This is a genomic window from Stenotrophomonas sp. STEN225, assembly GCF_056756445.1.
Genome location: NZ_JBRRBV010000007.1, coordinates 168,297 through 221,779, shown reverse-complemented (window position 1 = coordinate 221,779; position 53,483 = coordinate 168,297). Strand labels below are relative to the sequence as shown.

The window sequence follows — 53,483 nt, the reverse complement described above, 5'->3', positions numbered from 1 at the left end:
GGCTCAGGTTGCGGGGGCGTGAGCGCCATGGATGGCGCGACCGAGGCTACATGGACGTACTTGCGCCGTCCCCCGCAACCTGAGCCACCCCGCCTCCCCTGAGGAAGCCAGCGTTTGACGTTGACGTTGCTCCGGCTTCGGCACTGGCTTCGGCGGGTGCAGGGCGGCAGCCCTGCAAAACAAACCCCAACCTCAGTAGCGAGGGCGGCCTTCTTCCAGCACCTGGCGCAGGAACGGCACGGTGATCCGACGCTTGGCCGCCAGCGATTCGCGGTCCAGCCAGTCCAGCAACGTGATAAGCCCGCCCAGCTCGCGCCCGGTGTGCGACAGCAGCCACTCGATCGCGGCCTCGTCGATGGCCAGCCCCCGTCGCAGCGCGCGCTCGCGCAGCACCGCCGCGCGTCCTTCCTCGTCCAGCGGCTGCAACAGCACCCGCACGCACTGGCCCAGCCGCGAGCGCAGGTCCGGCAGCACCAGTCCGAGTTCGGCCGGCGCCTTCTGCGCCGTGTAGAGCACGGTCACGCCGGCAGCGCGCGCACGGTTATGGAAATCGAACAGGGCAATCTCGTCCTCACGGTTGCCGGCAATCTCGTCCAATCCGTCCAGCGCGACCAGCTCGCGCGCCTCCAGCCCCTCCAGCGCTGCGCGCACACGGCCGGCCGCACTGGCCAGCGGCACATAGGTCGGCAGCCGCCCGGCCTGCTCGGCGCTGGAACACATCGCCAGCGCCTGATGCGTCTTGCCCGTGCCTGCCGCGCCTTCCAGGTAGACCCAGTCGTGGCTGGCACCGACCGCGATCGCGCGCAGCTGCGCCAGCGCACCATCCGGTGCGCCGATGAAGGTCTCCAGGCGCTGGTCCCGCGGGTAGTGCAGGGCCAGCGGCAATTGCGGCACACCCATCACTTCAGGTCGGGGCCCTTGTCGTTCGTGTCGAGGATGATGTGGGGCGGCTCGACCACACCGTCAAGCACGATCGCCGATTTCTCACCCGCGTAAAGATCGCTCTGCCGATAGCGCTGGTGCGCATAGCGCAGCAGCACGTTGGACACGGCAGCCACCGGCAGCGCCAGCAGCATGCCGAGGAAGCCGAACAGCTGGCCGCCTGCCATCACCGCGAAGATCACCGCCACCGGATGCAGGCCGATCTTGTCGCCGACGATGCGCGGCGTCAGTACATAACTCTCCAGCAACTGGCCGACCGTGAACACCACGCCGACCAGTATCAGCAGTTTCAGGTCGAAACCCTGCGCCTGCACCAGCGCGGCGATGATCGCCATCAGGATGCCGGTGGTCGCGCCCAGGTACGGAATGAAGCTGATCAGGCCCGCGATCATGCCGATCAGCAGCCCCAGCTTCAGCCCCACCAGCGACAGGCCGCCGGCATAGATCACGCCCAGTGCCAGCATCACCAGGAACTGGCCGCGGATGAAGGCCCCCAGCACCTCGTTGGATTCGCGCGCCAGCGCCGTGATGGTGCCGATGTGGTTGCGCGGAATGACCGAGGCGACCCGCTCCACCAGCTTGTCCCAGTCGCGCAGGAAGTAGAACGCCAGGATCGGCAGCAGCAGGATGTTGACCACCCAGGTCACCATCGTGAAGCCCGAGCGCGAGACATATCCCATGAAGGTCTTGGCGAAGCCGCCCGCCTGCTGCCAATGGCTGCGCACCCATTCGATCAGGCGATCCGGGTCCAGCCACTGCATCACCTCCAGGCCGGTCTTCTGCTCGAACCACGGAATGCCGGTCTGCATCAGCCAGGCCTGCGCCTGCGGCACGGCCGCCACCAGGGTGGTGATCTGCTTTTCGATCATCGGCACCAGCACCAGCAGCGCGGCGACGATCACCAGCACCATGGCCACGAACACCAGCACCACGCCGGTCATGCGCGAGCGCCCGGTGGCCTCGATGCGGTCCACCAGCGGATCACCCAGCCAGGCCAGCGCCAGCGCCAGCACGAACGGCGTCAGGATCGGCGCCAGCAGCCACACGATCCAGCCGATCAGGCCGGCAAGCAGGATGTATTTGACCCGGCGCAGGAACTGCGCGATTTCAGCTTCCGGCGTCAGGGTCATCGCAGTCGGTACTCGTTGCTGACCGGCGCCTGCACCGGCACGCCGGTGGTGTCATCGATCGGTGTCGGAAGGGCAGGCAGCGGGGCGTTCGAAACCAGTACGCCGCTGTCACCCAGCATGCGGTTGAAGCCGGCCAGGCCGGTGGTCATTTCCACGGTCAGCTCCAGCCGGCCCGCGCTGGCGTGCAGCGGAGTGACATTGCGCACCACCGGCACGTCGCGCAGGCCTGCGGCCAGTCGCAGGTAGTCATCGGCACTGTTGATGCCGGTGACCACCACCCGGTAGCTGCCCGCCTGGCCGGTGGCCACACCCGCCTTGGCATAACGCTTGACCAGCGCGTCGGCCGCGCCGTCGGCACCCGCGGCCATCGCGCGCATGGCGTTGGCGTCCTTGCTGGTCCATCTGTTCAGTTCACGGCCATCGTCGACGAACACCCAGTCCGCCTGCCAGCCGCCATTGGCACGGTAGAGCTTGCCGATCAGCTGCATCGGCGGCGAGTAGCGCGAAGAGGCGCGGGCCACGGCGGCGCTGTCCTGGCGCCAGATGGCACCGGCCAGCGCCTGTTCGGCAGCGCCCCCACTGGGCAGGCCCAGCTTGTAGCCGCGCTCGATGGCGCGGTTCAGCAGCGGGCGCGCGGCATTGGCCTGCTGCACGCTGACCAGGCGCGGGCCGCTGCCGTCATCGACGGCCAGCCACAGCACCGGCTTCGGTCGGGGCTGCGGCCACAGCGGCAGGCCCAGCGCGGCGACCAGCGAATCGACGTCGTCCTCGCGGAAACGGGCCACCAGCAGGGTGCGGAAACTGGGCGCACCGCTGGCGCTGAGGCTCTGGTCCTGCTTGTAGTCGTAGCTGGCCACGTAATCCTTGGCATTGCGCAGGGCCTGCACCACGCCGGGCCGGGACATCACGCTGCGGTCGCCCGACAGCTTGCCCAGCACTACGCTCAGGGCGCGTGCCAGCCCGCCATTGCGGTCGGCCTCGGCCTGGCTGTTGACCGGCACTTCGGCCTCGTAGGCCCCACTGGCGGTGGCGACATCCCCCTCGGTGCGCAGGCCGCTCTGGGCCATCGTGGCCACCGGCAGGCTCAACGCAAGAAGCAGGGTGAGAATCAGGCTGCGGCGCATCAGGACATCCATTGGCTCGACGTATCCGGGGGGAATTGTTGCCCGAATACGGCCTGTGCGCCAATGCGGCCTGTTAAAATCGCCCGTTCAACCCCTGCCAGCGCCGACGCCCGTGACCAACACCCCGTCTTCCGCCCCCTCCCCCCTCACCTACCGTGACGCGGGCGTCGACATCGACGCCGGCAACGAGCTGGTCGAGCGGATCAAGCCCCTGGTCAAGCGCAGCTTCCGTCCGGAAGTGATGGGCGGCCTGGGCGGTTTCGGCGCCCTGTTCGACCTGTCCAACAAGTACCGCGAACCGGTGCTGGTGTCGGGTACCGACGGTGTCGGCACCAAGCTGAAGCTGGCCCACCAGCTGAACCGCCACGATACGATCGGCATCGATCTGGTCGCGATGTGCGTGAACGACGTGCTGGTGCAGGGCGCCGAGCCGCTGTTCTTCCTGGACTACTTCGCCACCGGCAAGCTGGACGTGGATACCGCCGCGGCGGTCGTGGGCGGCATCGCCAACGGCTGCACCGAGGCCGGCTGCGCACTGATCGGCGGCGAGACCGCTGAAATGCCCGACATGTATGCCCCGGGCGAGTACGATCTGGCCGGCTTCACCGTGGCCGCGGTGGAAAAGAGCGAACTGAAGGATGGCGCCAGCGTGGCGGCCGGCGATGTGCTGATCGGCATCGCCTCGTCCGGCCCGCACTCCAACGGCTACTCGCTGGTCCGCCGCATCTACGACCGCGCCGGGCGTCCGGCCGATCTTGAGCTGGAAGGCGGCGTGAAGCTGGTCGACGCGCTGATGGCACCGACCCGGTTGTACGTCAAGCCGATCCTGTCGCTGCTGAAGTCGCACGGCGATGCCATCCATGGCATGGCCCACATCACCGGTGGCGGACTGACCGAGAACATCATCCGGGTGGTCCCGGACGGCCTCGGCCTGGACATCCAGGCGGCCTCGTGGACGCTGCCGCCGGTGTTCCAGTGGCTTCAGAAGGAAGGCGCGGTCGCCGACAGCGAAATGTGGCGCACCTTCAACTGCGGCATCGGCTTCGTGCTGATCGTCGCGCCGGACCAGGTCGAGGCGGTGTCCGCCGCGGTCACGGCCCAGGGCCTGGATCACTGGACCATCGGCCAGGTCGTCACCACCGAAGGCGCCGAGCGCGTCCGCATCGCCTGACCCCTGCAGAGGAGCCCGCATGGACGCAATGCCCCCATCCCCCTCGAACCCGGTGCCGCCGCCGCTGCTGACGGCACCCGTATTCGGCCCGCAGGACGCCAGCCATCTGCGGGCGCTGTCCATCGGCCACTACGTGGTTGGTGCGCTCATCGCACTGTTCTCGCTGATCTTCATCATCCACATCGTGCTGGGCGTGAGCGCCCTGACCGGGGCATTGCCGCTGAGCTCGGAGGGGCAGCCCTCATCGCCCGCCGAGCAGCGGATGTTCGGCTGGATGTTCACCATCATCGGCAGCGTGATCGTGGTGGGCGGCGTCACCCTGGGCGCCTTCGTCGCCTACGCCGGGCGCTGCCTGGCGCAGCGCCGCCGTTACGTGCTGTGCCTGGTGGTCGCGGGCCTGTCCTGCCTGTTCACCCCGGTGGGCACGGTGCTGGGGGTGTTCACCCTGATCGCCCTGCTCCGCCCCCAGGTGAAAGCCGTGTTCGACACTCCGTCGGCAAGCGTTTGAGCCGCCTGGGTTGCCGGTAATGAACGCACCCCGCCGCATCGCCGTGCTCGCCTCCGGGCGCGGCAGCAACCTGCAGGCCATCCTGGATGCCATCGCGTCGGGCCGCCTGCCGGCCGACGTAGTGGGCGTGTTCTCCGACCGCCCCGATGCCGCGGCCCTGCAGCGGGTCGATCCTTCCCGGCGCTGGGCGCATGCACCGAAGGAATTCAGCGATCGTGCCGCCTACGAGCTGGCGCTGGGCGACGCGATTGCCGCCTCCGCTCCGGACTGGATCGTCTGCGCCGGCTACATGCGCATTCTCGGCGCTGGCTTCGTGCAGCGCTTCAACGGTCGCCTGGTCAACATCCACCCGTCGCTGCTGCCGCTGTACAAGGGCCTGCATACGCACGCCCGGGCGCTGGAAGCCGGCGATGCCGAGCATGGCGCAAGCGTGCATCTGGTGGTGCCGGAGCTGGACGCGGGTACGGTGCTGGCGCAGGCGCGCGTGCCGGTGCTGGCAGGCGACGATGCACAGACCCTTGCCGAGCGCGTGCTGGCGGTGGAACACCCGCTGCTGATCGCCAGCCTGCAGCTGCTGTGCGATGGCCGGCTGGCTGAACGGGAAGGACAGGCGATCTTCGACGGTCACCCCCTGTTTAGGCCGCTGGCCCTAGATTCCGCCGGAAACCTGAACCGATAACGTTCTGCACACGCCCCGCTGACTGCGGGGCTGGCATCCTGCCCCACTCCTGCGGCCCCTGTCCCCCATGAAGACCACGACGCTGCTGTGCACGCCCCTGCTGTTGTCGCTTGCCGTGTTGCCTGGCGTGGGCTGGGGCCAGGCACAGCCCTCTGCCGACCCGGCAGCTCCGTCGCAGGCCCCGGCCGCACCGGCCGTGCCCATGCTGCCCGCGCTGGCCTGGGAACCGCCGCCGCTGCAACCGTTCACCGCTACCTACCAGGCCTTCTACAAGGGCAAGGAAGCCGGCGATGCCACCATGCAGGTCACCCATACCGGCGGCAACCAGTGGCGGGTGGACATGCAGGTGGTGGGCCGCCGCGGCTTTGCCAGCGTGCTCGGCCTGAACATCGAGCAGAGCACGGTGTTCGAGGAGCGCGGCGGCGTCTATGCGCCGCTGAGCCAGAGCACGGTGCGCAAGGGCCTGTTCCTGGGCAAGAAGGCCGTCGGCACCTATAACTGGCAGGCCGGCACCGCGCAGTGGACCGGCGATGTGAAAAAGGATCGCGCGCAGCCCATTCCGCTGCAGGCCGGCGATCAGAGCGCCCTGCTGATCAACCTGGCGATCATGCGTGATGCCCGCCCGGGCGTGGCCATGCACTACCGCTACGTCGACATGGGCAAGGTGCGCCAGCACGACTACCAGGCCGCGCCGCAGACCGAGAACGTCGAGGTCGGCGACCTGTCCTACAACGCGCTGCGGGTATACCGCAGCAACGGCGGCAACAACGAAACCATTCTCTGGATCGCCAACGGTGTCCCCACCCCGGTGCGCATCCTGCAACGCGAAGATGGCGAAGACCGCGTCGATCTCCGCCTGATCGAATACCAAGGAGTCTGAGCATGAACACCCTCTCCCGCCCCCTGACGTGGATCGCCGCTGCCACCCTGTCGATGGCCAGCCTGCCGGCGATGGCCCTGGAGCCGTTCAAGGCCGACTATCTGGCCAGCTACATGGGCATGCAGGCCAACGGCACCATGACGCTGGCCAGTGAAGGCAGCAACAAGTGGCGCTACAGCCTGCAGGTGAAAAACCAGCTGGCCGACCTGAGCCAGAGCACCGTGTTCGAGGAAGTGCGCGGCCAGCTGCGTCCGCTCAGCAGCCAGGACCGCTCGGCGCTGCTGGTGAAGAAGCGCAACGTGCAGGCCAACTACAACTGGGCCAGCAACCAGGCCACCTGGACCGGCGACATCAAGCCGGACCGCGCCGGACCGATCGCCCTGAAGGCTGGCGACATGGATGCGCTGCTGATCAATCTGGCCATCGCCCGCGACCTGGCAGCCGGCAAGCCGTTGACCTACCGCATGGTCGACGAGGGCCGGATCAAGAACATGACCTACCGTGTGATCGGCAAGGAATCGATCACCGTGGGCGGCAAGAGCTACGAGGCGACCAAGGTGTCGCGTGCCGATGGCAACAAGGAGCTGATCGCCTGGATCGTGCCGGAGTTTCCGGTGCCGGCGCGCATGCTGCAGCGGGAAAGCGGCCGCGACGCGCTGGACCTGACCATCCGATCGATGAACTGAGTGCCGGGGGTCGGATCCCATCCCCTCGGGGATGGGATCTGACCCCGGGCCCCGCACAAGGAAAACGCCCGCTTGCGCGGGCGTTTTTCATTTCTTCTCTTCGGCCGGTTTGAACTCGGTGCGGCAGTCCACCCGGATCTGCTCACCGCTTCCGCGCCAGACGAAGGTGCGGCAATGGCGGTTGCCTTCCTGGCTGTCGTTCACCGACACGGCATAGAACGACTGGATGATCTCGTCACGCGATACCGTGCCGTCACCGTTCCAGTCCATGTCCTTCTGCTCGATGCCGCGGGTGATGGCGATATCGGCGTACCAGGCATACCCCAGCCACGCCAGCACGATCAGCACCAGCGCCAGCAGCGCCTTGCGACGCGGGCTGAATTTTCCGCGAAGGATCATGGCACGCGCCGGATGGTGGCACCGAGCGAAGACAGCTTCTCTTCGATGTTCTCGTAGCCGCGATCGAGGTGGTAGATGCGATCGATGGTGGTATCGCCGCTGGCCATCAGGCCGGCCAGGATCAGCGATGCCGATGCACGCAGGTCGGTGGCCATGACCGGCGCGCCGCTCAGGTGCTCGCTGCCACGCACGATCGCGGTATGGCCTTCGACCTGGATGTCCGCGCCCAGGCGCAGCAGCTCGTTGACGTGCATGAAACGGTTCTCGAAGATCGTTTCGTTGATCACGCCGACGCCGTCGGCCACGCAGTTGAGCGCCATGAACTGCGCCTGCATGTCGGTCGGGAATGCCGGATACGGCGCGGTGGTCAGGTTCACCGCCTTCGGCCGCTTGCCCTGCATGTCCAGGGTGATGCTGTCCTCGGTGGTCTCGATCCGGGCGCCCGCCTCGACCAGCTTGGACAGCACCGCGTCCATGGTGTTCGGACGTGCGCGGTTGACCGTGACCTTGCCGCCGGTCATCGCGGCGGCCACCAGGAAGGTGCCGGTCTCGATGCGGTCGGGCAGCACTTCATGACGGCCACCGGAGAGGCGCTCCACGCCTTCGATCACCAGGCGGGCGGTGCCGAGGCCTTCGATCTTCGCACCCAGAGCGATCAGGCAATGGGCCAGATCGGTCACCTCCGGCTCCATCGCGCAGTTGTCGAGGATGGTGGTGCCTTCGGCCAGCACCGCGCCCATCAGCACGTTCTCGGTCCCGGTCACGCTCACCATGTCGAAGGTGAAGTGGCCACCCTTCAAGCGCTTGGCCGAAGCCTTGATGAATCCGTTCTCGACCACGATGTCGGCACCAAGCGCCTGCAGGCCCTTGATGTGCTGGTCGACCGGACGCGAGCCGATGGCACAGCCACCGGGCAGCGACACTTCGGCCGCACCGAAACGGGCCAGCAGCGGACCCAGCACCAGGATCGACGCACGCATGGTCTTGACCAGTTCGTACGGCGCCACGTGTTGGTTCACCGCACGCGGGTCGACCACGATCGCGCTGCCGCGCGACAGCGTGCCCTGGTCGATGGTGACCTTGGCGCCCAGTTCGCCCAGCAGCTTCACCGTGGTGACCACGTCGTGCAGGTGGGGCACGTTGGTGATCTCCACCGGCTCATCGGCCAGCAGGGTCGCGCAGAGGATGGGGAGGACGGCGTTCTTGGCGCCGGAGATGCTCACTTCACCGTGCAGCGCAGCGCCGCCGGTCACAACGATCTTGGCCATGGGGTTCGGGATCTTCTGCGGTTCAGCCGGCTTCGGCCGGGGTCACGGTTTTCAGCGCCAGCGCGTGGATGGCGCCGCCCATCAGGTCGCCCAGCGTGGCATAGACCATGCGGTGGCGGGCCAGCGGCATCTTGCCGGCAAAGGCGTCGCAGACCACGGTCGCTTCGAAATGCACGCCATCGTCGCCCCGCACATCGGCGCGGGCGCCAGGCAGGCCGGTTTCGATCAGGTTGCGGATGGTGTCGGCGTCCAACGGGCTTTCCTAATAAAATGAACCCTCATTCTACTTCCGCTGCGTGGCGTCCGCATGGCCGAGTCCCTCCCGCCCCCCCGTTCCGTCGAGCCGGCCGCCCTGGTGGCCAGCGGCCGCCGCGTGTTCGAGATCGAGCAGCAGGCACTGCAGGCGGTCGCCGAGCGCCTGGGCGAGCCGTTCCAGAAGGCCTGCCAGGTGATCCTGGGCAGCCGCGGGCGGGTGGTCGCCACCGGCATGGGCAAGTCAGGCCATGTGGCGCGCAAGATCGCCGCAACCCTGGCGTCCACCGGTACCCCGGCGTTCTACGTGCACCCGGGCGAGGCCGGCCATGGCGACCTGGGCATGATCACCGAAGCCGACGTGGTGCTGGCCCTGTCCTATTCGGGCGAATCGGACGAAGTGCTGATGCTGCTGCCGGTGCTCAAGCGCCAGGGCAACGTGCTGATCTCCATGACCGGCCGCCCGCAGTCCAGCCTGGCGACCGCCGCCGACGTCCATCTGGACGTCAGCGTGCCGGCCGAGGCCTGCCCGCTGGCACTGGCTCCGACCTCGAGCACCACCGCCTCGCTGGCGATGGGCGACGCGCTGGCGGTGGCCCTGCTGGACGCGCGCGGCTTCACCGCTGACGATTTCGCCCGCTCGCATCCGGCCGGCAGCCTTGGCCGTCGCCTGCTGCTGCATATCACCGACGTCATGCATACCGGTGCCGATCTGCCCAAGGTCGATGCCGGCGCCAGCCTCAGCGAGGCCCTGGTGGAGATGAGCCGCAAGCGCCTGGGCATGACCGCCGTGGTCGATGCCGAGGGCGTGCTGATCGGCCTGTTCACCGACGGTGACCTGCGCCGGGCACTGGACAGTGCGCTGGACGTGCGCACGGCAAAGATCGCCGATGTGATGACGCGCAACCCCCGCACCATCGGAGCCGACCAGCTGGCGGTGGAGGCCGCCCGCCAGATGGAAACCCAGCAGATCAACGGCCTGATCGTGGTCGATGACCAAGGCCGCGCCGTCGGCGCCCTGAACATTCATGACCTGTTGCGGGCCCGGGTGGTTTAACCGACAGTCCGTAGACCCCATTCAGTCTGTAACCCCACACCTGCCCTGATCGAGTTCAACGTCCTGATGCCCTGGTCCCCCCTGCCCGCCTTCCCTGCCCACCTGCATGCCGCTGCGGCGCGGATCCGCATGGCCTGCTTCGACGTGGACGGCACCCTCACCGACGGTCGGCTGTACTACGACCAGGACGGCAACGAGAGCAAGGCGTATTTCGTGCAGGATGGCCTGGGCCTGAAACTGCTGCAGCAGCACGGCATCCACCCCGTGCTGATCACCGCGCGCAACAGCCAGTCCGCGCTCAGGCGCGGTGCCGATCTCGGCATTGATACCCACATCGCCGTGGGCGACAAGCTGGCCAGCGTGCAGGCCCTGTGTGCCCAGCGGGGCATCGGTCTGGAACAGGTCGCCTTCCTCGGCGATGACCTGCCGGATCTGGCGCCCCTGGGTGCGGTCGGTCTGGCCGTGGCGCCGGCCAATGCCCATCCGTGGATCGCCGAACGCGTGCACTGGCAGACCCGTTCCGAAGGCGGGCGCGGCGCGGCGCGTGAGCTGTGCGACGTTCTGCTGGCCGCGCAGGGTCATGTCGCGTCGGTCCTGGCGAGGTACGGCGCATGAACGCACCGACCGTGAACTGGCGCACCGTGCTCGGCATCGGCCTGCTGCTGGCGGCCCTGCTCAGCAGCTGGGCCGCGCTGCGCAACCGCGACAAGGGCCCGGCCCAGAGCGGCCAGGAAGTCGGCGTGGATTACATCCTGCACGACTTCCAGATCGTCGCCCTGGACGAGCAGGGCAAGGAATCGACCACCCTGCGCGCGCCGCGGCTGGAGCGGCAGCGCGGCGACCAGACCATCAACATCGCCACGCCACTGTTCGAGATGCCCGACAAGGACGGCAGGCACTGGACACTGCGCGCGGAGACCGGCTGGCTGAGCGCCAAGGGTGACGAACTGAAGCTGCGCGGCAAGGTGGCGGGTGACAGTCCGGCTGCCCCCGGCGTCGTGCCGACCACCTTCCGCACCGACCACCTGGACGTGTTCCCCAAGGAGAGCCGGGCCCGGACCGACGCCCTGGTGACCATGACCCGCCCCGGCATGGAGCAGTCCGGCGTCGGGTTCGAGGTGGATTCGAAGAACAACACGTATCATTTCCTCAGCCAGTCCAAGGGTCGCTACACGCCCAGACGCTGATTCCGCCGCCCGGCCCGCGACGTCCCTGGACAGGCGCGGCGCCGGCAGCCCCCACCCGCCGCTGCCCTCCTGACCGGGCAGCCACCACCGGCAGAACGGACCCCGATGAAGATCCCCTTTGCAGCCATGCTCGCACTCAGTCTTCTTGTCCCCGCCCTCGCGCAGGCGAAGTCGACCGACCGCAACGAGCCCATGAACATCGATGCCGGTGCACAGAACGGCATGCTCACCGGCGACGGCAAGACCGTATTTTCGCAGGGCGTGGTCATCACCCAGGGCACGCTAGACCTGCGCTCGTCCGAGGCGGAGATCTATCTCAAGGACGGCGACCCGGTGCGCGTGGTGTTCACCGGCAAGCAGGCGAAGTTGAAGCAGCAGCTCGATGACGGCACCTGGATGGATGCGCTCGCCGACCGCATCGACTACGACATCAAGACCGAGATCATCACCCTCACCGGCAACTACAAGGTCACCAGCGCGCGCGGCACCAACGCCGGCCAGCGCATGGTCTACAACACCCGTACCGGCGAGATGAACTCCGGCGGCGACGGCAGCCGCGTGCGCACCGTTATCCCGCCCAAGAACAAGACGCCTGCCGCCACCACCACGCCGGCGCAGCCGGCCGGGAGCCGGAAGTAATGCTCGTCGCCAAGGGCCTGCGCAAGCGCTACAAGCAACGTGAGGTCGTCAAGGACTTCGGGCTCACCCTCGAAGCGGGCGAAGTGGTCGGCCTGCTCGGCCCCAACGGTGCCGGCAAGACCACCTGCTTCTACATGATCGTCGGCCTGGTTGCCGCCGATGCCGGCAGCATCGTGCTCGATGGCAAGGACATCACCGGCGATCCGATGTACACCCGTGCCAAGCAGGGCGTGGGCTACCTGCCGCAGGAGCCTTCGGTGTTCCGCAAGCTGACCGTGGCCGACAACATCCGCCTGGTGCTGGAACTGCGCGAGGATCTGGACTCGGCGGGCCGCGAGCGCGAGTTGAGCAGCCTGCTGGACGAACTGCAGCTGGGCCATGTGTCCGAACAGCTTGGCGCCAGCCTGTCCGGCGGCGAGCGCCGCCGCTGCGAAATCGCCCGCGCGCTGGCGGCGCAACCCCGGCTGATCCTGCTCGACGAACCGTTTGCCGGTGTCGATCCGATCTCGGTCGGCGAGATCCAGCGCATCGTCACCCACCTCAAGCAGCGCGGCATCGGTGTGCTGATCACCGACCACAACGTGCGCGAGACCTTGGGAATCTGCGACCGCGCGTATATCCTCGCCGAGGGCACCGTACTGGCCCAGGGTTCGCCGGAATCGATCCTGGACAATGCCGACGTACGTCGCGTCTACCTTGGGGACTCGTTCAAGCTGTGACCGCAGCTGCCGGGTTCCATTCCCCCTCTTCGGCACAGGCATGAAGACTCGGCTGCAGACATCGTTGGGACAGCAGCTGGTGCTCACGCCCCAGCTGCAGCAGGCGATCAAGCTGCTGCAGATGTCCAGCACCGAGCTGGAACTGGAGATCGCCCAGGCGGTGGAGAGCAATCCGCTGCTGGACTGGGCCGAAGGCAACGAGAGCGATGCCGCTGCCGGCGACGATGGCAACGGCGATGACGCCCCGCCCGAACGCACCGACGCCGGCCAGGAGGACGACTGGGCATCGGCCGAACCGGACTGGAGCACCGCCGGCAGCGGCGGCAGCTTCGACGACGATGACGACAGCGGCAGCGCGGCCGAACGCGTGGCCGAAACCGAGACCCTGGCCGACCACCTGCTGTGGCAGCTGCACCTGTCGCATCTGTCCGCACGCGACCGCAGCATCGGGGCTGCCCTGATCGACGCCCTGGACGACGATGGCTACCTGCGCGAACCGCTGTCCACCATCGCCGAGACCCTGCTGCCGGCGATCCACGCCGGCGAGGACGAGATCCTCACCGTACTGCACCAGATCCAGCGCTTCGATCCGGTCGGAGTAGCGGCACGCAGCTTGGGCGAATGCCTGCAGCTGCAACTGGACGTACTGGCGTCCGACACACCTGGCCTTGCCCTGGCACGCCAGGTCGCTGCCGGGCCGCTGGAGCGGCTGCCGCGCAGCGGCGTGGCCGGGCTGGCGCACGAACTCCGGCAGCCCCTGGCCGACGTCGAGACCGCCGTGGCCCTGCTGCGGTCGCTGGACCCGCGCCCGGGCACCCAGATCGCGCCGCTGTCGCAGGACACCTACGTGGTGCCGGACGTAGTCGTCTGGCGGCAGAACGGCGTGTGGCGCGCCGCGCTGGCCGGCCATGCCGGGCCGAAGGTGGTCATCCACCGCGGTTACGAACAGATGATCCGCCGCTGCGGTGAGGCCGACGCCGGCTACCTGCGCGCCCAGCTGCAGGAGGCGCGCTGGCTGCTGAAAGGTCTGCAGCAGCGTGGCGAGACCCTGCTGCGGGTGGTGCGCTGCCTGATCCTGCAGCAGTCCGGTTTCCTGGAGTTCGGCGAACAGGCACTGCGCCCGCTCACCCTGCGTGAGATCGCCGCCGAACTGGGCCTGCACGAATCCACCATTTCGCGGGCGATCGCCCGCAAGCATGTCCGGACCCCACGCGGCACCCTGCCGCTGCGCGCCTTCTTCGCGTCGGGCATCGATACCGAAGGCGGCGGTGAGGCATCCAGCACCGCCATCCAGGCAATGATCCGGCGCCTGATCGATGACGAAAACCCGCGCAAGCCCCTTTCTGACGCCAAGCTGGCTGACCTGCTCAAATCGTCGGGAATTCCAGTGGCGCGACGCACCGTGGCGAAGTATCGTGAAGCCATGAACATTTCCGCCTCGCACGAAAGGGTCAGAATCGCTTGACGCACCGCCGCGCCCGGCGGAGAGGTTCATTGGCACATCCGAACACAGGAGAAACCCGATGCGCATCGAAACGTTTGGCAAAGACGTCGAAGTCACCCCGGCCCTGCAGTCCTATGTAGAGGAGAAGCTGGCCCGGATCGGAAAGCACTTCGACCAGCACTGCGAAGCGCGGGTGACCCTCAAGCTGCAGAAGACCGAACACCATGTCGACGCCAGCCTCAACATTCCCGGCCAGACCCTGCACGCCGAGGCCGGCGGCCAGACCATGTATGCCGCGATCGACCTGCTGGCGGACAAGCTTGACCGCCTGGTGATCAAGCACAAGGAGAAAAAACAGCAGCACGCACCGCTGCCGGTGGGTGACAATGGCGGCTGATCGCCACCGTTCCCCGCAGACATGCCCCTGACTGACCTCCTGGCGGCCGTGCAGACCCAGCTCTGCACGGCCACCGACCGCGACAGCGTCCTCAAGGCCGCGGCCGGGTTGCTGGCCTGCCGCCAGGCCAATGCCGAACAGATCTATCTGAACCTGTGCCAGCGTGAGGCGCTGGGCAGCACCGCGATCGGTTGCGGCATCGCCATCCCGCATGGCCGCGCGCCGACCCTGGACCGCCCACGCGGCGCCCTGCTGCGACTGGAGACCCCCGTCGACTTCGGGGGCGACGAGCCGGTCGACCTGGTGTTCGCGATGGCCGTTCCGGCCCACTACACCCATCAGCACCTGATGCTGCTGTCCGAACTGGCCGAACTGTTCTCCGCCCCCGCCATCCGCGAAGCGCTGCGCGCCGCCGGCGACGCGCGGGCACTGCGTCAGGCCCTGGATCTCACGCCCCCGGCGAGTGCCGCATGAATACCAGCATCACCGCACGCGAACTGTTCGAACAGCAGCGCGAACGCCTGGGCCTGCGCTGGGTGGCGGGAAAATCCGGCGAGAAGCGCGAGCTCGAGGCCGGCAACACCGTCTCCCGCCGGCCCTCGCTGGCGGGCTACCTCAATGCGATCTACCCCAACAAGGTGCAGATCCTGGGCACCGAGGAACTGTCCTGGCTGGACGCGCTGGAACCGCGCCAGCGCTGGGAGACGATCGAAAAGCTCATGCAGTCGCACCCGCTGGCGCTGGTGATCACCCGCAACCAGCCCTGTCCGGAAGACCTGCGCGCGGCCGCCGACGAGTCGGGCACGCCGCTGTGGGTATCTCCCAAGCGCGGCCACGAACTGCTCAATCATCTGTCCTACCACCTGGCACGCACGCTGGCGCCGCGCGTGATCCTGCACGGCGTGTTCATGGAGATCTACTCCATCGGCGTGCTGATCACCGGCGAAGCCGGGTCGGGCAAGAGCGAGCTGGCGCTGGAACTGCTCAGCCGTGGCCACCGCCTGGTGGCCGATGATGCACCTGAATTCACCCAGATCGCGCCGGACGTGCTCGACGGCACCTGCCCGGAACTGCTACAGGACCTGCTGGAAGTACGCGGCCTGGGCGTGCTGAACGTGCGCGAGATGTTCGGCGACACGGCTGTAAAGAAGAACAAGTACCTTCGGCTGATCGTCCACCTGACCAAGCCGATGACCGAGCCCACTCCGCATGGCTACGAACGCCTGACCGGCGATTCCGGTACCCGCCATGTGCTGGACCTGGACGTGCCGCTGATCACGCTGCCGGTGATGCCCGGCCGCAACCTGGCCGTGCTGACCGAGGCGGCCACCCGCCTGCATATCCTGCGGACCAAGGGCATCGACCCGGCCGCGATGTTCATCGCGCGCCACAGCAACCTGCTGGAACGGCGAACACCCTGATTTCCCTGGCCTTCGAAGAGTCTGTCCATGAGCACCGCTGCCCCCACCGCCCCGACCCTGATCATTGTCAGCGGCCTGTCCGGCTCGGGTAAATCCGTCGCCCTGAAGACGTTCGAGGACCAGGACTACTACTGCTCGGACAACCTGCCGATCCAGCTGCTGCCGGACTTCGTGCGCAGCCTGCTGGCCCACCATGACGGCGCCGCGCCGCGCCGGCTGGCGGTCGGCATCGACGTGCGCGGCCAGGCCGACCTGAGCCAGCTGGCGAACTGGCGGCAACTGGCCACCGATGCCGGCGTGGAAACCAAGGTGCTGTTCTTTGAAGCCAGCGACGAGGCGGTGCTCAAGCGCTATGCCGACACCCGTCGCCGCCATCCACTCAGCCAGCTCGGTCTGTCGCTGCCGGAAGCGATCGCCCGCGAGCGCGAACTGATCGCACCGCTGCGCCAGGAGGCCGACGCGATCATCGACACCAGCGCGCTCAACGTGCACCAGCTGCGCCGCCGGATCATCACCGAGTTCACGCTGGACCATGCAACCCGCCTGTCGCTGCTGTTCGAATCGTTCGCCTACAAGCGTGGCGTGCCGGCCGAAGCGGATTTCGTCTTCGATGCGCGGGTGCTGCCCAATCCGCACTGGGATCCCGAGCTGCGTGCGCTCAGTGGCCGCGAGCCGGGCGTGCGCGACTACCTGGAAGCCCAGCCGGACGTGCAGTGCTACCTCGCACAGCTGATGGGGTTTCTCGACACCTGGCTGCCGAAGCTGGGCGACGGCACCCGCAGCTACGTGACCGTGGCCTTCGGCTGCACCGGCGGCAAGCACCGCTCGGTCTATCTGGCCGAACGGATGGCCCGGCATGCCCGCGAAATGGGCTGGGAAGACGTGGCCACCTATCACCGCGAGCAGGATTGAGAGGCCCGGCCGGGGTGCGCCCGACCGCCCCGCGGAGAGGCGGGATGGGCCGGCAGGCGGGGGACACTGAATACGGGACACAGTGCCCCTCATCTGCGGCTATCGCCAATTCACCTTGACCTGTTAACGTGCAGTAATGACCTGTGGCATTCTCCTCGTAACACATCCCGGGGTCGGCGCCGCCCTGCTTGACGTGGCGACCCGGCTCCTGCGGCAGCTGCCGTTGAAGACCGAAGCTTTCGAAGTACCGTTCGACGCAGACCTGGATGCTCTGCTCCCCCTCGCCTCGGCCGCGCTGCGGCGGGTAGATGGTGGAGAAGGCGTGCTGATCCTGACCGACCTGTACGGCGCCAGCCCCGCCAACCTTGCCGGGCAGCTGGCCCGGCTGGGGACCCCGGTTCGCCGGGTGTCGGCGCTGAGCCTGCCGATGTTGCTGCGGGTGATGAATTATCCGGAACAGGCACTGGATCAACTGCCCGCCACCGCTGCGGCGGGTACCCGTAATGGAGCGATAGTCGACGATGCTTGAACGAGAACTCACCGTCAGCAACCGCCTGGGCCTGCATGCCCGGGCCACCGCCAAGCTGGTGCAGACCCTGGCACCGTTCCGGTGCAACGTGACCATGGCTGCCAAGGGCCGCGAGATCAACGCCAAGAGCATCATGGGCGTGATGCTGCTCGCTGCCGGCCAGGGCACCCCGGTCACCGTGCGCATCAGTGGCGAAGACGAAGCCGCCGCGATGGACGCGGTGGTCGACCTGTTCGAACGCCGCTTCGACGAGGACAGCTGATCGTGCCGCGCGCCCGCGCCGGCCAGCTCCCTTCCGGCCAACGGCCGGTCCAGCTGCTGGCTGGTCATGGCGCTGCGCGGGGTTCGGCGATGGGGCGTGCACGCGTGCGCCTGCCGCATGCGCTGGACGTTGCCGAACAGCGCGTGGCACCGCAGCAGATCGAAACCGAGCTGACGCGCCTGCATCACGCCGTGGATGCCGCGCGCGCGGAGATGCATGAGCTTCGGCAGCGCCTGCACGGCGCACTGAACCAGGAAGTAGGCGAATTCCTCGATCTGCACGCGCTGCTGCTGGACGACCCGGAGCTGCTGTTCGGCCTGGATGAGCTGATCCGCAGCGGCCCGTACAGCGCCGGATACGCCCTGCGCCTGCAGCGCGACCGCCTGGCCAAGGTCTTCGATGGCATGGACGATGCCTACCTGAAGAGCCGCATGGACGATCTGGATCATGTGATCGGCCGCATTCACGCCTTCCTGCAGCCGGAGCGTGCGCCGGTGATGAAGGGGCTGGCCGGCGAGATCCTGGTCTGCGACAACATCGCGCCGTCCGAGCTGGCACAGCTGCAGGCACAGGGCGTCGTAGGCATCGTCACCGCCGCCGGCAGCGCGCTGTCGCACAGCGCCATCCTCGCCCGCAGTCTGCACCTGCCACTGATCGTCAACGTTCCGCAGCTGCTCAGCCGCGTTGCCGATGGCGACGTGCTGATCGTCGATGGCGCCGACGGCAGCATCACCGTCAACCCGCAGGCCGACAACCTGCGTGACTATCGCGCACGGCTGAAGGAACACGCCCGCGAGCAGCGGGAGCTCGGGCGCCTGCGCAGCAAACCCAGCCGTACCCGCGACCAGGTCGACATCGCCCTGCTGGCCAACGCCGAATCGCTGGAGGACGTAACCCAGGCCCACGCCCTCGGCGCGCAGGGACTGGGTCTGTACCGCACGGAATTCCTGTTCCTGCAGCGCAACGAACTGCCGGACGAGGAAGAACAGTTCCGGACCTACCGCGACGCCGCGCTGGGCATGAGCGGGCGGCCGGTGACCATCCGCACCCTCGATCTGGGTGCGGACAAAGCGGATCGTACCGGCCTGACCCTGAGCAACGAAGAGAACCCGGCGCTTGGCCTGCGGGGCGTGCGCCTGTCGCTGGCACGGCCGAAAGTGGCCGACACCCAGCTGCGGGCGATTCTGCGTGCTTCGGCCTATGGCAAGCTGCGGGTGCTGGTGCCCATGATCAGCACGCGCGAAGAGCTGCTGGCCGTGCGCCGGCGCATGCTCAAGCTGTCCGAACAACTGCGCGCGGAAGGGCACATGGTGGCCGACCACGTGCCGCTGGGGGCGATGATCGAAGTACCCGCCGCTGCTCTGGCGCTGGAGAGCTTCATCGACCTGGTCGACTTCCTGTCGATCGGCACCAATGACCTGGTGCAGTACCTGCTCGCGGCCGACCGCAACAACGAGGCGCTGGGCGAACTCTACTCGCCGCTGCACCCGGCGGTGCTGCGCCTGCTGCAGATGGTGATCGAGACCGGCGCACGCCATCGTGTGCCGGTGGCGGTGTGCGGCGAGATCGCGGGGGACGCACGCATGGCGCCGCTGCTGCTGGCACTGGGCCTGACCGAGTTCAGCCTGCATCCGGGCACGCTGCTGGAAGTCCGCCGCGCGATCCGCGAGGCCGACCTGGCATCCCTGCGCGCCCGCGCTCCGAAGCTGCTGGCCGCGCGGGACCGTCGCGGCATCGAGCGCTGGCTGGCACTGGTGGCCGATACGCCCTGACGGCCGCGCTGCGCGCTCGCCGGGCATGGCCCGGCGGAATTCATGGACCCCGCTGGCCGCAGACACCGGGGTATGCGTTGAAACATCCCCTTGCGATAATGACGCGCTGAACACCCTTGTTGCCGCATCCTTGCCAGGATCGCGGCTTTTCTTATCCCGCGGGAGCTGCGATGGCTGAAGCTGTACGCCACGACAAGACTGCGCGCCAACTGCGGATGCTGTCCGATGCACTGGACAGTGGCCGGCTGGGACCGGTGCGTCGCCTGGTCAATACTCTGGCCCCCGCCGAGATCGGCAACCTGCTCGAATCGCTGCCGCCGGGAAAGCGCGAAGTCGTGTGGGGCCTGGTCGATCCGGAAGATGACGGCGAGGTGCTGGTCCACGTCGGCGACGACGTGCGCGAGAGCCTGCTCGCGGACATGGACCCGGACGAGATCATCGCCGCGGTCGAAGACCTGGACATCGACGACCTGGCCGATCTGGTCGAGGACCTGCCGGACACGGTCATCGACGAAGTCCTCAAGTCGATGGACCGCGAGAACCGCGAGCGCCTCGAGCAGGTCCTGTCCTACCCCGAGGACAGCGCTGGCCGCCTGATGAACCCGGACGTGGTGACCGTGCGCGCCGACGTCAACGTCGACGTGGTGCTGCGCTACCTGCGCCTGCGCGGCGAACTTCCGGACCATACCGACCACCTGTTCGTGGTCAGCCGCCGCCATCAGTATCTTGGCCGTGTCTCGCTTGCAGCGCTGGTCACCCATGAAGACACCACGCCGATCAACCGGTTGATCGACGACGAACAGCCGGCGATCGATGTCGGCGAGAGCGACCAGGAGGTCGCCCGCCAGTTCTCCGACCATGACTGGATTTCCGCGCCGGTGGTGGACGACAACAACATTCTGGTCGGCCGCATCACCATCGATGACGTGGTCGACATCATCCGTGGCCAGGCCGAGCACCAGGCGCTGGGCGCCGCCGGCCTGGACGAGGACGAGGATCTGTTCAGCCCGGTGTGGCGCGCGATGCGCCGTCGCCTGATGTGGCTGTCGGTGAACCTGTGTACCGCCTTCCTCGCCTCCAGCGTGGTCGGTCACTTCGAAGGCACGATCGACAAGCTGGTGGCGCTGGCGGTGCTCATGCCCATCGTCGCCGGCCTCGGCGGCAACGCAGGCACGCAGGTGCTGGCGTTGATGGTGCGCGGCCTGGCGCTGGGCCAGGTGGGCGCATCCAATGCACGCACCCTGCTGTGGAAGGAAGTGCGGGTGGCACTGCTCAACGGCCTGTTGCTGGGTTCCGTGCTGGGCCTGATCGTGCTGGCCTGGTTCCATTCGCCGGGGTTGTCGGCGGTGATCGCCATCGCGCTGACCTTCAACCTGCTGTTCGCCGCGCTGGCCGGTGTGCTGGTGCCGCTGACCCTGAAACGTTTCGGCTTCGATCCGGCCTTGGCCAGCGGTATTTTCCTGACCGCCGTGACCGATTCGATGGGCTTCTTCACCTTCCTCGGCCTGGCCACCCTGGTGCTGCTGCACTGACCGACCTGCGCCCTGCCCCCGGTCGGGGCGCGGGGCCCATTCCCACTGGAACACCCCATGGCAACCACGATCGAAAACTACTTCCAGCCGGGTTGGCGCGACCAGTTGCATACCTGTGCCGCGTGCGAATGGAAGGGCAGTTCGCGGGCAATGGTGATGGAGCTGGACGAGGATGCCACCGAGTACGACTGCCCGGTGTGCGAGAACCCGCTGCTGGTGGTGCTGCACCCGGATCTGGCACAGGTACGGGCCGCCGCCGCCGAAGGCAACGCTGAAGCGCAGGAGCAGCTGGACATCGTCGCCAGCGCCCCCCGGCCCGAGTGACGCGCTGCACGATGCTGGCCAGGCGCGACTGGACTACCATGAAAACGATTCCAGATCAGGAAACGCGCTCATGGTTCGTCTGCTTGCACGCTGGTTGCCGCTGCTGCTGGTCCTGATGGTAGGAGGCTGCGCCAGCACCGCCGAACGGACGCACGGACGCTTCGAGGCGCGTGCGGTGAAGGTGGATGGCCGGACGGCCTATTACCAGGTGTTCATTCCCGCGGGCCTGCAGCCGCGTGGTCCGGCGCAGCAGGGTGCCGCGCCGGTCGATGTGCCCGTCATCCTGTTCCTGCACGGCTCTGGCGAGCGTGGCGGCGATGGCGTGAAGCAGACTCACGCCGGGCTCGGCCCCTACCTGCGCGACCACCGCGACTTCCCGGCGCTGGTGGTGTTCCCACAGGTTCCTCGGCACGAGGAATGGAGCGGCCGCAACAACCGGGTGGCCCTGGCCGCACTCGACGCCACCCTCGCCGAGTTCGGCGCCGACCCGGCCCGGCAGTACCTGACCGGCATGTCGATGGGCGGCTACGGCAGCTGGAACATCGCACTGGATGACCCGCGCCGTTTCGCGGCGATCGTGCCGATCTGCGGCGCGGTGCTGGCCCCCCGCGCGGTGCGGCCGACCCTGTTCGTGGAGCAGGTCGCCAACGAAGCCGATCCGTATGCCGCGATTGCACAGCGCCTGCGGCACACGCCGATCTGGATCTTCCATGGTGCGCTTGACGATGTGGTGCCACCAGACGACGACCGCCGCCTGCACGCCGCGTTCCAGGCCACCGGCGCCGCCGACGTACGCTACACCGAGTATCCGCAAGGTAACCACAACGCCTGGGATGCCACCTACGCCGATGCGGCGATGTGGACGTGGTTGTTCAAGCAGAAGCGATGAGCCATAGCTTCGGTAGTTGCCAACCTTGGTTGGCACTGGCCTACCTGAAACCAACCCATTCCCCGATGTTCACTGGAAGCAGGCCCGTCCATGCTTGCTCCATGCAGAACACACGTCTCCTGCTCGGTCGTCGCTCCAGCATCGGCCTCAGCTATATCCTCACCACCGTCGTCCATGACCGCGCGCCGCTCTTCACCAACGCCGCAGCGGCCGCCTTGGCAGTCCGCGAATTCCAGCGACTGGATCAGGAAGGCTTCACCCGCTCGATTGCGTACGTGGTCATGCCCGACCACATCCACTGGCTGGTCGAACTACGTGCGGGAACGCTGGAAACCGTCATGAAGCGTTTCAAGTCGCGCACCGCCCAGCAGGTAAACCGGTTGCTGGGGCGAGTCGGGCGCTTCTGGCAGGCCTGCTATCACGATCATGCGATCCGCTCTGACGAATCGTTGCACCGGCATGCGATGTATCTGATGGGAAATCCGATCAGGGCCGGGCTGACGACGCGGCTTGGGCAATATCCCCATGCATGGTGCGAATGGGAGCTTGGCGCTTCGTGTGATCCGCTCGACAACTTGGGCGCGGATGGATAGTGCCAACCAAGGTTGGCGTCTACCAGAGCGGTGCGCGGACAAGCCGCGCGGTAAGTGTGTCAACCAAGGCTGACACCTACCAGAGCGGGTGGTCAGCCCAGCAGGGTTTCCAGCACGGCCATGCGCACGGCGACGCCGTTGGCGACCTGGCGCAGCACCCACGACTGTGGGCCATCGGCCACATCGTCGGTCACTTCCACGCCGCGGTTGATCGGGCCGGGGTGCAGCACCGCGGCGTCCTTGCCGGCGCGGGCCAGGCGTTCGCGGGTCAGTCCGTACTGGTCGTGATACTGCTCCAGCGACGGCACCAGCCCTTCTTCCATGCGCTCGCGCTGCAGGCGCAGCATCATCAGTGCGTCGACCCCTTCCAGCATCGCGTCGAAATCTTCGCCCACCACGCAGCCCTTCAGGGTTTCGTCGTCCGGCAGCAGCGACTGCGGGCCACACACGCGGATCTCGCCCACGCCCAGCGTGCGCAGTGCGTGCAGGTCGGTGCGGGCCACGCGCGAGTGCTTCACGTCGCCGACGATCACCACCTTCAGCTTCGAGAAATCCGGGCCCTTGGCCTGGCGCAGGGTCAGCATGTCCAGCAGGCCCTGGGTGGGGTGCGAACTGCGCCCATCGCCGGCGTTGATGAGGGCGGTGCCCTCGCCCGCCGCTTCGGCCAGTGCCGCCACGGCACCATCATCGGGATGGCGCACCACGAAACCGCGCACGCCCATCGCTTCCAGGTTGCGCAGCGTGTCGCAGGCGGTTTCGCCCTTGCGCGTGGACGAGGTCGACGCATCGAAGTTCAGCACGTCGGCGCCCAGGCGCTGCGCGGCCAGCTGGAACGAACTGCGCGTGCGGGTGGACGGTTCGAAGAACAGCGTGCACACCGCGGAACCGGCCAGCACGTGCCGCTTGTTGCCGACGCGGCCGACCGCCGCGTCGCGGATCTGCCCCGCGCGGTCGAGCAGCTGCAGCAGGGTGTCGCGGGGCAGGCCCTCAAGAGTCAGCAGGTGGCGCAGGCGGCCGGAGGCATCGAGTTGCTGGGCGGTCATGGCGGGAATCGTGCAGTCAGGGAATGGGAGTGGCGTCGTCCGGCGAGGACAGCCAGCGGTCGATGATCACCGCCGCAGCCACCGCATCAAGCGCGGCCGCATCACGGCGGCGCTTGCGCCCTTCGGCGCGCTCGACGGCGAAGCGGCGGGCGGCTTCCACCGAGCTTGAGCGCTCGTCGATCATCACCACCGGCAGCTTGAATCGTTCCCGCAGCTGGCGGGCGAAGCCCTGCGCGCGCTTGCGGTTGGGTTGGTCCTGGCCGTCGAGCGTCAGCGGATCGCCGACCACCAGGCCATCGGGCTTCCATTCCTTGATGAGGCGTTCGATCGCCGCCCAGTCCGGGCCGTTGCCGTGCACGTCGACCACGGCCACGGCACGCGCGTGCGCGGCGAAGGCACTGCCGATGGCCACACCGATCCGTCGCGCGCCGACATCGAAGCCGAGCACGGTGCCATCGCGACGGAGGGCGGCCGGCTCAGACATGGCCGCTGTAATCGGTGAGCCGGAACAGATCCACGCCGATGCGCGAGGCCGCGCCCTGCCAGCGCTGCTCCAGCGGCAGCTGGAACACCAGTTCGGCGTCGGCCGGCACGGTCAGCCAGCTGTTCTCGGAAAGCTCGCTTTCCAGCTGCCCGGCGCCCCATCCGGCGCAGCCAAGGGTCACCACGGCATTGGCCGGGCCTTCGCCGCGGGCCATGGCTTCGAGGATGTCGCGCGACGTGGTCAGGTACAGGCCATCGCCCACCGTCAGGCTGGAATCCCAGGGCCGCGCATCGTCGTGGATGACGAACCCGCGCTCGGGATGTACCGGCCCGCCGTTGAGCACCATGCGCGCCTGCAGGTCGCCATCGCTGGTGGCGATGTCCATCTGCGACAGCACCTCGCCCAGCGTGTACTCGGACGGCTGGTTGACCAGCACGCCCATCGCCCCGTTCTCGTCGTGCTGGCAGATCAGCGCGACGCTGCGGGCAAAGGTCGCGTCGAGCAGCGACGGCAGCGCGACGAGCAGGTGATCGGCAAGGGAAGTGGGAGTTGCGGGCATGCCGCCATTCTAGCCGCTGGTCGCCCCCGATGCCTGCACCTGCCGGTCACGGCGCGCATAATGACCACCCCGTACCGCAGGAGTTCGCCTTGTCCGGATATTGCCTGATCGCCCCCGGCCACCCGGTGCACGACTACTACCACGCGCACGAGTACGGCTTCCCGCAGCGCGACGAACGCGAGCTGTTCGAGCGGCTGGTGCTGGAGATCAACCAGGCCGGCCTGAGCTGGGAGACCATCCTGAAGAAGCGGGAAGGATTCCGCGCGGCCTACGATGCCTTCGACGTGGACCGGGTCGCGGCCTATGCCGAGCAGGACATCGAGCGCCTGCTCTCGGACCCGGGCATCATCCGCAACCGCCTGAAGGTGCTTGCCGCGATCCACAACGCACAGGTGATCCAGCAGCTGCGTGCGGACCACGGCAGCTTCGCCGCCTGGCTGGACGCGCATCACCCACGCAGCAAGGCCGACTGGGTGAAGCTGTTCAAGAAGACCTTCCGCTTCACCGGCGGCGAGATCACCGGCGAATTCCTGATGAGCCTGGGCTACCTGCCGGGTGCGCACGCCGCGGACTGCCCGGTGCATGCGCGGCTGCTGAAGCTGTCACCGCCCTGGCTGCAGGCCGTCGCCCGCTGAACCGGACCCGCCGGGCATGGCCCGGCGCTACCACCCGCTGATCTGCATCCGCCGGGCATGGCGCGGCGCTACCACGTACCAGTTCCGGTAGCGCCCGGCCAAGCCCGGCGAACGCGGAAGGCGCGCGTAAACGCCCAAGTAACGGCCGGGCCGGTGGTTGAACATCAGCACCAGGCTGAGCACCACCGCGCCGATCGCCGAATACATCACCTTGGACGGCGAAAGCACGAAGAACGCGGCGATCATCAGACAGGCATCGTAGGACATCTGCACCTTGCCGGCGCTCCAGCCACGGGTGCGCTGCAGGTAGACCGCCAGGATGCCGATGCCACCCAGGCTGGCGCGGTGGCGGATGAAGAACAGGATGCCCAGCCCCGACAGCGCGCCGCCGACGATCGCCGAGTACAGCGGATGGATGTGCGAGAAATCGATCCAGCGCGGCAGCAGATCGGTCAGTACGCCGCAGGCGGTAACCGCGGCAAACGTCTTCAGGGTGAACTCCCAGCCCATGCGCCGCAGCGCCACCCAGTAGAAGGGCAGATTGACCAGCACGAACACCAGCCCGAAGTTCCAGCCCATGGAGTAGTGCAGCAGGAAGGCCATGCCGGCCATGCCGCCGATCATCAGCCCGCCCTTGGCAAAGATGGCCAGGCCCAGCGAGGCCACCATCGTCGCCAGCACCATGCCCTGCACGTCCTCGGCCACCGAGTGGCGCAGCGCTTTTTCGTCGGCGGTGGTACCGGCGCTGTCCGGCGGCGGAGTCAACGGACCGGCGGTGACCAGGTGGCCGTCAGCGTCGTCGCACGGCGCGGGGCCATGGGAAGGATGGGACATGCGGGTGGGGGGGACAGCGGGGGGAGGCGGTATTAGACACGATCCGCATGACAGTTGCAGATGAAATCGTTCAGCTGGATGCGCCGCCCTGCCTGAGAGCTCCCCGGAAAGCATCAGCCTGCGCGGCAGCGGGCAGCGGCGGCGCCGTATCATTCCCGCATGCCGCGCGAAAACCTCAACGACCTGCAGGCCTTTGTCCACGTCGCCCGCGAGGGCAGCTTCACCCGCGCGGCCGCCCAGCTGGGTGTCTCGCAGTCCGCGCTCAGCCACGCCATGCGCGGCCTCGAAGAGCGGCTCGGGGTGCGCCTGCTGACCCGGACCACTCGCAGCGTCTCCACCACCGAGGCTGGCGCCCGCCTGCTCGCCACGCTGGCACCACGCCTGGCCGAGATCGAGCACGAACTGGCCGCGTTGGCCGAGTACCGCGACCGCCCCGCCGGGACCATCCGCATCAACGCCACCGGCCACGCCGCTGAGTATCTGGCGTGGCCGCGGCTGGCCCCCCTGCTGCAGCGCTTCCCCGACCTGAAGATCGAATTGACCACCGACTATGGCCTGGCCGACATCGTCGCCGAGCGCTATGACATCGGCATCCGCCTCGGCGAGCGCCTGGCACGCGACATGATCGCCGTGCCCATCAGCCCCCCGCTGCGGATGCGCGTGGTCGGTGCCCCGGGTTACTTCCGTCAGCACGCCGCCCCCGCACATCCGCACGACCTGGCCAGCCACAACTGCATCACCCTGCGCCTGCCCACCCATGGCGGACTGATGCCATGGGACTTCGGCCAGGATGGCCACGAACTGAGCGTGCGCGTGAGCGGGCAGTGGACCTTCAACACGATGGGCATGACCCGCAGCGCGGCACTGGCCGGCAGCGGGCTGGCCTGGCTGCCGGAAGACCAGGTCCTGCCGATGCTGGACGATGGCCGCCTGCAATCGGTGCTGGACGACTGGTGCCCGCCGTTCGATGGCTACTACGCGTACTACCCCTCGCGCCACCACGTGACCCTGGCGATGCGCACGGTGCTCGATGCCCTGCGCGGGCCGATGATGGACCGATGAGTGCGGGCCCAAGGCCCGCACCCACCACGATCAGCCCTTGACCTGCGCCGCACGCTGGGCGTTGTAGCGCTCGCCGACGATCGACACTTCATCCAGCGCCTGCGCGATGCGCTGCCGTTCTTCGCTCGACAGCTGCAGGTCCACCGCTCCCAGGTTCTCTTCCAGGCGATGCACCTTGGTGGTACCCGGAATCGGCACGATCCAGTCCGCCTGCGCCAGCAGCCAGGCCAATGCCACCTGTGCCGGGGTGGCACCGCGGGCGGCGGCAATGGCGCCGATCCGGTCCACCAGCGCCTGGTTCGCCCGGCGCGCTTCGACTTCAAACCGCGGCACGGTGTTGCGGAAGTCGTCGGCCTCGAACGTGGTCTCTGCATTGATCGTACCGGTCAGGAAGCCCCGGCCCAGCGGACTGAACGGTACGAAGCCGATGCCCAGCTCCTGCAGGGTCGGCAGCAGTTCGCGCTCCGGCTCGCGCCACCACAGCGAGTACTCGCTCTGCACCGCAGCCACCGGCTGCACGGCATGTGCGCGGCGCACGGTGGCGGCACTCGCTTCGGAGAGCCCGAAGTGGCCGACCTTGCCTTCGGCAATCAGGTCGCGCACGGTACCGGCGACGTCCTCGATCGGCACGTTGGGATCGACACGGTGCTGGTAGAACAGATCGATGTGGTCGGTACGCAGGCGCTTGAGGCTGGCTTCGGCCACGGCACGGATGTTCTCCGGGCGGCTGTCCAGCCCGGTATCGGCCTGGGCATTGCGGAAACCGAACTTGGTGGCGATCACCAGCCGGTCCCGATGCGGCGCCAGCGCCCTGCCCAGCAGTGCCTCGTTGGTGTACGGGCCGTACACTTCGGCCGTGTCGAAGAAGGTGACCCCGCGCTCCACGGCTGCGTGCAGCAGCGCGACGCCCTGCTCCAGTTCCACGGGCTTGCCGTAGCTGTGGCTCAGGCCCATGCAGCCCAGGCCGAGGGCGGAAACCTTCAGGCCGCTGCGGCCGAGTTCACGTGTCTGCATTGTCATGCTCCAGAGGGGGAGCGCTGACGATACGCCTGCGGCCTCATCGGATTGAACCGGCTGCGCCGCAGTCGGTCATGACTGGATTTCATGAATCCGGCCGTCCCGGTGATCTTCCGCGGCGCCGGGCGACGCCCGGCTGCCGTCCTCTGCTGCTTCAGCGGATCTCGGAGATTTCCACGCCGTCCAGGCCCTGCGACAGGGTGCGCGCGTCACCGCCCTGGCTCAGCTTGATGCGCAGCCGCACTTCGTTCTGCGAATCGGCATACCGCAGCGCATCCTCGTAGCTGATCTCACCGGCCTGGTACAACTCGAACAGGCTCTGGTCGAAGGTCTTCATGCCCAACTGGACCGATTCCTTCATCACTTCCTTCAGCTTGTGGATCTCGCCGTCGCGGATGTAGTCCTGCACCAGCGGCGTGCCCAGCAGGATCTCCATCGCAACCTTGCGCGAGCGGCCATCCGGGGACGGCACCAGCTGCTGAGCGACCACGCCCTTGAGGTTCAGCGACAGGTCCATCAGCAGCTGGTTGCGGCGGTCTTCCGGGAAGAAGTTGATGATGCGGTCCATCGCCTGGTTGGCGTTGTTGGCGTGCAGGGTCGCCAGCACCAGGTGGCCGGTTTCGGCGAAGGCGATGGCGTGGTCCATGCCTTCGCGGGTACGCACCTCACCAATCATGATCACGTCCGGCGCCTGGCGCAGCGTGTTCTTCAGCGCGGCCTCCCAGCTGTCGGTATCGATGCCCACTTCGCGCTGGGTGATGATGCAGCCCTCGTGCTTGTGCACGAACTCGATCGGATCCTCGATGGTGATGATGTGGCCGGTGGAATTCTGGTTGCGATAACCGATCATCGCTGCCAGCGACGTCGACTTGCCGGTGCCGGTCGCACCGACGAACAGGATGATGCCGCGCTTGGTCATCGCCAGCGTCTTGATGATCGGCGGCAGGCTCAGTTCTTCCACGGTCGGGATGCGCGTCTCGATGCGACGCAGCACCATGCCCACCTGGTTGCGCTGATAGAAGCAGCTCACGCGGAAACGGCCGACACCGGACAGGCCGATGGCGAAGTTGCATTCGTGGGTCTTCTCGAACTCTTCGCGCTGTGCCGGCGTCATCACGTTCAGCACCAGGTCGCGGCTCTGCTGCGGCGTCAGGGGTGTCTGCGTGATCGGCGCGATCTTGCCATTGACCTTCATCGCCGGCGGCATGCCCGCGGTGATGAACAGGTCCGAGGCGCGCTGGTGCGCCATCAGCTTGAGGAAGGAGGTGAAATCGATGGTGGTGGCGGTGGTGTTCACGGCAGGCTCCCAGGAGGCATGTGCCAGGCTTCAGTCGATGGTCGGAACATCGCGGAGTCGCCGGCGCGGTCGCGCGCCGGGGCCCGCTTCTGCCTTGCCTTACTCGAACAGTCGCTTGTCCTTGGCGTACTCGCGCGCCTGGTTGCGGGTGATCAGGCTGCGCTTGACCAGGTCCTGCAGGTGCTGGTCGAGCGTCATCATGCCCTGCTGCTGACCGGTCTGGATCGCCGAGTACATCTGCGCCACCTTGTCTTCGCGGATCAGATTGCGGATGGCCGGCGTGCCCACCATGATCTCCCACGCTGCGGTACGGCCGCCGCCCACCTTCTTCAACAGTGCCTGCGAGATCACCGCGCGCAGCGACTCGGACAGCATCGAGCGCACCATCGGCTTCTCGCCGGCCGGGAACACGTCGATGATGCGGTCGATGGTCTTGGCCGCCGAACTGGTGTGCAGGGTGCCGAACACCAGGTGGCCGGTCTCCGCGGCGGTCAGTGCCAGGCGGATGGTTTCCAGGTCGCGCAGTTCGCCGACCAGGATGATGTCCGGGTCTTCTCGCAGTGCCGAGCGCAGTGCCTCGTTGAAGCCATGCGTATCGCGGTGTACTTCGCGCTGGTTGATCAGGCACTTCTGCGAGGTGTGCACGAACTCGATCGGATCCTCGACGGTGAGGATGTGGCCGTATTCGCTCTTGTTGATGTAGTCGATCATCGCGGCCAGCGTGGTCGACTTGCCCGAACCGGTCGGGCCGGTCACCAGGATCAGGCCCTGCGGCTGCTGGATCAGTTCGCGGAAGATCGGCGGGCAGGCCAGATCCTCCAGCGTCAGCACCTCCGACGGAATGGTACGGAACACCGCGCCCGCACCCCGGTTCTGGTTGAACGCATTCACGCGGAAACGTGCCAGCGACGGGATCTCGAACGAGAAGTCCACTTCGAGGAATTCCTCGTAGTCGCGGCGCTGCTTGTCGGACATGATGTCGTACACCAGCGCATGGACCTGCTTGTGGTCCAGTGCCGGGATGTTGATGCGGCGAACGTCGCCGTCCACGCGGATCATCGGCGGCAGGCCTGCGGACAGGTGCAGGTCGGACGCTTTGTTCTTTACGGAAAACGCCAACAGCTCGGCGATATCCATGAGCGGCTACTCCCCAATAACGGCTTCGACTGGAAGGATCTTTCCCCGGGCGGCAGTATAGCCTCCTGATCGATTGGAACGCGTTACGTGGCCACTGCCCTGCCCCAGATCCTGAGCACCCTGCACGCTGCGGCCGAGGCCGCCGGACGTGCGCCGCCGCGCCTGCTGGCGGTCTCCAAGACCCAACCGGCCGAGGCCGTGGCCGCCCTTGCTGCACAGGGCCAGCGCGCCTTCGGCGAAAACTACGTGCAGGAGGCGCTGGCCAAGATGCAGGCGCTGCAGCATCTGGACCTGGAATGGCACCTGATCGGCCATCTGCAGTCCAACAAGGCCGAAGCGGTGGCCACGCATTTCGACTGGGTGCAGAGCGTGGACCGTCCCAAGCTGGTGACTGCGCTGGCCCGCCATCGACCGGCGGCGCGCGGAGCGCTGAACGTGCTGATCCAGGTCAACATCGATGATGAATCGAGCAAGCACGGCTGCGCGCCAGAGGACGTCCAGGCCCTGGCCGAGGCCATCGCCGCCGAGCCTGGCCTGCGCTTGCGGGGCCTGATGGCGATCCCGGCGCCGTGGCCGGAGGCGGAACGCCGCCGCGACGCATTCGTGCGCATGCGCACACTTTTCCAGACACTGGCCGACCGCTTCCCGCAGGTCGATACCCTTTCGATGGGCATGAGCAGCGACTACACCGAGGCCATCGCCGAAGGCGCCACCCTGGTGCGCATCGGCACCGCCCTGTTCGGCGCCCGTCCGCGGCCGGCCTGATATTCCGAGGAGACTTCCATGGCAGCAGATTCCATCACCTTCATCGGCGGCGGCAACATGGCGCGCAGCCTGATCGCCGGCCTGATCCGCCAGGGCGTGCCTGCCACGCGCATCCACGTGGCCGAGCCGGTCGCCGCCGTGCGCGATGCGCTTGCCAGCGACTTCGGCGTGCATACCCACGACAGCGCCAGCGCGGCCGCCGCGCAGGGCCAGACCTGGCTGCTGGCGGTCAAGCCACAGGTACTGCGCGGCGTCTGCCAGTCGCTGCAGCCGCTGGCGCAGGACAACCGACCGCTGGTGGTCTCGATCGCCGCGGGCATCACCAGCACGCAGCTGCAGCGCTGGCTGGGCGGCACGTTGCCGGTGGTGCGCGCGATGCCCAACACGCCCGCGCTGCTCGGTGCCGGCGTCACCGGCCTGTACGCAACACCGGCAGTGGATGCACCGCAGCGGGCCCAGGCCGAGCACCTGCTGGCCAGTGCCGGACGCACGGTATGGATCGACAGCGAGCCGTTGATGGATTCGGTCACCGCTGTCTCCGGCAGCGGTCCGGCCTATGTGTTCCTGCTCGCCGAAGCGATGGAAGCGGCAGGCATCGCCCAGGGTCTGCCCGCCGACGCCGCACGCACGCTGGTGGTGCAGACGCTGCTGGGCGCCTCGCGCATGCTCGATGAAGCGGGCGAAAGTCCCGCCGAGCTGCGCCGCCGCGTGACCTCGCCCAACGGCACCACCCAGGCTGCGATCGAAAGCTTCCAGGCCGGCGGCTTCGAGGCACTGGTGGATGCCGCGCTGCGCGCCGCACAGGTGCGCGGCCAGGAACTGTCAGCGGCAAACGACTGATTCCTTGGGGTCAGATCCCTCTGCCGGGGCAAAGGGATCTGACCCCATCTCCCCCGATGCTCATTGCCCCAACGTGGTCATGACGAAGTCGACGAAGCACTGCAGGCGCGGGCGCGGGCGACGGTCCGGCAGATAGATCAGGTGCATCGGCCGCGGCGCCGGCAGATGGTCGCGCAGCAGCGGTTTCAGCCGGCCCGCAGCGATCTCAGTGGCCAGCAGCGCCGTCGGTTGCAGAATCAATCCGGCACCCGCCACGGCAGCCTCGCGCAGCGCGAAGCCGTCATTGCTGGTGAGCCGTGCCTCCCAGTCCACATGCTCGCCACTGGCCAGCTGCCAACCGTGCCCGCCACGCCACGCCAGGTGGCTCAGGCAATCGTGCCCCTGCAGATCCGCGGGCGTCCGCGGCGTGCCTCGACGGCGAAGGTACGACGGCGCTGCGCACAGGCTCATCGCATAGGGGGGCAGCGGACGCGCCACGATGTCCGCCGAGGGCAGCGGACCGACCCGGATCGCCGCGTCGAAGCCGTCTTCGATCAGGTCCACCCGGCGATTGCTCAGATCCAGTTCGATGTTCAGCAGCGGCTGTGCACGCAGCAGTTCGGCCAACCGGGGCGCCAGCACGCAGCTGCCCCAGGTGGTGGGAGCACTGACCCGCAACACACCGCGCGGCTGCAGCTGCAGGCCGGCCACGTCCGCCTCGGCCTGCTGCACCTGTTCCAGCACCTGCCGGCAACCGGCCAGATAGGCGCTGCCCGCTTCGGTCAGGCGCTGCCGCCGCGTGTTCCGCTGCAACAGCGCGGTGCCGAGGTGGCTTTCCAGCTGCTGGATGTACTTGCCCACCATCACCGCAGACACCTGCAGGTGCTCGGCGGCAGCGGCGAAACTCCCGCGCTCGGCCACGGCGACGAAGGCCTGCATGCAGCGCAGCATGTCCATTGCTAAGTCCTGATTAGTAATCAGCGAATCATACGCGGCTTACCAAACCGCGTCGTCACGGCGCAGACTGCGCTTCATCTCCCCAAAGCAAGGAACCGTCATGAAGATTCTTCTCGTGGGCGCCACCGGCACGCTCGGCCAGGCCGTCGCGCGCCAGCTCGGCCAGCAGCACCAGATCCTGGACGCAGGGCGCAGCAGCGGCACGCTGCGCGTCGATCTGACCGACGATGCCAGTGTCAACGAACTGTTTGCCCGCACCGGCGCGGTCGATGCGGTGATTTCCACCGCAGGCAAACTGCATTTTGGTCCTCTACGTGAAATGACGCCCGAACGGTTCAACGTCGGCCTGCAGGACAAGCTGCTCGGTCAGGTACGGCTGGCACTGGCCGCCCAGCATCACCTCACCGCCGGTGGCTCGATCACCCTGACCAGCGGCATCGTCAGCGCCCAGCCGATCCGCGACGGCGTCAATGCAACCTCGGTGAACGCCGCGCTGGAAGGATTCGTGCGCGCAGCGGCCCTGGAGCTGCTGCCCCGCGGGCTGCGCATCAATGTCGTCAGCCCGAATGTGCTGGTCGAATCAATGGATGCCTACGCGCCCTACTTCCCCGGCTTTGAAGCGGTGACCGCCCAGCGCGCGGCACTGGCGTACCAGCGCGCGGTGGAAGGCATCCTGAGCGGTGAAACGATCACCGTCTGGTGATGCATGATCCAGCCTGGCGTGCCCTCCGATGTGCCGGGGCCTCAGCCCCAGCGCATCGGACCGTCACCCCGTTCCCCGAGGACATCGTCGGGGTTGGCCAGCCGGCAGCGCTTCAGTGACAGGCAGCCGCAACCGATGCACCCGGTCAGCTCGTCGCGCAGCAGCTGCAGCATGTGGATGCGCTCATCCAGCTCGGTCCGCCAGCGTGCGGACAGCGTGGCCCAGTCGGCCTTGGTCGGTGCCCTGCCCTGCGGCAGGCTTTCGAAAGCGCGCGCCACCGCCTCCAGCGGCATGCCCACGCGCTGTGCAACGCGTATCACCGCCAGCCGGCGCAGCACGTCGCGGCTGAAGCGGCGCTGGTTGCCCGAGGTACGCAGGCTGCTGATCAGGCCCTTGCGCTCATAGAAGTGCAGTGCGGATACGGCCACGCCGCTGCGCTGCGACACCTCACCCACACTCAGTTCCTGCGACACCATTGCTTGACCTCAACTATAGTTCAGGTGTCATGCTGCGGTCTTCGCCGCCGGATGACAAGCGCGGCCTCCCAGACTTTCCGCATGACCCCGACTCCACCTGCTGCCGACGCCGCCCCTACTGCCGAAACCTCCATCCTCTCCGCGCGCTATCGTGCGACCACCCTCGGCATGGTCGCCCTGGTTTCGCTGCACGCCTTCGAAGCGCTGGCGGTGGCCGCAGCCATGCCCACCGTCGCCGCCGCGCTTGACGGGCTTCGCCTGTACGCGCTGGCCTTCGGCGGAACCCTCGCCACCAGCGTCATCGGCATGACACTCGCTGGCCTCTGGGCCGACCGGCACGGGCCCGCGCGGCCGCTGTGGTGGGGCCTGGCGTGCTTCGTACTGGGCCTGCTGCTGGCCGGCCTGGCCACGCACATGGGGATACTGGTGGCCGGGCGGCTGCTGCAGGGCCTGGGCGCGGGCGCGATCTCGGTCTCGCTGTATGTGATGGTCGGCCGTACCTACCCCGAATCGCTGCGGCCGAAGGTGTTCGCAGCATTCTCCGCTGGCTGGGTGGTGCCGTCGATGATCGGCCCGGCTGCGAGCGGGCTCATCGTGCAGCACCTGGGCTGGCGGTGGGTGTTCCTGGCCGTGCCGCTGCTGGCGCTACCCGCTGCATTGCTGCTGCGACCTGCACTGTCACGCCTGCAGCCCTTGCCTGCGGGCGACAGCGGCAATCGCAGCCGGGTGGTGCGCTGGGCCAGCGGCGCGTCGCTGGCAGCGCTGCTGCTGTATCTCGGCGGGCAGCAGCAAGGGATGGCGGCAGTGCTGTGCATCGCTGTGGCGATGCTTGCGCTGCTGTTCTGCGTGCAGCGGCTGCTGCCTGCCGGCACCTTGCGCCTGCATCGCGGCCTGCCCAGTGTGATCGCCCTGCGCGGCATCGCCGCTGCGGCATTCTTCGCCTGCGAGGCCTACCTGCCACTGCTGCTGCAGCGCGAGCGCGGGCTGTCACCCAGCGGGGCCGGCGCGGTGTTGAGCCTGGGGGCATTGGGCTGGTTCGCCGGGTCGTGGCTGCAGGGCCACCAGCGCAATGGCTGGTCACGCCAGCAGCTGCTGCGCGCGGGAACGCCGCTGATGGCGATCGGTATCGCGGCCACGCTGGCGGTGCTGTTCCGCACGGTACCGCTGCCGGTGGCTCTGATCGGCTGGACGCTGACCGGCTTCGGCATGGGCATGATCTACGCCAGTCTTTCGGTACTGACCCTGTCCCTTTCGGCACCGCACGAACAGGGAGCCAACACCTCGGCGCTGCAGTTGAGCGAGGCGCTGGCGGTCACCACCGCACTGGCCGTCTCCGGCGCGCTGTTTGCCCTGTTCGTGGACGACAGGCCGCACATCGGCTACGTGCTGTGCCTGGCGATCACCCTGGGCCTGGCTCTGCTGTCCACGCTGATTGCACGCCGGGTGTAACGCCACCGGTTGATTCGGCCGGGCGTGGCCCGGCGATCAGTGCGGTCATGGCGTGGCCGCCGCGTCCACGTCATCGATGTCCCGGTGCAGGATGCGGCGCACCTCCAGCACGGCCTGCGGCGATTCCTGCACGCTGTGTCCGGAGATGATGACCTTCTCCGACAGCGCCCCCGGCAGGTGCGCGCTCCAATACGGCACCAGCCCATCGTCGGATTTCTCCAACGGCAGTTCCGGTTTGCGCTGGGCGATGATCGAGTGGTACTTCAGGCCCGCTTCGATCGGCAGCTGTGCGGCCGCCTTCACGAACGGATCGCTGGCCTTGAGGTTGTCGATGCTGTTGGGAATCTTCGGCTTGGCGGTGCCGTCAACCTGCTGCTCGGCCTGCGCCAGCGCCAGGAACACATCCTCGAATTTGCCCAGGATGGTCAGCGGCAGGCGCACCAGGCGGCCGATCAGGCGGCCAACCCTGTTGCCGGCGATGTCGGTGCCCTGATGCGGGGCGGCGATGAAGATCGCCCGTTCCACATTCGGCTGCGCCTTGAAGTGCAGCAGCGGGCCCAGCTTGTTCTGCACCCGCTTCAGTCGTTCACCCTTCAGGTCATAGTTGGCCAGCAGGTCGTTCCACAGCACATCGCCCGAGTCGCTCACCAGCAGGCGGGCCAGCACGCCGCCCATGCTGTGACCGATGTAGACCATGTCCTTCGATGCGCGCGTACTGCCATCCGGGTCGAAATGCTTCAGCGTGTCGTTGAATGCGGTAGCGATCTCATAGCGGTTCAGCGCGATCGGCGCGTTGGTCGGGTAATACACCTGCCACACCTGGAACTGCTGGCGCAGCTCGGGATCGCCCATGATCTCGTTGGCCAGGTTCACCCACGCTTCCGGGCTGCTGGCCAGGCCATGCAGCATGAAGATGATGCGGCGGTTCGGATCCCACGGCTGCATCAGGTAGATGTGCGGCTCACCGATACCCTCGCTCATGCCGAACAGCGTGCGCAGCGATTGCCGGGCGAAGCCACTCTGCGCCAGCCACAGGCCGTAGGCGGCAGTGAAGTTGCCGGCCAGCGGCACCTGCTCGCCGTGCAGGGTGATGCGCTCGGTCGCTTCGGGCGAATAGGCGTCCAGCTCGACCCGGCGGGTACGCATCACGTCCTCCAGCGTGCTGCCCTCGAAGCGCAGCAGCGCGGTGATGTTGATCGAGGACATCTCGCTGAACTCCGGCACCGCATCATCATGGCGATGGCGGCGACCACGACGCGCATCGCTGTCGTCGTCCTGCCCGCCGTCCGCCTTCGGGCCATCTGCGGAGACCGCCGGAGCAACCAGCTTCGGCGGGTCCATCACCATCACCAGCTCCGCACCGAAACCGTCGCGTCGATAGGTACTGCGCAGGCCGACGAAGCTGACCGTGCCAGCGGGTACCAGCTGCGCCGGAATGCTCTTCAGGGCCAGCTGCTGGTAGTTGGAGGCCAGCGACCAGCTGCCGACCGTGATCGGCTTCGTATAGTCCTCGCCGGCGAGCGCGGCGGCGCGCGCCCGCACGAACAGAACCACCGCCGCCTTCTCGGCTGCATAGTTGTAGTAGTCGCGCACCTGCGTCTGCCGGTCCTCGAACGCCCGATCGGACGGCGAACGGCCGCTGTAGAACAGGTAGGCGTAGGCATAGCGCGCCGCTTCCAGCCATGCGTCCAGTGCGGCATCGCTCATCGGTGGATCGCCCGCCGCCGTCTTCTTCGGGGTCAGCGCCAGCGCTGCCTTCACCCACAGCTCCGACAACGCGGACAGCCGCTGTTCGACGTTGAGATCGTCGGTCATCAACAGCGTGCTGCGACAGACCACGAAGTCCTTCTCGCACTGCGACTCATCCAGCCCGGCTGCACTCAGCGTTTCCCGGGCCGCCGGGCTGAGCCTGCCGGTGTTGAGCACATCGGCACGCTTGTTGACCAGCGAGTCACTGGATTTCACCTGCTTGACGGTGACCATCGCGCAGCCGCTGCCGGCCAGCAGCATGAAGATCGCCAGCGACGCCGGCAGCACGCGCTGCCAGCGGGAAAGTATGGACATGAGCATCACTGCGGGTCCTGCTCGGTGCCGGGCACGCCCTGGCGGATCACGGTGGAAAAGTTGCCGCCGTCACCCAGGTCCAGCGCGCGCTGGGTGATCCGGCCCTTGGCATGCAGCACTGCGTACGGCACCCCCGGCGTCAATGCCCCGACCTCCTGCGCGTACTCGGCCAGATAGCCGGACAGCAGCAGGCGGTAGTCCAGCGGCAACCGCGGCGCGATATGCCTGGCCAGATCGAAGACGATGGTGGTGCAGTTGCTGGTCAGCGTGTTGTAGAAGCCGGGCTTTGCATCCAGCTCGCGTGCCTGCGCGATGTAGGCGGCGAACAGTTCCTTCAACTGTGCGCGGCCCATGCCATGCAGGCGGTACAGATAGACATCCTCGCCACGCGCGTTGGTACGCGTGCGGATGATGTCGGTCTCTTCGGAGGCCACCAGGGTCATCTCGAACTTGCGGAAGAATCCCCCCAGTGCCGAGAACGATTCCCCGCGTTCCTTGCGGATCTCCAGCGAGAACACGACATGGCGGCCATCGTCGAAGCCGAACGAGATCAGGGTGTGGGCGATCGCCGGCCCCATCCAGTACGAAAGCACCAGGTCGGCCGAACGCAGCTGGTCCAGGTCGTACGTGCGGCGCACCCAGCGCGCGTCATAGTCGGTTTCGCTGCGCCAGGTGAAATCGCGCACGTTGTCCAGCACCACATGCCGCCCATCGAAGGAGACCACGTGCAGGCGTTGCGCTACGTCATCGGCCCAGACGCGATCCTGGCGCGGGGTCAGCAGCATCCACCACCCCAGCGCCAGGGCCAGCGCCACGCCGAAGGCCATGCCGAGCCGTCGCGTGCCATGGCCACGGGCAACCCGCCAGGACGCCCACAGGGCGGACAGCACCCACAGTACCGCCACGGCCGACGCCAGCCAGCCCGGCCCCGGCAGCTGATAGAGCAGCAGGCCAGCCACCCACAGTGCCAGCAGTGTCATCACACTTCCTGTCATCCAACGTCCTGCGGCTTTCACTGGCGTCCTGTCGTGGTCCCGGGGGCGCATAGTTAGCCACAAGCGGGTTCGCCCTGGCATCTACGGCCCGTTCAGGCTGCTGGGTGCACCGTCTGCAACGCGGTTTTCCACATACCGTTCCCTCTTCCAGGAGCATCGATGGGCATTACCTCCGTGGCCGGTGTTGCGGTCCAACCCCAGCACAGCGCCCGCTGTCATTGCGGTACGGTCGAACTGCTGCTGGACCTGCCGGACGGCATCGTCGACCCGCGCCGCTGCGACTGTTCGATGTGCCGCCGCCGCGGCGCCATCGCCGCCAGCGTCGCCCTCGCAGGGCTGCAGGTGGTACGAGGGCGGGACCATCTGCGGCTGTACCAGTTCAACACGCATGTGGCCGAGCACTACTTCTGCGATGTGTGCGGCATCTACACCCACCACCGTCGGCGTTCCAACCCCGACCAGTACGGCTACAACGTCGCCTGCCTGGAGGGCATCGATCCCTTCGCGCTGGGCGTGATCCCGGTCAGCGATGGCGTGAACCATCCGGCCGACCGCCTGGCCTAGTGCCGGGTACGGCGTGTCGGCGCGGTGACCTTCTGCCAGGGCGCCATGCCGCTGCGGCCGGCCCGCGCGGGGCGTTTGCGCCAGGGCCGGCGTGGCGCGGACTCTGCTTGAACGGGGCGCGGCGGAGGCGCGGGCCGGCGTGCAGTCCAGAGATGATCAAGCAGCCACATGGTCGGTCTCCGTGGGGGCGGGGACGATCAAGCGTGGACGCTGGCCTGCATAGCCGGCGTGAGGCATCGACGACACCACGATGACAGGCGGCGAAGCCCTGCGCGCGCACCACGCCGCAGCCGCATCGCGGACTGGGCGGCACCTCTTGACGCCTGCGCTACAGTGACAATTCCCCTCCTGCTGCAGGTCGCCTCCGGATGCCTTCGTTCTCCGATCCCCAGGCTGCGGCCCGCTATCACGAGGGACCGCTGCGGCAGGTACCTGGATTCCTCGGTCTGCAACAGATGGCCCACCTGCTGCTGGCCGAGCACGTGCCCGAGCACGGCCACGTGCTGGTGCTCGGCGCCGGTGGCGGCCTCGAGCTGAAGGCCTTCGCTGACGCCCACCCGCACTGGCGCATGCTCGGAGTCGATCCGGCCGGCCCGATGCTGGCGCTGGCCCGCGAAACGCTCGGCACACGGATGAACCACGTGGAGCTGCTGGAGGGCTACATCGAGGATGCCCCGGCCACGATCTTCGATGGCGCCAGCTGCCTGCTGACCCTGCACTTCCTCGATATCGACCAGCGCCGGCATACCCTGCGCGAACTGCGCAGGCGGCTGCGTCCGGGCGCGCCATTGGTGGTGGCCCACCACAGCGTCCCGCAGGAGCCGGAGGCGAAGCTGCGCTGGTTGAGGCGCTATGCGGCCTTCGGCGAGGCTTCCGGCATTGCCCGTGCGGATGCACAGCGCGCGATCACCGCCATCGCCGAGCGCCTGCCGCTGCTGTCACCGGAACAGGAGGTGGAGGTGCTGCAGGAGGCAGGCTTCCAGGACATCGAGCTGTTCTACGCCGGATTCACCTTCAAGGGCTGGGTCGCCTACGCGGCCTGATGAACCTGCAGAGCCGGCGCTCGCCCGGCCGGCCCCCGCACCTCGCACTTTTCCAGGGCCGCCCGGGAGAAGGGGCTCCCGTGCGTCGACCCGGAATGCACGTTATTGCATGTTCATGCACGAATATGCACACTTATCCCATGAACGCCGATTCCAGCCCCCTCCCCGCCGAACGTACCCGGCAGATCCTCGAGGAACTGCGCCAGCAGGGCCGCGTGATCGCCGCGGAACTGGCGCGTCGTTATGCGGTTTCCGAAGATTCGATCCGCCGCGACCTGCGTGAACTGGCCGCCCAAGGCCTGTGCCAGCGCGTGTACGGCGGCGCCGTGCTGCCGCCGCCGAAGGAGCGCCCGCTGCGCGAGCGCCTGACCCGCGATCGTGGCGACAAGGCCGAACTGGCCGCGCGCGTCTGTGCCCTGCTGCAACCTGGGCAGGTGGTGCTGCTCGATGCCGGTTCGACCAACCTGGCCATCGCCCAGCAGTTGCCGCCCGAACTGGCACTGACGGTGATTACCAACGCGCCGCAGATCGCCACCGCCGCCAGTGTGCATGAAGGCACTTCCGTGCAGCTGATCGGCGGCCGCCTGGCCAGCGGCGGCGGCGCGGTCGGTGCTGAAGCACTGGCCCAGGTGCAGCGCCTGCGCGCCGACGTGTACCTGCCCGGCCCGTGCGCGGTGGACGGCGACACTGGTGTGTGGGCGATGGATGCCGAAGAAGCCACCTTGAAGCGCGCCATGGTGGCCTGCAGCAGCCGCGTCATTGTCGCCGCCACCACCGAAAAACTCGGTGCCCGTGGCCACTGGCAGATCGCCGGCCTCGACGAGATCGACGACCTGGTGCTGACCACATCAGCCCCGCCCGCACTGGCAGCGCGCTTCCTCGCTGCCGGTATTGCGGTGCACCCCACCCCGCCCTGACCGAACCGCCCATGTCCGTTGCCTACCGCGCGCGTGCCGAACAGCACGCGACCCGCGCTGCATTCTTCATTCCCGGTTTCGCCACGGCACTGTGGGCGACGCTGGTACCGTTCGCCAAGGCACGCGCGGACCTCAACGACGCCACGCTCGGCGTGGTGCTGCTCTGCCTGGGTGCCGGTTCGCTGCTGGCGATGCCAGTGGCGGGCGTTCTGGCCGCGCGGCTGGGCTGCCGCCGGGTGATGGTGGCCAGTACGCTGTTGATCTGCCTCACCGTGCCGGGCCTGGCCCTGGCCGGTTCAGCGTGGCTGCTGGGCCTGGTGCTGTTCGTGTTCGGTGCCGCGGTAGGCGCGATGGACTGCACGATGAACGTGCAGGCCGTGGTGGTCGAGCGCGAAGCGCGACGTGTAATGATGTCCGGCTTCCACGCCTTCTTCAGCATCGGCGGCTTCCTGGGCGCGGCAATGATGACCGTGCTGCTGTCCCTGCAGCTGCCACCGCTGGCATCGGTGCTGATCGGCGTGGCCGCGATGCTGCTGGCGATGCTGCTGTCGGCGTCGTACTGGCACCGCGAGCGCATGCCGCACGACACCCCGATGCTGGCCATGCCGCACGGCATCGTGCTGTTCATCGGCGTGCTGGCCTTCGTCGCGTTCCTCGGCGAAGGCGCGATGCTGGACTGGAGCGCGGTCTTTCTCAGTGACGTGCGCAGCGTCGATGCGCGCATGGCTGGCATCGGCTATGTGATCTTCACCCTGACCATGACCGTGGCCCGCCTGCTCGGCGATGCACTGGTGGCGCGGGTGGGACGCGAACGCGCCATCGTGTTCGGTGGCCTGCTCGCGGCCAGTGGCGTGCTGGTGCTGACGCTTGTCACGCCCTGGCAGGTCTCACTGGCCGGTTATGTGCTGGTCGGCCTCGGCTGCGCCAACATCGCGCCGGCGCTGTTCTCGCTGGCCGGCCACCAGACCCGCATGCCCGGCGCGCTGGCGATCACCGCCGTGTCCACGCTGGGCTTTGCCGGCATTCTTGCCGGCCCGGCACTCATCGGCTTCGCCGCCAATCATTTCGGCCTGATCGCTGCATTCATCGGTGTGGCCATTGCGCTGCTGCTGGTGGCGGTGTCCACGCGCTGGCTGCGGGTGTAGCGCGCGGCATCAACGGCGCCGACGCCGGACCTTCATCCGCAATCGTCGATAACCGATCACCGTAGCCGTCGCGCACAGCGCGGTGCCGGCGGTGCTCAACAGCAGCAGCACGCCCAGCCGGGCCGTCTCCTGCCGCAGCATTGCCGGCAGGTCCCAGCTGTGCAGGAAGTAGAACAGCCAGCGCCCGACGCGCTCACGATGCCCCAGGGTCAGCAGTGGATCGCCGCTGGCCAGATCGAAGTAGACGCGCGTCGCCTCGGCATCACCGAAGTCCGCCACCGCCACCGGGAAGCGGCGCACCGCCGCGCCGTTCATCGCCTCCGGCGCACGTGGATAGAAATAGGCATCCGCTGCATGCAGCAGCGCGAACCGATGCATCGGCGCGGCAGACATCGCCTGCGCCTTCTGCTGCAGCCATGCCACCGGCAGCAGCTGCATCATCCGAAGATGCCCTTCGCCTGCGGATACGATGCGCGTATCGCCCTGCCCGTCCAGCAGCAGCGCGAACAGCTCACCGCCGATGCGCCGCCACTGGATCTCCACCGGCATGAACAGCCCATCATGGGCCGCAGCCAGCAGCGCTGCCGGTTCGCCCAGTGCGCCGTTCACTGCCACCGCATCGCCGCGATACTGCGCCGTGTCGATCGCCGCGCGCGTACTGCTGAACACGCCCAGCGGATTCATCGACATCAGCCCGCTGAAGATCCAGGTGAACACGAACGCCGCAGCCGCCAGACCGATCAGATGATGCCAGCGCATCCACGGCTCGACGTACGGCGTCTTCGCACCGGAACGATAGTGGCCACGGAGGCGCCAGCGCCACACCCCCACCACGATGCCGCTCACCGCCGCCACCGTGCACAGTGCGGACAACACGATCACCACCCACGTCCACACCGGGTCCACCGATTGCATGCGTAGGAAGTACAGCCAGTGCAGCCAAGCGCCCACATAGTTCCAGCGCTGCTGCACATGCGGTGCATCCAGCACCACCTCGCCGGTGCGAGAAGACACATAGAGGTCACCCGGCCGCGCACCGCCCACCTCGACCCGGTACAGCGGCCGATGCGCATCGAGCGCACGCGAATGCGTCCAGCGGTCCTCATCCACGCGCATCGCACCCACGAATGCCGGGCCGCCGGCAAACTGCGCCGCCGAAGCTTCGGCGCGCTGTGCCGATACCGGCAGCAGGACCTGCCCGGTACGCGCCGACCAGGCTCCCACGTGGCTGCCACTACGCACCACATAGGCGGGCTCGCCGCGCAGCGTGGTCAGCGCCACGCTTTCCGGCTCAGCCTGCACGGCCGCTGGCAACGCCGACAGTCCCAGCAGCCCATGCGCGTCGCCCAGCACCGGCAACGCCGCCAGCCGCTCGCCGGGCGTCAGCTTCGGGTAGCCGACGAACAGCATCACCATGCCACTGACGAACCACAGCAGCATCAACAGGCATCCACCGATGCCCAGCCAGCGGTGCACCAGGTAGGTCCAGCGCTTGGCAGTGGATCGCAGCGACATGGCGTGCGTCCTCAGAAGCGATGATCGAGGGTGAACTCGACGCGGCGGTCCGCACCCAGCAGCCACTGCGTACTGGTGTAGTACGCCGTGGCGTAGTACGCCTTGTCGAACACGTTGAACACACGGGCTGTCACCCGCGTGCGCGGTGCCGCCTGCCAGGTCAGCGCCAGATCGGTGGTGCCGTAGCCCGGCAGCTCCAGGGTGTTGGCGTTGTCGGCGTAGCGCTTGCCGACGTAACGCACACCTGCGGCCGCGCTCCAGTCGGGCAGGAACTGCCAGCTCACCCATACATTGGCCAGCCGCTCTGCCACGTTCGGCGGCACATTGCCATCGCGCGAGACCAGCACAGCCGGCGAACCGGTGGCTTCCAGGAAGTCCTCGAACTCGGCCTTCAGAACCGTCGCGTTGGCATCGAGCGTCCATTGCGGCGCGAAATTCCAGTTCAAGGACGCCTCGATTCCGCGCGAAGTCTGCGCGCCCACCTGCACCCGACGATCCGGCAGCAGCGGATCACGGCTGAGCAGCCCGGTCTTGCGGATCCGGTACGCCGCCAGCGTCCACTCGCCACCGTCGAAGGCCTGCTTCAGGCCGACTTCGACCTGACGCCCCTTGGCCAGGTCGAAGGCACCGTTGGCCGGGCTGATCATCAACAGGCCGCTGACCGGGTCGGCCGCCTGCGAATACTGCGCGTACAGGCTCAGCGTCGGCCGCAGCGCGAATACCGTGCCTGCTCGCCAGCCGGTGCTGCTGTAGGTCTTCGAGAATGCCCTCTGGCCGCTGATCAGATCGGTACGATCGATGCGCGCGCGGTCGTGGCGCAGCCCGCCCAGTACCGACCAGCGCTCGCTCAGGGCCAGCCGGTCTTCCACGAACAGAGCGTACTGCTCGGCACTGTTGCGGTAGCGCGGCAGGTTCGGCGCATCGCTGGCAAACTGCCCCGGCACCGGATGGAACGGATCGACCGGGCCGGAGCTGCCGGCATAGGTGTTGTTGGTGTGCTTGAAGTGCGCGCGGTTGGCATCCATCCCCAGCGCGAAACTGTTGGCAAGACCGGCCACCTCACCCGGCACGCGCAGCGTCGAGGTCAGCCCGGTCTGGTCCTGGTTATGGGTGATCTGGGTATTGCCGGAGCGATCGATCAGCCCGGTGCGCGGGTTGTAGACATAGGCCTCGGCGTTGCGCCAATCGCGCTGGCTGTCGATCTGGTAGACGCGGGTGCGCCACTCCACCTTCGCGTTCGGCGTCCACAGCGCATCGAGCTGCGTCCAGCGGTCACGGAAGCGGATGTCACTGTCTTCCACGTTGTAGTTGCGGTGGCGCAGCGCGTCCAACTGGCGTCCCTCCACCAGCGGCGTGCCGAAGTAGCGCATCGGCTGCTGGTAGCCCTGCGCATGGGTGAGCGTCAGCTGCAGGTGCGCGAGCGGCTGCCACAGCAATGCCCCGGAGAAAGTCGCGTCACTGTTGCGGCCACGGTCCACCCAGCCGCCGCTGTAGTTGCCGCTCACATCCAGCCGGTAGGCCAGCTCGGGCGTCAGCGCGCCACCGCTGCCGAAGCCCAGGCGCGCGGTGTCCTCGCTGCCCACCGTCACACTGATCTCGTTCTCGACGGCACCGCGCGAAGGCTTCTTCGGCACGATGTTGATCACACCGCCGATCGCACCGTCGCCGTGGATCACCGAGGCCGGCCCGCGCAGCACTTCGATGCGCTCGATGGACCAGGTATCGAACGGGAACGTGATGCCCACGCCGCCGTACTGGCGCAGCCCGTCGTACAGGCGCATCACCGACGCCCCATCGGTGAAGCCGCGGCTGGACAGTGCGCTGAGGCCATTGCCCGGATGCGGCATCGCGCTGATCGCACCCGCGCGGCTGATCGCATCGTTGAGGTTGGAGTCACCGCGCTGCTCCAGCTGGTCGCGGTCGATCACGGTGAGCGCCGCAGGTGTCTGCAGCACGTTCAGGCCCAGCGCGGAACCTGCGCCGGGGGTGGCCGACAGCGCACCGTGCCGGGTATCGACCACGCGTACGGTGTCAAGGGTGGTCGGGCCCGCCGCTTCGGCACGGGCAGGTGCAACAGGCAGGGCGCAGGCGCACAGCGCCGGCAGCGTCGCCCAACGCAGGGCAACGCGCTTCGGATGTCTTTTCATTTTTTCACGGCATGCAATGCCACCCCGCACTGCGGGGCAGCAGGAAGGAAAGCGCACGCGGTAGCGCCAGGTCATGCCTGGCGGCTTCCATCAGAGGGAATGCACGGCCGCGTGCGCGGCTCAGCCCGCCAATGCCGCCGGTGGTCCCCGCGCCCCGAGGGTTCCCGCCAGGCGCGCGGGCACTGCCAGCACAGCGCCCAGCCGCGCCCGGCAGACCGGCGCCAAGGGCACCAGCAGCAGGAACGCCGCCACCAGCAGGGTGATCAGCCGCGCCGCGATCAGGCAGTAATCGCAATCCACGCCCATTTCATGGTCGGCGTGTGGATCGGCGGGCGGATTCTTCGCGGCCTCATCGTGCGGCGTCGCCATCGCATGATGGTCGTGATGGCCTTCCATCGTGTGCTGCGCATGCAGCGAATGATCCATCGCCGCCACCGGCGCCGCCGCTGCCACGCGGCCATGCGCCACCCAGCGGCTCACCAGCGGGGCAAGCAGCACCAGCAGCAGGGCGAGCCATGCCAGGGCCTGGAACCGGCGGTGGAATCGGGGGCGGTGCACCCGGGCATTCTACGGCGCGGCGCCGCAACCTTGGACCACGTTCAGGGTTTTGCCCCTGCGACAGGGTGACGCAGGCGCCTCACGTCGCGTACTGGGCAACGCCATGCCCGAACGACCAGTTCTCCTTCTTCACTTCCACCAGATTGATGAACACGTCCTCGCGGCGGATGCCCACTGCCGCATGCAGGCCGTCAGCGATGCCCGCGTACAGCGCCTTCTTCTGCTCCAGGGTGCGGCCCTCGTTCCAGGTGATCTGGATGCAGATGAAATCGTCGGAGCGCTGCACACCCAGGTAGCTGGGGTCGTAGACCAGGGTGGCGGCGTCGTGCTCCTGGAAGATCTGGAAGCGGTCGTTCTCGGGCACGCCGACAGCGCGCATAGCCTGGTAGATGGCCTCGCCGACGCGCTGCAGGTAGTCGGCGGATTGGCCTTTGCGGAGATCGATGCGGGCGAGCGGCATGGTGGGGCTCCCGGGTGGAGGGTTGGGAGACGATGCGCCGGGCTGCTGGATTTCTGTGTGAAATGTCGCGCGAACGCGCGTCCCGTTTAGAGCCCTGCAATTTCCTCCCCCAGGAGGGCGCACTTCTCAGCTTCCCTGCCGCTCCGCGTTCGTTCTCTGATTACTAGGGTGCATGTCGCTTCTCGCAGGTTTCTGAACTCATCAACGCAGCGTCCCGCAGACCACGTCCCTGCCCTCATTGACTGAATCCCGCGACCCCAAATTTCTGGAAAGCTCTTGTTTCTCCAGCAGAAACGGGAGAAGCGATCACAATCAGCCGCTGCATGAAGTGCCATAAGTGACAGCATGATGGCTGCAACTGCTTGATGGATCTTGTTGCCGGGTTGCACGCTGGGCGCCGACCAACAGGTTCGATATCCCAACGTGAGACGACACTGGATTGTCGTTGGTGACACGACCAGCAGCAGCGGACGCGTCATCAACGGCTCACCCTGCACAGACATCGAGGGCAGCGCCGTCGCACGCGAAGGCGACAGCGCCACCTGTCCGCTGCATCAGGGAGTCTTCCCGATCATCGAAGGCGAGCCCACCCTCATCATCGACGGTCGCCCCGTCGCGCTCCACGGTCACCGTCTCGCATGCGGCTGCCAGCTTGTGTCCACCCAGCAACGGCTGGTGTACGTCAGCGAAGGGCCTTGTACTGCCGCACCCTCAATGATCGATGTCTCGACAGGCTCCTCTCCCGGAGCGGCCATCTGCCTGGAGTGCCTGCTCACTGCAGGCACCAGCGGCGCTCCGCTTCTGGTGCGCTCGTGACGGCGTGGACAGCATTCGCCTTGGTGGACTGCGCCGCCGCCCCTGAACGAGAGGGCGAACTCCGCCATTACACTCAGCAGGACACACTGCCCCACCGCTCGCTGTTCACAGGACAGCCCGAGAGCGATCTCGCCCAAGCTTCTCCCTGGCTGATCGAACTACCTTGGGGAGCGGTCCAGAGGCCTGTACATCACTGGCTGACCTACCTCGGCCGCCAGTCTTCGGGCATCACGATACTGGCTTCAGCGACAGCCTTCGATCCATTGTTTCAACATCTGCAGACGAAACTGGACATTTCGCTGCCGGACGGGTCGTTGGCATTGATGCGCTACTACGACCCGAGAGCCTTCCTCCGATATTGCGATGTCCTCACTCCCCGACAACAGCTGGACCTGCTCGGTCCGATACTGGAGTGGCAGGTCACGTTGAACAGTCAGGACTGGACTCTGGTCCGAGCCGATCTCGAAAGGCCAGGTGCATGCGATGCTGACACTCAGCGCTGAACAGTATGCGAGGCTTTGCCTCCCGGATCCAGCAACGTTCGTCGTCCCGCTTTCGCGCGAAACCAGAAGACACTTTCCTGTCGAAACCGCCCAACGAAGCGACGACGAACTCGTGGAGGACGTCCGTGCAAGTTACCGGCACGCTACGACATCCCTGCACATCACGCATCTACCGACCCTGGTGCGCTGGGTGAAAGCCGATGTGGCCTGGGCCCGCGGGTTGCGTGACCAGGCAGTCACCCGGGTCTGGTTCAACGAGACCACCCATCCCAACGCCACGGCAGCGGACCTTCTGGCGCTGCTGGCCTCTTCCCGCATGACAGACTGAACTGAAAGGACCAGAAAATGGGTGCTGTGCCATTCCCTATTCCCCCTCCCCCGGTGACGTCGCCAGGGGCATGGGATCCGGTTCGCGATGCTCCCGTTCCGCTCCCAGGCCAGATGCCAGGAAACACGGCAGGCGGCCCGACGCTCGGCCAGATATGGAGGAAGATCAAGGAAGCGGCGGGTGTCGAAACTGGAGTGAAGACCGAACCCAGGGTGCAGACAAGCGAGACAGATTGCTCGCAGACGAGCAACCAGAATGACTGCAACGCCTGCAAGCTGGCACAAGGCTACCTCGTGCCCGCGAACTACACGATTCCACTGACTCAGTACCGGAACTACGACTACCAGCTGCGAATCGCCAATCGCCTGGCCGGACCGGAGAGCTTCGATTACACGTATGGGGGCACCGCGCTGGACAGATCTCGCGCAGCTATCCTCCGCGAGAAGAATCAGATCACCATAACCGAGTGGCAGTGCGCAGGTGTCCGGTTCGATGGCTTCTGGCGAAGAACATGTACCGCCGTTGAAGCGAAAGGCCACTACTCCCAGTTCTTTGACGAGAAGGGAACATTACGCTTGTGGGCTGCGCTGAAGTCTGGAAAGAGAAGGGAAAATATTGAGGAATCCTGGATAAGACAGTTAAGTACGCAGCATGGAGTCATCAGCGGTTTCGGACGACCCTCAAAACTGGAGTGGCACTTCCTCGAACGAGTGTGCTACATGGCCGCACTACGCCTCTTTGGCCCACTTGCCTCAGTCTGCAGATACTCACCATGACCGAGATATACAACGCATTCATAGATACAACTGTGCCGGTGGAGGTGCTGAGTGCTGAGGCGGCCTATCGACAACTGTTGCAACTTACCGAAGAGCTTGGCGAGATACATCACCTTTTCCAGAACTGGGCGCTTCGTGATTCCTCTGGCAGACCGGTACCTCTAAGCGACAAGACAAGGTTCATCGATGCAGTCGCCGAGAACGCCGCCTACTACCATAGAAAGTACCCAACTGCGGCCAATTCAGGCGGTGCCGGCGCTTCCATTACTCCCGCCTTGAGCCAGAAAGCTCATGATCAACCTGGCTGTCCTACGCTGGATTACAGGCCGTGGTTCGGCAGGGTTACCCTGAGCATCAACGCCCCCGTCCAGGCGTTTGGTCCGGATGGCACATCCGGAATCATTCGATCCTGCGTCCGAAGCATTGCAACCCGTTTGGATGCCGTGTTCGTTGCGACAGACGTTACGTCCCCACTCCCGGACGGAGAGGGATATGAAACCTACGCACACTTCCATCAACTGTTTCCCCATCGACGCTGGCTGGGCTGGATGGGATTTGTACCCCACCTCGTGCCGAAGAAATTCATTCCTGAAGCGGCGTCCATGGAGGTCGTGAAAGGCAAGGGAACGATGATCGTAGCGCTGGACGAACCCTTCGATCTGCGCAACCCGGAACATCTGAGGCGCGCGCATCAGGTTGAGCTGCGGATGGCGAATGCCGGGCTGCTGGATATCACCGACCCGACGCTGCTCGAGTGATCCGGGCATCGTGCGCAGCGTGACGCAAACAACCCGCGGCGCGTACCGCGTTGTCGCGAAGTGCACCGACAGCCCGTGCAGCGCGTCGCATCGGAAGTGACGTTGCTCGCAGCGCGCCCGTGCACTGTCGCACAGATCGAGATCTCCCTCCTCCGCATTGGCATGAAAGAGAATTTTCCTTACAGACCGATGTGATTGCGCAGCCGGATGACCGCCGCGCCGAGGCAGATTGCCCTGGCCGGGATTGGCGTCTCGAATAAACGAACGAACTTCCACCGCTGCGGTTCACGCCTCAGCAGAGAGAATGCACCGATTGCCTTCAATGGCGGCCGGTGCGTGGGGATCGACAGATCCGCCAGGCCTTCCTCTCGGTGGAAGTTCGTTTGCCTTGGTACGCCAACCCGCACCGTCCGCCACCTTCACTCGGAAGGTGGCCCCACGCCAGTGAGGGTTTCGCCATGACCAACCGCACCGCTGTCCATCCCCGCCTGCACGCCCTGATCGGCGACATCGCCGCCGACGTGCCCGAGGACCTCGCACGCGAGATCGAGTGCGCCTTGCACGAACAGAGTCTGCCCGTGCAGTCGCCTGCCTTCTTCACGTACCTCAATGCCATCAGCCGCGCCGACGGCGATGACGGACAGCCGTGCAAGAGCCTCACCCTAGTTGCCAGCAATCACGCCTCGCTGCGCCGCTCGATGTCTGGGCTTACCGCACTGCTCGATCTGCTGCAGGCCGCCGACCATGCACGCAACGAAGGCGGCCCGGACGAACAGCTGGGCGCTTTCCACACCGACGGACTGATCGTGGCCGCACGACAGCTGGTGCGCGAGGCGAATCATTGCCTCTCCGGCGCTGACTGACCGGCCCGGATGCCCTCCCGCTACAATCGCGCAGGGAACGCAGGAGGCCGCAATGGACGCCGAACATCTGGACTACTTCAAGGCCGCACTGGAGGGCCGCGCGACCGTGGGCTGGACCGTGTGGTTCGCCGCCAACCAGCACGCGCTGGCTCGACAACTGAGCCGCCCCGCTCTGCTGCGCCTGAAGTTCAATCAGCTCGACGAAGCCGAACGCCTGCTTGCCGAGGCCGGTATCGTGCCGGCCAGCACAGCAGGCAAACGCTACGAGATGTACTGCGCACAGTTTGCACCCGAGATGCTGGATGAGCACGGCCGGCCTTTGCCCGAGGTCTGGCGCGCTGCGCACGGCGGCGCCATTGGCCTGCTCGCTGACGGCGAACACGAGGCCGGCCAGGCGAAGCTGTTCGCGGAGTTCCGCCGCGTCCGCAAGCGTGGGCTTCAACAGGCCCACGAATGGCTGGCCGATCTGTGCTTTGAAGGCGAGATGGAACTGACCAGCGGCAATGCCGAGGTGGGCCGTGGTCTGTTGGCGGTGGTGGTGCAGGCCGGCAGCGGCCACGACCTGTTGGATGCGACGGCGATGATCGCGCGGGATCTGCTGGATCAGCACGGCTGATGGCAGCCGCAGCAGCGACGCTGGCACGCATCATCAGATAACAAAAAAGCCCCCATTGCTGGAGGCTTTTTTCGTTCTGCAACATGGTGGGCGGTACAGGGATCGAACCTGTGACCCTTGCCGTGTGAAGGCAATGCTCTACCGCTGAGCTAACCGCCCGGTGTGTTGCTGAGCCGCTCATTATAGGAACTTTTCAGAGGCCGTCAACAGTTTTCACATCCGTCTTCACGGGTGTTTTCGAGGCGTGCCGCCGGGCGTGGCCCGGCGCTGCCTCACATCGTGTGGGTGGGCTTGTCCGAGCTGGTCAGGCCGGCCAGCTGGGTCTCGATCTTGTGGCGCACGCCCTCGCCTTCGGCGCCGTCGGCCAGCTGCACGCCGATGCCCGCGGTACGGTTGCCCTGCGCCCCTGCCGGGGTCACCCAGATCACCTTGCCGGCCACCGGCAGGCGCTCGCTGGAATCGGGCAGGGTCAGCAGCAGGAACACCTCGTCGCCGAGGAAGTAGCGCTTGGGCGTGGGCACGAAGATGCCGCCGTTCTTCACGAACGGCATGTACGCGCTGTACAGCGCGGCTTTGTCCTTCACGGCCAGGGACAGGATGCCCTGGCGGGCGTTGCTGGCACTCATCGATTTCCCCTTGCGGCAGGCCGCTCGTTCACCTTGTTCCAGGCCAGCAGCAACTCGACCACCGCAAGGTCTGCACGCACCGTGGTGCGCAGCAGGTCGCGGGTGCGGTTGGCAGCGTCGAACCAGGCTGCCAGCTTGTGCAATCGCTCCGGCGCGGTCAAGGCGTCCGTGCTGGCCTGGGCCAGCGCCAGGTCGGCGGCGAAGCGCAGGCGCAGCGCAGCGTTGTCATCACCGCACCATTTCTGCGCCAGCTCCACCGCGCCGGTCCTGCCGGTGGCCAGCTGCTCCAGGTCGCGGGCCACCTCACGGCGCAGGCTCAGCCCGTCCTCGCGCAGCCAGTTGTCGGCCTGGCCGGGATGGCCGCGCGCGGCGTCCAGCGCTTCGCGTGCGGAGGCGTCGCTGTGGCCCTGCTGCTGCAACCAGGCCAGCGCTTCCTCGTGCGGCGGCAGCTTGAACTCCAGGCGCTGGCACCGGCTGCGGATGGTCTGCGGCAGGCGTGCCGGGTCGCTGCTGATCAGCCACAGGTAGCGGCCGGGCTGCGGCTCTTCCAGCGTCTTGAGCAGTGCATTGGCCGCGGAGCGGTTGATCGCATCGGCCGGATCGACGATCACCACCTGGGCCACGCCGTACTGCGGGGTCAATGCCAGTTTGTCGGTGATCTCGCGCACCTGCTCGATGACGATCTCGGTGCGCAGCTTGTCGCCGCTCTTGTTTGGAATGAAGCTCACCAGTTGCAGGTCCGGGTGGGTACCGGCAGCGATCAGGTGGCGGGTGCGCGTGGCGTGCGCGGCATCGCCCTGCGCCAGCACGTGGTCGGCCAGCGCCAGTGCAACCTC

At 67.1% G+C, this 53,483-nt stretch carries 61 protein-coding genes, 1 tRNA gene and 1 pseudogene (1 of these 63 only partly in view); 39 read left to right on the top strand and 24 right to left on the bottom strand.

The features are described from left to right. Positions 1 to 192: 192 nt before the first annotated feature. Genes hda through ACVOJ1_RS09840 form a run of 3 tightly spaced genes read right to left on the bottom strand, consistent with a single transcriptional unit; the run spans position 193 to position 3,196 of the window. Positions 193 to 900, bottom strand: a complete 708-nt coding sequence (gene hda, locus ACVOJ1_RS09850) for a DnaA regulatory inactivator Hda (protein ID WP_065182429.1) — start codon at positions 898 to 900, stop codon at positions 193 to 195. Further along, positions 900 to 2,072 (bottom strand): AI-2E family transporter, encoded by a 1,173-nt coding sequence (locus ACVOJ1_RS09845; protein ID WP_065174539.1) that lies wholly within the window; start codon positions 2,070 to 2,072, stop codon positions 900 to 902. Before ACVOJ1_RS09845 ends, hda begins: the two co-directional genes overlap by 1 nt. Beyond that, entirely contained in the window at positions 2,069 to 3,196 is a 1,128-nt protein-coding gene (locus ACVOJ1_RS09840) for a DUF2066 domain-containing protein (protein WP_346480364.1), read from the bottom strand. Before ACVOJ1_RS09840 ends, ACVOJ1_RS09845 begins: the two co-directional genes overlap by 4 nt. A 112-nt stretch (positions 3,197 to 3,308) precedes the next feature. Between ACVOJ1_RS09840 and purM the strand changes: the two genes are divergently transcribed. The 5 genes from purM to ACVOJ1_RS09815 all read left to right on the top strand — a co-directional run bounded on the left by purM (position 3,309) and on the right by ACVOJ1_RS09815 (position 7,120). Continuing rightward, positions 3,309 to 4,367, top strand: coding sequence for a phosphoribosylformylglycinamidine cyclo-ligase (gene purM / locus ACVOJ1_RS09835; RefSeq protein ID WP_053519430.1), 1,059 nt, complete (start codon positions 3,309 to 3,311; stop codon positions 4,365 to 4,367). Between the two features lie 19 nt (positions 4,368 to 4,386). Beyond that, the gene (locus ACVOJ1_RS09830) at positions 4,387 to 4,875 is read left to right on the top strand and encodes a hypothetical protein (protein ID WP_053519429.1); all 489 of its coding nucleotides are present in this window, start codon (positions 4,387 to 4,389) and stop codon (positions 4,873 to 4,875) included. Positions 4,876 to 4,894: 19 nt separating this feature from the next. Then, positions 4,895 to 5,554: a phosphoribosylglycinamide formyltransferase gene (gene purN / locus ACVOJ1_RS09825; protein WP_197600951.1), complete on the top strand. Its 660-nt coding sequence runs from the start codon at positions 4,895 to 4,897 to the stop codon at positions 5,552 to 5,554. A 67-nt stretch (positions 5,555 to 5,621) separates the two neighbouring features. Beyond that, the gene (locus ACVOJ1_RS09820; RefSeq protein ID WP_065174536.1) at positions 5,622 to 6,434 is read left to right on the top strand and encodes a DUF3108 domain-containing protein; all 813 of its coding nucleotides are present in this window, start codon (positions 5,622 to 5,624) and stop codon (positions 6,432 to 6,434) included. Between the two features lie 2 nt (positions 6,435 to 6,436). After that, positions 6,437 to 7,120 (top strand): DUF3108 domain-containing protein, encoded by a 684-nt coding sequence (locus ACVOJ1_RS09815; protein ID WP_262100181.1) that lies wholly within the window; start codon positions 6,437 to 6,439, stop codon positions 7,118 to 7,120. A gap of 87 nt (positions 7,121 to 7,207) precedes the next feature. Here ACVOJ1_RS09815 and ACVOJ1_RS09810 read toward each other — a convergent pair whose 3' ends face one another. From ACVOJ1_RS09810 to ACVOJ1_RS09800, 3 genes are read right to left on the bottom strand one after another with little or no spacing between them, the layout of a single operon-like run. Further along, a complete protein-coding gene (locus ACVOJ1_RS09810; RefSeq protein ID WP_053519425.1) occupies positions 7,208 to 7,519 on the bottom strand; it encodes a hypothetical protein in 312 nt (103 codons plus the stop codon). Beyond that, positions 7,516 to 8,787, bottom strand: coding sequence for a UDP-N-acetylglucosamine 1-carboxyvinyltransferase (murA, locus tag ACVOJ1_RS09805; protein WP_053519424.1), 1,272 nt, complete (start codon positions 8,785 to 8,787; stop codon positions 7,516 to 7,518). The genes ACVOJ1_RS09810 and murA overlap by 4 nt, the downstream gene beginning before the upstream one ends. 22 nt (positions 8,788 to 8,809) lie before the next feature. Further along, on the bottom strand, positions 8,810 to 9,040 hold the full coding sequence (locus tag ACVOJ1_RS09800) for a BolA family protein (RefSeq protein WP_053519423.1): 231 nt from the start codon (positions 9,038 to 9,040) through the stop codon (positions 8,810 to 8,812). A gap of 54 nt (positions 9,041 to 9,094) precedes the next feature. Between ACVOJ1_RS09800 and ACVOJ1_RS09795 the strand changes: the two genes are divergently transcribed. The 17 genes from ACVOJ1_RS09795 (at position 9,095) to ACVOJ1_RS09715 (ending at position 22,716) form a co-directional block, all read left to right on the top strand. After that, entirely contained in the window at positions 9,095 to 10,096 is a 1,002-nt protein-coding gene (locus ACVOJ1_RS09795; RefSeq protein WP_065174535.1) for a KpsF/GutQ family sugar-phosphate isomerase, read from the top strand. A 66-nt stretch (positions 10,097 to 10,162) separates the two neighbouring features. After that, positions 10,163 to 10,711, top strand: coding sequence for a KdsC family phosphatase (locus tag ACVOJ1_RS09790; RefSeq protein WP_053519421.1), 549 nt, complete (start codon positions 10,163 to 10,165; stop codon positions 10,709 to 10,711). Next, positions 10,708 to 11,283 carry an LPS export ABC transporter periplasmic protein LptC gene (gene lptC / locus ACVOJ1_RS09785; protein WP_053519420.1) on the top strand — a complete coding sequence of 192 codons (576 nt, stop codon included), beginning with the start codon at positions 10,708 to 10,710 and terminating at the stop codon, positions 11,281 to 11,283. Before ACVOJ1_RS09790 ends, lptC begins: the two co-directional genes overlap by 4 nt. Before the next feature lie 105 nt (positions 11,284 to 11,388). Next, on the top strand, positions 11,389 to 11,922 hold the full coding sequence (gene lptA / locus ACVOJ1_RS09780) for a lipopolysaccharide transport periplasmic protein LptA (RefSeq protein WP_053519419.1): 534 nt from the start codon (positions 11,389 to 11,391) through the stop codon (positions 11,920 to 11,922). Next, positions 11,922 to 12,641, top strand: a complete 720-nt coding sequence (gene lptB / locus ACVOJ1_RS09775) for an LPS export ABC transporter ATP-binding protein (protein WP_065174533.1) — start codon at positions 11,922 to 11,924, stop codon at positions 12,639 to 12,641. The genes lptA and lptB overlap by 1 nt, the downstream gene beginning before the upstream one ends. Positions 12,642 to 12,681: 40 nt before the next feature. Next, the gene (locus ACVOJ1_RS09770) at positions 12,682 to 14,106 is read left to right on the top strand and encodes an RNA polymerase factor sigma-54 (RefSeq protein WP_111187047.1); all 1,425 of its coding nucleotides are present in this window, start codon (positions 12,682 to 12,684) and stop codon (positions 14,104 to 14,106) included. A 58-nt stretch (positions 14,107 to 14,164) separates the two neighbouring features. Continuing rightward, entirely contained in the window at positions 14,165 to 14,482 is a 318-nt protein-coding gene (hpf, locus tag ACVOJ1_RS09765; protein WP_005415556.1) for a ribosome hibernation-promoting factor, HPF/YfiA family, read from the top strand. A gap of 21 nt (positions 14,483 to 14,503) precedes the next feature. Next, entirely contained in the window at positions 14,504 to 14,956 is a 453-nt protein-coding gene (locus tag ACVOJ1_RS09760) for a PTS sugar transporter subunit IIA (RefSeq protein WP_053519416.1), read from the top strand. Further along, positions 14,953 to 15,903 (top strand): HPr(Ser) kinase/phosphatase, encoded by a 951-nt coding sequence (hprK, locus tag ACVOJ1_RS09755; RefSeq protein WP_053519415.1) that lies wholly within the window; start codon positions 14,953 to 14,955, stop codon positions 15,901 to 15,903. The genes ACVOJ1_RS09760 and hprK overlap by 4 nt, the downstream gene beginning before the upstream one ends. 27 nt (positions 15,904 to 15,930) lie before the next feature. Beyond that, positions 15,931 to 16,815: an RNase adapter RapZ gene (gene rapZ / locus ACVOJ1_RS09750; protein WP_053519414.1), complete on the top strand. Its 885-nt coding sequence runs from the start codon at positions 15,931 to 15,933 to the stop codon at positions 16,813 to 16,815. Positions 16,816 to 16,951: 136 nt separating this feature from the next. Continuing rightward, positions 16,952 to 17,344 carry a PTS sugar transporter subunit IIA gene (locus tag ACVOJ1_RS09745; RefSeq protein WP_065174531.1) on the top strand — a complete coding sequence of 131 codons (393 nt, stop codon included), beginning with the start codon at positions 16,952 to 16,954 and terminating at the stop codon, positions 17,342 to 17,344. Continuing rightward, the gene (locus tag ACVOJ1_RS09740; RefSeq protein WP_053519412.1) at positions 17,337 to 17,606 is read left to right on the top strand and encodes an HPr family phosphocarrier protein; all 270 of its coding nucleotides are present in this window, start codon (positions 17,337 to 17,339) and stop codon (positions 17,604 to 17,606) included. The genes ACVOJ1_RS09745 and ACVOJ1_RS09740 overlap by 8 nt, the downstream gene beginning before the upstream one ends. A gap of 2 nt (positions 17,607 to 17,608) precedes the next feature. Beyond that, the gene (gene ptsP / locus ACVOJ1_RS09735) at positions 17,609 to 19,378 is read left to right on the top strand and encodes a phosphoenolpyruvate--protein phosphotransferase (protein WP_065174530.1); all 1,770 of its coding nucleotides are present in this window, start codon (positions 17,609 to 17,611) and stop codon (positions 19,376 to 19,378) included. Between the two features lie 170 nt (positions 19,379 to 19,548). Then, positions 19,549 to 20,910, top strand: coding sequence for a magnesium transporter (mgtE, locus tag ACVOJ1_RS09730; protein WP_053519410.1), 1,362 nt, complete (start codon positions 19,549 to 19,551; stop codon positions 20,908 to 20,910). A gap of 57 nt (positions 20,911 to 20,967) precedes the next feature. Next, entirely contained in the window at positions 20,968 to 21,234 is a 267-nt protein-coding gene (locus tag ACVOJ1_RS09725; protein WP_053519409.1) for a hypothetical protein, read from the top strand. 70 nt (positions 21,235 to 21,304) lie between these two features. Further along, positions 21,305 to 22,123 carry a carboxylesterase family protein gene (locus ACVOJ1_RS09720; protein ID WP_111187048.1) on the top strand — a complete coding sequence of 273 codons (819 nt, stop codon included), beginning with the start codon at positions 21,305 to 21,307 and terminating at the stop codon, positions 22,121 to 22,123. A 101-nt stretch (positions 22,124 to 22,224) separates the two neighbouring features. Beyond that, a complete protein-coding gene (locus ACVOJ1_RS09715) occupies positions 22,225 to 22,716 on the top strand; it encodes an REP-associated tyrosine transposase (RefSeq protein WP_065174527.1) in 492 nt (163 codons plus the stop codon). A gap of 92 nt (positions 22,717 to 22,808) precedes the next feature. Here the strand turns inward: ACVOJ1_RS09715 and ACVOJ1_RS09710 are convergent, their stop codons facing one another. From ACVOJ1_RS09710 to ACVOJ1_RS09700, 3 genes are read right to left on the bottom strand one after another with little or no spacing between them, the layout of a single operon-like run. Further along, positions 22,809 to 23,759 (bottom strand): aspartate carbamoyltransferase catalytic subunit, encoded by a 951-nt coding sequence (locus tag ACVOJ1_RS09710; RefSeq protein ID WP_074900463.1) that lies wholly within the window; start codon positions 23,757 to 23,759, stop codon positions 22,809 to 22,811. 16 nt (positions 23,760 to 23,775) lie between these two features. Next, a complete protein-coding gene (gene ruvX, locus ACVOJ1_RS09705) occupies positions 23,776 to 24,243 on the bottom strand; it encodes a Holliday junction resolvase RuvX (protein WP_053519401.1) in 468 nt (155 codons plus the stop codon). Then, complete coding sequence (locus ACVOJ1_RS09700) at positions 24,236 to 24,802, bottom strand: YqgE/AlgH family protein (protein ID WP_065182436.1); 567 nt, start codon at positions 24,800 to 24,802, stop codon at positions 24,236 to 24,238. Before ACVOJ1_RS09700 ends, ruvX begins: the two co-directional genes overlap by 8 nt. 89 nt (positions 24,803 to 24,891) lie before the next feature. On the opposite strand from ACVOJ1_RS09700, the gene ACVOJ1_RS09695 reads away from it, so the two are divergent. Next, entirely contained in the window at positions 24,892 to 25,437 is a 546-nt protein-coding gene (locus tag ACVOJ1_RS09695) for a DNA-3-methyladenine glycosylase I (protein WP_053519397.1), read from the top strand. Between the two features lie 129 nt (positions 25,438 to 25,566). On the opposite strand, the pseudogene ACVOJ1_RS09690 reads toward ACVOJ1_RS09695, so the two are convergent. Next, positions 25,567 to 26,271, bottom strand: a pseudogene (locus ACVOJ1_RS09690) (YitT family protein); the annotation flags it as partial. Between the two features lie 159 nt (positions 26,272 to 26,430). Between ACVOJ1_RS09690 and ACVOJ1_RS09685 the strand changes: the two are divergent. Further along, on the top strand, positions 26,431 to 27,333 hold the full coding sequence (locus ACVOJ1_RS09685; protein ID WP_053519263.1) for a LysR family transcriptional regulator: 903 nt from the start codon (positions 26,431 to 26,433) through the stop codon (positions 27,331 to 27,333). Positions 27,334 to 27,363: 30 nt separating this feature from the next. Here ACVOJ1_RS09685 and ACVOJ1_RS09680 read toward each other — a convergent pair whose 3' ends face one another. The 3 genes from ACVOJ1_RS09680 to ACVOJ1_RS09670 all read right to left on the bottom strand — a co-directional run bounded on the left by ACVOJ1_RS09680 (position 27,364) and on the right by ACVOJ1_RS09670 (position 30,784). Further along, the gene (locus ACVOJ1_RS09680) at positions 27,364 to 28,347 is read right to left on the bottom strand and encodes an aldo/keto reductase (protein ID WP_065175975.1); all 984 of its coding nucleotides are present in this window, start codon (positions 28,345 to 28,347) and stop codon (positions 27,364 to 27,366) included. 157 nt (positions 28,348 to 28,504) lie between these two features. Then, positions 28,505 to 29,647: a PilT/PilU family type 4a pilus ATPase gene (locus ACVOJ1_RS09675; RefSeq protein ID WP_074900446.1), complete on the bottom strand. Its 1,143-nt coding sequence runs from the start codon at positions 29,645 to 29,647 to the stop codon at positions 28,505 to 28,507. 99 nt (positions 29,648 to 29,746) lie between these two features. Next, complete coding sequence (locus ACVOJ1_RS09670) at positions 29,747 to 30,784, bottom strand: type IV pilus twitching motility protein PilT (protein ID WP_053519259.1); 1,038 nt, start codon at positions 30,782 to 30,784, stop codon at positions 29,747 to 29,749. A gap of 87 nt (positions 30,785 to 30,871) precedes the next feature. On the opposite strand from ACVOJ1_RS09670, the gene ACVOJ1_RS09665 reads away from it, so the two are divergent. Together ACVOJ1_RS09665 and proC are read left to right on the top strand one after the other, a co-directional pair. Next, positions 30,872 to 31,549 carry a YggS family pyridoxal phosphate-dependent enzyme gene (locus ACVOJ1_RS09665; RefSeq protein WP_128989763.1) on the top strand — a complete coding sequence of 226 codons (678 nt, stop codon included), beginning with the start codon at positions 30,872 to 30,874 and terminating at the stop codon, positions 31,547 to 31,549. Between the two features lie 18 nt (positions 31,550 to 31,567). Then, positions 31,568 to 32,389, top strand: coding sequence for a pyrroline-5-carboxylate reductase (gene proC / locus ACVOJ1_RS09660; RefSeq protein ID WP_346480363.1), 822 nt, complete (start codon positions 31,568 to 31,570; stop codon positions 32,387 to 32,389). Positions 32,390 to 32,449: 60 nt separating this feature from the next. Here the strand turns inward: proC and ACVOJ1_RS09655 are convergent, their stop codons facing one another. Further along, entirely contained in the window at positions 32,450 to 33,325 is an 876-nt protein-coding gene (locus tag ACVOJ1_RS09655) for a LysR family transcriptional regulator (RefSeq protein ID WP_111187135.1), read from the bottom strand. A 100-nt stretch (positions 33,326 to 33,425) separates the two neighbouring features. Here ACVOJ1_RS09655 and ACVOJ1_RS09650 point away from each other — a divergent pair, with 100 nt between their 5' ends. Continuing rightward, complete coding sequence (locus tag ACVOJ1_RS09650; RefSeq protein ID WP_065175971.1) at positions 33,426 to 34,028, top strand: short chain dehydrogenase; 603 nt, start codon at positions 33,426 to 33,428, stop codon at positions 34,026 to 34,028. 41 nt (positions 34,029 to 34,069) lie between these two features. On the opposite strand, the gene soxR is transcribed toward ACVOJ1_RS09650, so the two are convergent. Beyond that, positions 34,070 to 34,504, bottom strand: a complete 435-nt coding sequence (gene soxR, locus ACVOJ1_RS09645) for a redox-sensitive transcriptional activator SoxR (RefSeq protein WP_253118890.1) — start codon at positions 34,502 to 34,504, stop codon at positions 34,070 to 34,072. Between the two features lie 81 nt (positions 34,505 to 34,585). On the opposite strand from soxR, the gene ACVOJ1_RS09640 reads away from it, so the two are divergent. Continuing rightward, positions 34,586 to 35,953 (top strand): MFS transporter, encoded by a 1,368-nt coding sequence (locus ACVOJ1_RS09640; protein WP_346480362.1) that lies wholly within the window; start codon positions 34,586 to 34,588, stop codon positions 35,951 to 35,953. A 45-nt stretch (positions 35,954 to 35,998) separates the two neighbouring features. On the opposite strand, the gene ACVOJ1_RS09635 is transcribed toward ACVOJ1_RS09640, so the two are convergent. Both ACVOJ1_RS09635 and ACVOJ1_RS09630 read right to left on the bottom strand, forming a co-directional pair. After that, a complete protein-coding gene (locus ACVOJ1_RS09635) occupies positions 35,999 to 38,023 on the bottom strand; it encodes an esterase/lipase family protein (RefSeq protein WP_346480361.1) in 2,025 nt (674 codons plus the stop codon). Then, positions 38,023 to 38,997: an Lnb N-terminal periplasmic domain-containing protein gene (locus ACVOJ1_RS09630; RefSeq protein WP_346480360.1), complete on the bottom strand. Its 975-nt coding sequence runs from the start codon at positions 38,995 to 38,997 to the stop codon at positions 38,023 to 38,025. Before ACVOJ1_RS09630 ends, ACVOJ1_RS09635 begins: the two co-directional genes overlap by 1 nt. Positions 38,998 to 39,171: 174 nt before the next feature. Between ACVOJ1_RS09630 and ACVOJ1_RS09625 the strand changes: the two genes are divergently transcribed. The 4 genes from ACVOJ1_RS09625 to ACVOJ1_RS09610 all read left to right on the top strand — a co-directional run bounded on the left by ACVOJ1_RS09625 (position 39,172) and on the right by ACVOJ1_RS09610 (position 42,681). Beyond that, complete coding sequence (locus tag ACVOJ1_RS09625) at positions 39,172 to 39,576, top strand: GFA family protein (RefSeq protein ID WP_111187139.1); 405 nt, start codon at positions 39,172 to 39,174, stop codon at positions 39,574 to 39,576. Between the two features lie 368 nt (positions 39,577 to 39,944). Further along, complete coding sequence (locus tag ACVOJ1_RS09620) at positions 39,945 to 40,619, top strand: class I SAM-dependent methyltransferase (protein ID WP_111187140.1); 675 nt, start codon at positions 39,945 to 39,947, stop codon at positions 40,617 to 40,619. Between the two features lie 140 nt (positions 40,620 to 40,759). Further along, positions 40,760 to 41,536 carry a DeoR/GlpR family DNA-binding transcription regulator gene (locus ACVOJ1_RS09615; RefSeq protein ID WP_065175969.1) on the top strand — a complete coding sequence of 259 codons (777 nt, stop codon included), beginning with the start codon at positions 40,760 to 40,762 and terminating at the stop codon, positions 41,534 to 41,536. 11 nt (positions 41,537 to 41,547) lie between these two features. Next, the gene (locus ACVOJ1_RS09610) at positions 41,548 to 42,681 is read left to right on the top strand and encodes an MFS transporter (RefSeq protein ID WP_197572159.1); all 1,134 of its coding nucleotides are present in this window, start codon (positions 41,548 to 41,550) and stop codon (positions 42,679 to 42,681) included. A gap of 9 nt (positions 42,682 to 42,690) precedes the next feature. Here ACVOJ1_RS09610 and ACVOJ1_RS09605 read toward each other — a convergent pair whose 3' ends face one another. From ACVOJ1_RS09605 to ACVOJ1_RS09590, 4 genes are all read right to left on the bottom strand, one after another. Then, positions 42,691 to 44,196, bottom strand: a complete 1,506-nt coding sequence (locus ACVOJ1_RS09605) for a PepSY domain-containing protein (RefSeq protein WP_128989779.1) — start codon at positions 44,194 to 44,196, stop codon at positions 42,691 to 42,693. Between the two features lie 11 nt (positions 44,197 to 44,207). Then, positions 44,208 to 46,343: a TonB-dependent receptor gene (locus tag ACVOJ1_RS09600; RefSeq protein ID WP_346480359.1), complete on the bottom strand. Its 2,136-nt coding sequence runs from the start codon at positions 46,341 to 46,343 to the stop codon at positions 44,208 to 44,210. 120 nt (positions 46,344 to 46,463) lie between these two features. Further along, entirely contained in the window at positions 46,464 to 46,850 is a 387-nt protein-coding gene (locus ACVOJ1_RS09595; RefSeq protein WP_065182485.1) for a DUF2946 family protein, read from the bottom strand. A gap of 130 nt (positions 46,851 to 46,980) precedes the next feature. Next, complete coding sequence (locus tag ACVOJ1_RS09590; protein WP_053519221.1) at positions 46,981 to 47,361, bottom strand: tautomerase family protein; 381 nt, start codon at positions 47,359 to 47,361, stop codon at positions 46,981 to 46,983. A gap of 423 nt (positions 47,362 to 47,784) precedes the next feature. On the opposite strand from ACVOJ1_RS09590, the gene ACVOJ1_RS09585 reads away from it, so the two are divergent. The 7 genes from ACVOJ1_RS09585 to ACVOJ1_RS09555 all read left to right on the top strand — a co-directional run bounded on the left by ACVOJ1_RS09585 (position 47,785) and on the right by ACVOJ1_RS09555 (position 52,021). Further along, positions 47,785 to 48,177, top strand: a complete 393-nt coding sequence (locus ACVOJ1_RS09585; RefSeq protein WP_346480358.1) for a PAAR domain-containing protein — start codon at positions 47,785 to 47,787, stop codon at positions 48,175 to 48,177. A 23-nt stretch (positions 48,178 to 48,200) separates the two neighbouring features. Further along, positions 48,201 to 48,680, top strand: a complete 480-nt coding sequence (locus ACVOJ1_RS09580) for a DUF4123 domain-containing protein (protein ID WP_346480357.1) — start codon at positions 48,201 to 48,203, stop codon at positions 48,678 to 48,680. Then, positions 48,661 to 49,008, top strand: a complete 348-nt coding sequence (locus ACVOJ1_RS09575; RefSeq protein WP_253118881.1) for a hypothetical protein — start codon at positions 48,661 to 48,663, stop codon at positions 49,006 to 49,008. The genes ACVOJ1_RS09580 and ACVOJ1_RS09575 overlap by 20 nt, the downstream gene beginning before the upstream one ends. Positions 49,009 to 49,202: 194 nt before the next feature. Continuing rightward, entirely contained in the window at positions 49,203 to 49,784 is a 582-nt protein-coding gene (locus ACVOJ1_RS09570; protein WP_340044530.1) for a Tox-REase-5 domain-containing protein, read from the top strand. After that, positions 49,781 to 50,542 carry an Imm52 family immunity protein gene (locus ACVOJ1_RS09565; RefSeq protein WP_346480356.1) on the top strand — a complete coding sequence of 254 codons (762 nt, stop codon included), beginning with the start codon at positions 49,781 to 49,783 and terminating at the stop codon, positions 50,540 to 50,542. Before ACVOJ1_RS09570 ends, ACVOJ1_RS09565 begins: the two co-directional genes overlap by 4 nt. A 458-nt stretch (positions 50,543 to 51,000) precedes the next feature. Beyond that, positions 51,001 to 51,405 carry a hypothetical protein gene (locus ACVOJ1_RS09560; RefSeq protein WP_346480355.1) on the top strand — a complete coding sequence of 135 codons (405 nt, stop codon included), beginning with the start codon at positions 51,001 to 51,003 and terminating at the stop codon, positions 51,403 to 51,405. Between the two features lie 52 nt (positions 51,406 to 51,457). Further along, complete coding sequence (locus ACVOJ1_RS09555; protein ID WP_346480354.1) at positions 51,458 to 52,021, top strand: hypothetical protein; 564 nt, start codon at positions 51,458 to 51,460, stop codon at positions 52,019 to 52,021. 84 nt (positions 52,022 to 52,105) lie between these two features. On the opposite strand, the gene ACVOJ1_RS09550 is transcribed toward ACVOJ1_RS09555, so the two are convergent. From ACVOJ1_RS09550 to ACVOJ1_RS09540, 3 genes are all read right to left on the bottom strand, one after another. Then, positions 52,106 to 52,180: transfer RNA gene (locus tag ACVOJ1_RS09550), tRNA-Val, on the bottom strand. Between the two features lie 113 nt (positions 52,181 to 52,293). Then, a complete protein-coding gene (locus tag ACVOJ1_RS09545) occupies positions 52,294 to 52,647 on the bottom strand; it encodes a PilZ domain-containing protein (protein ID WP_053520428.1) in 354 nt (117 codons plus the stop codon). Then, positions 52,644 to 53,483: the 3' portion of a DNA polymerase III subunit delta' gene (locus ACVOJ1_RS09540; RefSeq protein ID WP_111187151.1), read on the bottom strand. Its footprint extends 117 nt past the window's final position; only the last 840 of its 957 coding nucleotides appear in the window; the start codon falls outside the window, past its right edge; it ends in the stop codon at positions 52,644 to 52,646. The genes ACVOJ1_RS09545 and ACVOJ1_RS09540 overlap by 4 nt, the downstream gene beginning before the upstream one ends.

Coding starts and splice junctions, on each gene's coding strand:
- ACVOJ1_RS09715 (WP_065174527.1), top strand. CDS start 22,225: ATGCAGAACACACGTCTCCTGCTCGGTCGTCGCTCCAGCATCGGCCTC.
- ACVOJ1_RS09620 (WP_111187140.1), top strand. CDS start 39,945: ATGCCTTCGTTCTCCGATCCCCAGGCTGCGGCCCGCTATCACGAGGGA.
- mgtE (WP_053519410.1), top strand. CDS start 19,549: ATGGCTGAAGCTGTACGCCACGACAAGACTGCGCGCCAACTGCGGATG.
- hprK (WP_053519415.1), top strand. CDS start 14,953: ATGAATACCAGCATCACCGCACGCGAACTGTTCGAACAGCAGCGCGAA.
- ACVOJ1_RS09640 (WP_346480362.1), top strand. CDS start 34,586: ATGACCCCGACTCCACCTGCTGCCGACGCCGCCCCTACTGCCGAAACC.
- lptB (WP_065174533.1), top strand. CDS start 11,922: ATGCTCGTCGCCAAGGGCCTGCGCAAGCGCTACAAGCAACGTGAGGTC.
- ACVOJ1_RS09565 (WP_346480356.1), top strand. CDS start 49,781: ATGACCGAGATATACAACGCATTCATAGATACAACTGTGCCGGTGGAG.
- ACVOJ1_RS09630 (WP_346480360.1), bottom strand. CDS start 38,997: ATGACACTGCTGGCACTGTGGGTGGCTGGCCTGCTGCTCTATCAGCTG.
- purN (WP_197600951.1), top strand. CDS start 4,895: ATGAACGCACCCCGCCGCATCGCCGTGCTCGCCTCCGGGCGCGGCAGC.
- ACVOJ1_RS09710 (WP_074900463.1), bottom strand. CDS start 23,759: ATGACCGCCCAGCAACTCGATGCCTCCGGCCGCCTGCGCCACCTGCTG.
- ACVOJ1_RS09610 (WP_197572159.1), top strand. CDS start 41,548: ATGTCCGTTGCCTACCGCGCGCGTGCCGAACAGCACGCGACCCGCGCT.
- ACVOJ1_RS09840 (WP_346480364.1), bottom strand. CDS start 3,196: ATGCGCCGCAGCCTGATTCTCACCCTGCTTCTTGCGTTGAGCCTGCCG.
- ACVOJ1_RS09720 (WP_111187048.1), top strand. CDS start 21,305: ATGGTTCGTCTGCTTGCACGCTGGTTGCCGCTGCTGCTGGTCCTGATG.
- ACVOJ1_RS09625 (WP_111187139.1), top strand. CDS start 39,172: ATGGGCATTACCTCCGTGGCCGGTGTTGCGGTCCAACCCCAGCACAGC.
- ACVOJ1_RS09575 (WP_253118881.1), top strand. CDS start 48,661: ATGCTGACACTCAGCGCTGAACAGTATGCGAGGCTTTGCCTCCCGGAT.
- ACVOJ1_RS09830 (WP_053519429.1), top strand. CDS start 4,387: ATGGACGCAATGCCCCCATCCCCCTCGAACCCGGTGCCGCCGCCGCTG.
- ACVOJ1_RS09615 (WP_065175969.1), top strand. CDS start 40,760: ATGAACGCCGATTCCAGCCCCCTCCCCGCCGAACGTACCCGGCAGATC.
- ACVOJ1_RS09685 (WP_053519263.1), top strand. CDS start 26,431: ATGCCGCGCGAAAACCTCAACGACCTGCAGGCCTTTGTCCACGTCGCC.
- rapZ (WP_053519414.1), top strand. CDS start 15,931: ATGAGCACCGCTGCCCCCACCGCCCCGACCCTGATCATTGTCAGCGGC.
- ACVOJ1_RS09795 (WP_065174535.1), top strand. CDS start 9,095: ATGGCCGAGTCCCTCCCGCCCCCCCGTTCCGTCGAGCCGGCCGCCCTG.
- ACVOJ1_RS09760 (WP_053519416.1), top strand. CDS start 14,504: ATGCCCCTGACTGACCTCCTGGCGGCCGTGCAGACCCAGCTCTGCACG.
- ACVOJ1_RS09745 (WP_065174531.1), top strand. CDS start 16,952: ATGACCTGTGGCATTCTCCTCGTAACACATCCCGGGGTCGGCGCCGCC.
- ACVOJ1_RS09555 (WP_346480354.1), top strand. CDS start 51,458: ATGGACGCCGAACATCTGGACTACTTCAAGGCCGCACTGGAGGGCCGC.
- lptC (WP_053519420.1), top strand. CDS start 10,708: ATGAACGCACCGACCGTGAACTGGCGCACCGTGCTCGGCATCGGCCTG.
- ACVOJ1_RS09770 (WP_111187047.1), top strand. CDS start 12,682: ATGAAGACTCGGCTGCAGACATCGTTGGGACAGCAGCTGGTGCTCACG.
- ACVOJ1_RS09680 (WP_065175975.1), bottom strand. CDS start 28,347: ATGCAGACACGTGAACTCGGCCGCAGCGGCCTGAAGGTTTCCGCCCTC.
- ACVOJ1_RS09700 (WP_065182436.1), bottom strand. CDS start 24,802: ATGCCCGCAACTCCCACTTCCCTTGCCGATCACCTGCTCGTCGCGCTG.
- ACVOJ1_RS09725 (WP_053519409.1), top strand. CDS start 20,968: ATGGCAACCACGATCGAAAACTACTTCCAGCCGGGTTGGCGCGACCAG.
- ACVOJ1_RS09605 (WP_128989779.1), bottom strand. CDS start 44,196: ATGTCGCTGCGATCCACTGCCAAGCGCTGGACCTACCTGGTGCACCGC.
- ACVOJ1_RS09590 (WP_053519221.1), bottom strand. CDS start 47,361: ATGCCGCTCGCCCGCATCGATCTCCGCAAAGGCCAATCCGCCGACTAC.
- ACVOJ1_RS09740 (WP_053519412.1), top strand. CDS start 17,337: ATGCTTGAACGAGAACTCACCGTCAGCAACCGCCTGGGCCTGCATGCC.
- ruvX (WP_053519401.1), bottom strand. CDS start 24,243: ATGTCTGAGCCGGCCGCCCTCCGTCGCGATGGCACCGTGCTCGGCTTC.
- ACVOJ1_RS09560 (WP_346480355.1), top strand. CDS start 51,001: ATGACCAACCGCACCGCTGTCCATCCCCGCCTGCACGCCCTGATCGGC.
- proC (WP_346480363.1), top strand. CDS start 31,568: ATGGCAGCAGATTCCATCACCTTCATCGGCGGCGGCAACATGGCGCGC.
- ACVOJ1_RS09670 (WP_053519259.1), bottom strand. CDS start 30,784: ATGGATATCGCCGAGCTGTTGGCGTTTTCCGTAAAGAACAAAGCGTCC.
- ACVOJ1_RS09820 (WP_065174536.1), top strand. CDS start 5,622: ATGAAGACCACGACGCTGCTGTGCACGCCCCTGCTGTTGTCGCTTGCC.
- soxR (WP_253118890.1), bottom strand. CDS start 34,504: ATGGTGTCGCAGGAACTGAGTGTGGGTGAGGTGTCGCAGCGCAGCGGC.
- ACVOJ1_RS09635 (WP_346480361.1), bottom strand. CDS start 38,023: ATGCTCATGTCCATACTTTCCCGCTGGCAGCGCGTGCTGCCGGCGTCG.
- lptA (WP_053519419.1), top strand. CDS start 11,389: ATGAAGATCCCCTTTGCAGCCATGCTCGCACTCAGTCTTCTTGTCCCC.
- ACVOJ1_RS09545 (WP_053520428.1), bottom strand. CDS start 52,647: ATGAGTGCCAGCAACGCCCGCCAGGGCATCCTGTCCCTGGCCGTGAAG.
- ACVOJ1_RS09655 (WP_111187135.1), bottom strand. CDS start 33,325: ATGGACATGCTGCGCTGCATGCAGGCCTTCGTCGCCGTGGCCGAGCGC.
- ACVOJ1_RS09790 (WP_053519421.1), top strand. CDS start 10,163: ATGCCCTGGTCCCCCCTGCCCGCCTTCCCTGCCCACCTGCATGCCGCT.
- ACVOJ1_RS09650 (WP_065175971.1), top strand. CDS start 33,426: ATGAAGATTCTTCTCGTGGGCGCCACCGGCACGCTCGGCCAGGCCGTC.
- ACVOJ1_RS09600 (WP_346480359.1), bottom strand. CDS start 46,343: ATGAAAAGACATCCGAAGCGCGTTGCCCTGCGTTGGGCGACGCTGCCG.
- ACVOJ1_RS09810 (WP_053519425.1), bottom strand. CDS start 7,519: ATGATCCTTCGCGGAAAATTCAGCCCGCGTCGCAAGGCGCTGCTGGCG.
- murA (WP_053519424.1), bottom strand. CDS start 8,787: ATGGCCAAGATCGTTGTGACCGGCGGCGCTGCGCTGCACGGTGAAGTG.
- hpf (WP_005415556.1), top strand. CDS start 14,165: ATGCGCATCGAAACGTTTGGCAAAGACGTCGAAGTCACCCCGGCCCTG.
- ACVOJ1_RS09815 (WP_262100181.1), top strand. CDS start 6,437: ATGAACACCCTCTCCCGCCCCCTGACGTGGATCGCCGCTGCCACCCTG.
- ACVOJ1_RS09845 (WP_065174539.1), bottom strand. CDS start 2,072: ATGACCCTGACGCCGGAAGCTGAAATCGCGCAGTTCCTGCGCCGGGTC.
- hda (WP_065182429.1), bottom strand. CDS start 900: ATGGGTGTGCCGCAATTGCCGCTGGCCCTGCACTACCCGCGGGACCAG.